59 protein-coding genes and 2 riboswitches (2 of these 61 running past the window's edge) are annotated in these 57671 nt (G+C 41.1%); of the genes, 28 read left to right on the top strand and 31 right to left on the bottom strand.

All coding sequences use genetic code 11. The annotated features are described in order from the left end of the window. Nucleotides 1-1154: the start of an ATP-binding protein gene (locus PBF_RS03035; RefSeq protein WP_035326912.1), read on the bottom strand. The gene continues 1840 nt to the left of window position 1, outside the view; the window shows 1154 of its 2994 coding nt (coding positions 1-1154); the start codon lies at nt 1152-1154; its stop codon lies beyond the left edge, outside the window. Between the two features lie 23 nt (nt 1155-1177). Then, nucleotides 1178-2398, bottom strand: coding sequence for a metallophosphoesterase family protein (locus tag PBF_RS03030; protein WP_035326909.1), 1221 nt, complete (start codon nt 2396-2398; stop codon nt 1178-1180). A gap of 206 nt (nt 2399-2604) precedes the next feature. On the opposite strand from PBF_RS03030, the gene PBF_RS03025 reads away from it, so the two are divergent. Next, on the top strand, nt 2605-3237 hold the full coding sequence (locus PBF_RS03025) for a LysE family transporter (RefSeq protein WP_035327580.1): 633 nt from the start codon (nt 2605-2607) through the stop codon (nt 3235-3237). A 309-nt stretch (nt 3238-3546) separates the two neighbouring features. On the opposite strand, the gene PBF_RS03015 is transcribed toward PBF_RS03025, so the two are convergent. Together PBF_RS03015 and PBF_RS03010 are read right to left on the bottom strand one after the other, a co-directional pair. Beyond that, entirely contained in the window at nt 3547-4797 is a 1251-nt protein-coding gene (locus tag PBF_RS03015) for an ABC transporter permease (RefSeq protein WP_035326903.1), read from the bottom strand. Continuing rightward, complete coding sequence (locus PBF_RS03010) at nt 4790-5689, bottom strand: ABC transporter ATP-binding protein (RefSeq protein WP_035326900.1); 900 nt, start codon at nt 5687-5689, stop codon at nt 4790-4792. The genes PBF_RS03015 and PBF_RS03010 overlap by 8 nt, the downstream gene beginning before the upstream one ends. Before the next feature lie 180 nt (nt 5690-5869). Between PBF_RS03010 and PBF_RS03005 the strand changes: the two genes are divergently transcribed. Continuing rightward, a complete protein-coding gene (locus tag PBF_RS03005; protein WP_035326897.1) occupies nt 5870-6055 on the top strand; it encodes a YhzD family protein in 186 nt (61 codons plus the stop codon). Nucleotides 6056-6100: 45 nt separating this feature from the next. On the opposite strand, the gene PBF_RS03000 is transcribed toward PBF_RS03005, so the two are convergent. From PBF_RS03000 to PBF_RS02985, 4 genes are all read right to left on the bottom strand, one after another. Beyond that, nucleotides 6101-6892 (bottom strand): enoyl-CoA hydratase, encoded by a 792-nt coding sequence (locus PBF_RS03000; protein WP_035326894.1) that lies wholly within the window; start codon nt 6890-6892, stop codon nt 6101-6103. Nucleotides 6893-7142: 250 nt separating this feature from the next. Continuing rightward, a complete protein-coding gene (locus PBF_RS02995; protein WP_200870011.1) occupies nt 7143-8765 on the bottom strand; it encodes a long-chain fatty acid--CoA ligase in 1623 nt (540 codons plus the stop codon). Nucleotides 8766-8912: 147 nt separating this feature from the next. Next, nucleotides 8913-10427: a coproporphyrinogen III oxidase gene (locus PBF_RS02990; RefSeq protein ID WP_035327578.1), complete on the bottom strand. Its 1515-nt coding sequence runs from the start codon at nt 10425-10427 to the stop codon at nt 8913-8915. Nucleotides 10428-10669: 242 nt separating this feature from the next. Then, nucleotides 10670-11536 carry a Cof-type HAD-IIB family hydrolase gene (locus tag PBF_RS02985; RefSeq protein WP_035326888.1) on the bottom strand — a complete coding sequence of 289 codons (867 nt, stop codon included), beginning with the start codon at nt 11534-11536 and terminating at the stop codon, nt 10670-10672. 229 nt (nt 11537-11765) lie between these two features. Beyond that, nucleotides 11766-11867: riboswitch (TPP riboswitch) on the top strand. Between the two features lie 321 nt (nt 11868-12188). Here PBF_RS02985 and PBF_RS02980 point away from each other — a divergent pair. The 5 genes from PBF_RS02980 (at nt 12189) to PBF_RS02960 (ending at nt 16259) form a co-directional block, all read left to right on the top strand. Then, nucleotides 12189-12791 (top strand): YkoF family thiamine/hydroxymethylpyrimidine-binding protein, encoded by a 603-nt coding sequence (locus PBF_RS02980; protein WP_035326885.1) that lies wholly within the window; start codon nt 12189-12191, stop codon nt 12789-12791. A 1-nt stretch (nt 12792) separates the two neighbouring features. Beyond that, entirely contained in the window at nt 12793-13389 is a 597-nt protein-coding gene (locus PBF_RS02975) for an ECF transporter S component (protein ID WP_035326883.1), read from the top strand. Continuing rightward, on the top strand, nt 13373-15073 hold the full coding sequence (locus PBF_RS02970; RefSeq protein WP_035326879.1) for an ABC transporter ATP-binding protein: 1701 nt from the start codon (nt 13373-13375) through the stop codon (nt 15071-15073). The genes PBF_RS02975 and PBF_RS02970 overlap by 17 nt, the downstream gene beginning before the upstream one ends. Beyond that, nucleotides 15060-15839, top strand: coding sequence for an energy-coupling factor transporter transmembrane component T family protein (locus tag PBF_RS02965; protein WP_035326876.1), 780 nt, complete (start codon nt 15060-15062; stop codon nt 15837-15839). Before PBF_RS02970 ends, PBF_RS02965 begins: the two co-directional genes overlap by 14 nt. 219 nt (nt 15840-16058) lie before the next feature. After that, a complete protein-coding gene (locus tag PBF_RS02960) occupies nt 16059-16259 on the top strand; it encodes an alpha/beta-type small acid-soluble spore protein (RefSeq protein WP_009331452.1) in 201 nt (66 codons plus the stop codon). Nucleotides 16260-16325: 66 nt separating this feature from the next. Here the strand turns inward: PBF_RS02960 and PBF_RS02955 are convergent, their stop codons facing one another. The 3 genes from PBF_RS02955 to PBF_RS02945 all read right to left on the bottom strand — a co-directional run bounded on the left by PBF_RS02955 (nt 16326) and on the right by PBF_RS02945 (nt 18578). Continuing rightward, complete coding sequence (locus PBF_RS02955; RefSeq protein ID WP_035326871.1) at nt 16326-16850, bottom strand: D-glycero-alpha-D-manno-heptose-1,7-bisphosphate 7-phosphatase; 525 nt, start codon at nt 16848-16850, stop codon at nt 16326-16328. Nucleotides 16851-16981: 131 nt separating this feature from the next. Continuing rightward, nucleotides 16982-17332, bottom strand: a complete 351-nt coding sequence (locus tag PBF_RS02950; RefSeq protein WP_035326868.1) for a YlbF family regulator — start codon at nt 17330-17332, stop codon at nt 16982-16984. Nucleotides 17333-17438: 106 nt separating this feature from the next. Beyond that, entirely contained in the window at nt 17439-18578 is a 1140-nt protein-coding gene (locus PBF_RS02945; protein ID WP_035326865.1) for a DUF445 domain-containing protein, read from the bottom strand. A 228-nt stretch (nt 18579-18806) separates the two neighbouring features. On the opposite strand from PBF_RS02945, the gene PBF_RS02940 reads away from it, so the two are divergent. The 4 genes from PBF_RS02940 (at nt 18807) to PBF_RS02925 (ending at nt 23988) form a co-directional block, all read left to right on the top strand. After that, nucleotides 18807-20171 carry a YheC/YheD family protein gene (locus PBF_RS02940; protein ID WP_035326862.1) on the top strand — a complete coding sequence of 455 codons (1365 nt, stop codon included), beginning with the start codon at nt 18807-18809 and terminating at the stop codon, nt 20169-20171. A gap of 205 nt (nt 20172-20376) precedes the next feature. Continuing rightward, nucleotides 20377-21480 carry a YheC/YheD family protein gene (locus tag PBF_RS02935; RefSeq protein ID WP_035326859.1) on the top strand — a complete coding sequence of 368 codons (1104 nt, stop codon included), beginning with the start codon at nt 20377-20379 and terminating at the stop codon, nt 21478-21480. Then, nucleotides 21458-22822, top strand: a complete 1365-nt coding sequence (locus PBF_RS02930; RefSeq protein WP_035326856.1) for a YheC/YheD family protein — start codon at nt 21458-21460, stop codon at nt 22820-22822. Before PBF_RS02935 ends, PBF_RS02930 begins: the two co-directional genes overlap by 23 nt. After that, nucleotides 22819-23988: a YheC/YheD family protein gene (locus tag PBF_RS02925; protein WP_035326852.1), complete on the top strand. Its 1170-nt coding sequence runs from the start codon at nt 22819-22821 to the stop codon at nt 23986-23988. Before PBF_RS02930 ends, PBF_RS02925 begins: the two co-directional genes overlap by 4 nt. Before the next feature lie 83 nt (nt 23989-24071). Here the strand turns inward: PBF_RS02925 and PBF_RS26370 are convergent, their stop codons facing one another. Next, complete coding sequence (locus PBF_RS26370; protein ID WP_200870002.1) at nt 24072-24242, bottom strand: hypothetical protein; 171 nt, start codon at nt 24240-24242, stop codon at nt 24072-24074. A gap of 99 nt (nt 24243-24341) precedes the next feature. Here PBF_RS26370 and PBF_RS02920 point away from each other — a divergent pair, with 99 nt between their 5' ends. Both PBF_RS02920 and PBF_RS02915 read left to right on the top strand, forming a co-directional pair. Further along, nucleotides 24342-24548, top strand: a complete 207-nt coding sequence (locus PBF_RS02920) for a YheE family protein (RefSeq protein ID WP_035326849.1) — start codon at nt 24342-24344, stop codon at nt 24546-24548. A gap of 90 nt (nt 24549-24638) precedes the next feature. Continuing rightward, nucleotides 24639-24824 carry a hypothetical protein gene (locus tag PBF_RS02915; RefSeq protein ID WP_035326846.1) on the top strand — a complete coding sequence of 62 codons (186 nt, stop codon included), beginning with the start codon at nt 24639-24641 and terminating at the stop codon, nt 24822-24824. Nucleotides 24825-25205: 381 nt separating this feature from the next. Here the strand turns inward: PBF_RS02915 and PBF_RS02910 are convergent, their stop codons facing one another. Next, entirely contained in the window at nt 25206-25466 is a 261-nt protein-coding gene (locus PBF_RS02910; protein ID WP_035326844.1) for a metal-sensitive transcriptional regulator, read from the bottom strand. A 128-nt stretch (nt 25467-25594) separates the two neighbouring features. On the opposite strand from PBF_RS02910, the gene PBF_RS02905 reads away from it, so the two are divergent. Continuing rightward, the gene (locus PBF_RS02905) at nt 25595-26488 is read left to right on the top strand and encodes a PucR family transcriptional regulator (protein ID WP_035326841.1); all 894 of its coding nucleotides are present in this window, start codon (nt 25595-25597) and stop codon (nt 26486-26488) included. A gap of 115 nt (nt 26489-26603) precedes the next feature. Continuing rightward, a complete protein-coding gene (locus PBF_RS02900) occupies nt 26604-27713 on the top strand; it encodes an ABC transporter ATP-binding protein (protein WP_035326838.1) in 1110 nt (369 codons plus the stop codon). Nucleotides 27714-27815: 102 nt separating this feature from the next. On the opposite strand, the gene PBF_RS02895 is transcribed toward PBF_RS02900, so the two are convergent. After that, on the bottom strand, nt 27816-28058 hold the full coding sequence (locus tag PBF_RS02895; protein WP_035326835.1) for a hypothetical protein: 243 nt from the start codon (nt 28056-28058) through the stop codon (nt 27816-27818). 295 nt (nt 28059-28353) lie between these two features. Here PBF_RS02895 and PBF_RS02890 point away from each other — a divergent pair, with 295 nt between their 5' ends. After that, on the top strand, nt 28354-28572 hold the full coding sequence (locus PBF_RS02890; RefSeq protein WP_035326833.1) for an alpha/beta-type small acid-soluble spore protein: 219 nt from the start codon (nt 28354-28356) through the stop codon (nt 28570-28572). A gap of 67 nt (nt 28573-28639) precedes the next feature. Here the strand turns inward: PBF_RS02890 and fumC are convergent, their stop codons facing one another. From fumC to PBF_RS02840, 10 genes are all read right to left on the bottom strand, one after another. Further along, entirely contained in the window at nt 28640-30022 is a 1383-nt protein-coding gene (gene fumC, locus PBF_RS02885; protein ID WP_035326829.1) for a class II fumarate hydratase, read from the bottom strand. Between the two features lie 366 nt (nt 30023-30388). Then, on the bottom strand, nt 30389-32401 hold the full coding sequence (locus PBF_RS02880) for an ABC transporter ATP-binding protein (protein ID WP_035326826.1): 2013 nt from the start codon (nt 32399-32401) through the stop codon (nt 30389-30391). Next, complete coding sequence (locus tag PBF_RS02875) at nt 32398-34155, bottom strand: ABC transporter ATP-binding protein (RefSeq protein WP_035326823.1); 1758 nt, start codon at nt 34153-34155, stop codon at nt 32398-32400. Before PBF_RS02875 ends, PBF_RS02880 begins: the two co-directional genes overlap by 4 nt. A 787-nt stretch (nt 34156-34942) precedes the next feature. Beyond that, entirely contained in the window at nt 34943-35731 is a 789-nt protein-coding gene (locus PBF_RS02870) for an alpha/beta fold hydrolase (RefSeq protein ID WP_035326820.1), read from the bottom strand. A gap of 216 nt (nt 35732-35947) precedes the next feature. Next, complete coding sequence (locus PBF_RS02865; protein WP_035326817.1) at nt 35948-36265, bottom strand: YbjQ family protein; 318 nt, start codon at nt 36263-36265, stop codon at nt 35948-35950. Then, a complete protein-coding gene (locus tag PBF_RS02860; RefSeq protein ID WP_035326814.1) occupies nt 36246-36449 on the bottom strand; it encodes a hypothetical protein in 204 nt (67 codons plus the stop codon). Before PBF_RS02860 ends, PBF_RS02865 begins: the two co-directional genes overlap by 20 nt. A gap of 15 nt (nt 36450-36464) precedes the next feature. Continuing rightward, complete coding sequence (locus PBF_RS02855) at nt 36465-36665, bottom strand: hypothetical protein (protein ID WP_035326811.1); 201 nt, start codon at nt 36663-36665, stop codon at nt 36465-36467. Next, on the bottom strand, nt 36662-37012 hold the full coding sequence (locus PBF_RS02850) for a YxlC family protein (RefSeq protein WP_035326808.1): 351 nt from the start codon (nt 37010-37012) through the stop codon (nt 36662-36664). Before PBF_RS02850 ends, PBF_RS02855 begins: the two co-directional genes overlap by 4 nt. Beyond that, nucleotides 36966-37529 (bottom strand): RNA polymerase sigma factor SigY, encoded by a 564-nt coding sequence (sigY, locus tag PBF_RS02845; RefSeq protein WP_035326805.1) that lies wholly within the window; start codon nt 37527-37529, stop codon nt 36966-36968. Before sigY ends, PBF_RS02850 begins: the two co-directional genes overlap by 47 nt. Nucleotides 37530-37682: 153 nt before the next feature. Continuing rightward, nucleotides 37683-38969, bottom strand: a complete 1287-nt coding sequence (locus PBF_RS02840; RefSeq protein ID WP_035326802.1) for an MFS transporter — start codon at nt 38967-38969, stop codon at nt 37683-37685. A 257-nt stretch (nt 38970-39226) separates the two neighbouring features. Here PBF_RS02840 and PBF_RS02835 point away from each other — a divergent pair, with 257 nt between their 5' ends. Beyond that, entirely contained in the window at nt 39227-39550 is a 324-nt protein-coding gene (locus tag PBF_RS02835; protein ID WP_035326799.1) for a hypothetical protein, read from the top strand. 199 nt (nt 39551-39749) lie between these two features. On the opposite strand, the gene PBF_RS02830 is transcribed toward PBF_RS02835, so the two are convergent. Then, nucleotides 39750-41843 (bottom strand): transglycosylase domain-containing protein, encoded by a 2094-nt coding sequence (locus tag PBF_RS02830; RefSeq protein WP_035326796.1) that lies wholly within the window; start codon nt 41841-41843, stop codon nt 39750-39752. Nucleotides 41844-42162: 319 nt separating this feature from the next. On the opposite strand from PBF_RS02830, the gene PBF_RS02825 reads away from it, so the two are divergent. Continuing rightward, nucleotides 42163-42699: a universal stress protein gene (locus PBF_RS02825; protein ID WP_035326794.1), complete on the top strand. Its 537-nt coding sequence runs from the start codon at nt 42163-42165 to the stop codon at nt 42697-42699. A 46-nt stretch (nt 42700-42745) separates the two neighbouring features. On the opposite strand, the gene PBF_RS02820 is transcribed toward PBF_RS02825, so the two are convergent. Next, nucleotides 42746-43216 (bottom strand): helix-turn-helix transcriptional regulator, encoded by a 471-nt coding sequence (locus tag PBF_RS02820; RefSeq protein WP_035326792.1) that lies wholly within the window; start codon nt 43214-43216, stop codon nt 42746-42748. Between the two features lie 271 nt (nt 43217-43487). Here PBF_RS02820 and PBF_RS02815 point away from each other — a divergent pair, with 271 nt between their 5' ends. The 6 genes from PBF_RS02815 (at nt 43488) to PBF_RS02790 (ending at nt 49183) form a co-directional block, all read left to right on the top strand. Further along, nucleotides 43488-44627 (top strand): histidine kinase N-terminal domain-containing protein, encoded by a 1140-nt coding sequence (locus tag PBF_RS02815; protein WP_035326789.1) that lies wholly within the window; start codon nt 43488-43490, stop codon nt 44625-44627. Nucleotides 44628-44763: 136 nt separating this feature from the next. Next, nucleotides 44764-45306, top strand: coding sequence for a GNAT family N-acetyltransferase (locus PBF_RS02810; RefSeq protein ID WP_035326786.1), 543 nt, complete (start codon nt 44764-44766; stop codon nt 45304-45306). Further along, a complete protein-coding gene (locus PBF_RS02805) occupies nt 45299-45646 on the top strand; it encodes a hypothetical protein (RefSeq protein WP_035326784.1) in 348 nt (115 codons plus the stop codon). The genes PBF_RS02810 and PBF_RS02805 overlap by 8 nt, the downstream gene beginning before the upstream one ends. A gap of 123 nt (nt 45647-45769) precedes the next feature. Then, nucleotides 45770-47062, top strand: a complete 1293-nt coding sequence (locus tag PBF_RS02800) for a hemolysin family protein (RefSeq protein ID WP_035326782.1) — start codon at nt 45770-45772, stop codon at nt 47060-47062. Nucleotides 47063-47361: 299 nt separating this feature from the next. After that, nucleotides 47362-47763, top strand: coding sequence for a MerR family transcriptional regulator (locus PBF_RS02795; RefSeq protein WP_081757221.1), 402 nt, complete (start codon nt 47362-47364; stop codon nt 47761-47763). A 64-nt stretch (nt 47764-47827) separates the two neighbouring features. Next, on the top strand, nt 47828-49183 hold the full coding sequence (locus tag PBF_RS02790; RefSeq protein WP_035326778.1) for a hemolysin family protein: 1356 nt from the start codon (nt 47828-47830) through the stop codon (nt 49181-49183). 47 nt (nt 49184-49230) lie between these two features. Here PBF_RS02790 and PBF_RS02785 read toward each other — a convergent pair whose 3' ends face one another. Then, nucleotides 49231-50640 carry a sensor histidine kinase gene (locus tag PBF_RS02785; RefSeq protein ID WP_035327576.1) on the bottom strand — a complete coding sequence of 470 codons (1410 nt, stop codon included), beginning with the start codon at nt 50638-50640 and terminating at the stop codon, nt 49231-49233. Continuing rightward, a complete protein-coding gene (locus tag PBF_RS02780; RefSeq protein ID WP_035327574.1) occupies nt 50630-51331 on the bottom strand; it encodes a response regulator transcription factor in 702 nt (233 codons plus the stop codon). The genes PBF_RS02785 and PBF_RS02780 overlap by 11 nt, the downstream gene beginning before the upstream one ends. Before the next feature lie 468 nt (nt 51332-51799). Between PBF_RS02780 and PBF_RS02775 the strand changes: the two genes are divergently transcribed. Together PBF_RS02775 and PBF_RS02770 are read left to right on the top strand one after the other, a co-directional pair. Further along, nucleotides 51800-52438 carry a hypothetical protein gene (locus PBF_RS02775; protein ID WP_035326776.1) on the top strand — a complete coding sequence of 213 codons (639 nt, stop codon included), beginning with the start codon at nt 51800-51802 and terminating at the stop codon, nt 52436-52438. An 82-nt stretch (nt 52439-52520) separates the two neighbouring features. Next, entirely contained in the window at nt 52521-52838 is a 318-nt protein-coding gene (locus PBF_RS02770) for an ArsR/SmtB family transcription factor (protein ID WP_035326772.1), read from the top strand. Nucleotides 52839-52860: 22 nt separating this feature from the next. On the opposite strand, the gene PBF_RS02765 is transcribed toward PBF_RS02770, so the two are convergent. Both PBF_RS02765 and PBF_RS02760 read right to left on the bottom strand, forming a co-directional pair. Continuing rightward, nucleotides 52861-53778, bottom strand: coding sequence for a cation diffusion facilitator family transporter (locus PBF_RS02765; protein ID WP_035326770.1), 918 nt, complete (start codon nt 53776-53778; stop codon nt 52861-52863). A 221-nt stretch (nt 53779-53999) separates the two neighbouring features. Next, the gene (locus PBF_RS02760) at nt 54000-55295 is read right to left on the bottom strand and encodes an NCS2 family permease (RefSeq protein WP_035326768.1); all 1296 of its coding nucleotides are present in this window, start codon (nt 55293-55295) and stop codon (nt 54000-54002) included. Between the two features lie 93 nt (nt 55296-55388). Then, a riboswitch (purine riboswitch) is annotated at nt 55389-55490 on the bottom strand. A gap of 202 nt (nt 55491-55692) precedes the next feature. Here PBF_RS02760 and PBF_RS02755 point away from each other — a divergent pair. Continuing rightward, nucleotides 55693-56007, top strand: a complete 315-nt coding sequence (locus PBF_RS02755; RefSeq protein WP_035326766.1) for a DUF948 domain-containing protein — start codon at nt 55693-55695, stop codon at nt 56005-56007. A gap of 292 nt (nt 56008-56299) precedes the next feature. On the opposite strand, the gene PBF_RS02750 is transcribed toward PBF_RS02755, so the two are convergent. Beyond that, nucleotides 56300-57202: a YihY/virulence factor BrkB family protein gene (locus tag PBF_RS02750; protein ID WP_035326763.1), complete on the bottom strand. Its 903-nt coding sequence runs from the start codon at nt 57200-57202 to the stop codon at nt 56300-56302. Between the two features lie 308 nt (nt 57203-57510). On the opposite strand from PBF_RS02750, the gene PBF_RS02745 reads away from it, so the two are divergent. After that, nucleotides 57511-57671, top strand: the beginning of a protein-coding gene (locus PBF_RS02745) for a YitT family protein (RefSeq protein ID WP_035326761.1). Its footprint extends 733 nt past the window's final position; 161 of the gene's 894 nt are visible here — the first part of the coding sequence; the start codon lies at nt 57511-57513; its stop codon lies off the right edge, out of view.

Below are 57671 nucleotides of genomic sequence, written 5' to 3'. Positions count from 1 at the left end.
CTCCGGGAATTTACTGCATTAATCTTTTCCTTCATAAAAACACTCGTATCAGCCTGCTCAAGCTGCTGTTCGTCAATTTGAAGATGAAGTCTTTCCTGGAGGTTTAAAATTTCCTCTGAAATATTATCCAGCTTTATTGATAATTCTTTTTCTTCTTGCGTTAATCTATCCAGCAGCGGCAGCCCCTCTGCTGCTGCATTGATTTGCGGCTCATGCTTAAGAAGCAAATGATCAGGCTGACTGCTTTCCAGCTCTTGTTCCAGGATGCTTATTCTGGATTCCAGACTGGCTCTTCGTCCTTCCAGCGGCTGAATCAGGCTTTCCAGCTTCTCCAAAAGAGCAAGCCCATTTGCCGGAAAAGACACGTCTGTAAATCGTTTCCGTTCTTTGATCAGCTCTTGCTCCTCTGCCAATAATGGATAGAGTTCCTTCCATTCTTTTAAACGGGATAGCTCATGCTGTTGTTGCTCCAGCTCATGCTGAATTCTCTGTAAATCGTTTTCGAGACTTTCTTTTTCATGCAGTAATATCCAATACTGTTCATTATTCTGCTCCGCTTTTTTCAAATCCCGATGCAGCTGCTTCATCTCTTTCAGTTTTACATTCAGGGAAGGCTTTTTTCCGTTTGGCTTAAAGCGGCTTTCCAATTCCTTTTGAAGTATATTTTCAGCAGAAACGAGATGATCCGTACCCAGTGAGCCTGCTGAAAACAAATACCTTCCCAAATCTTCACCCTTCATTTGATTCACATTTTGCAGCCCATGAATATTAAAGGAGAAAATAGATTGATACAGACTTTTATCTATATGGTTAAGGAGTTCACTTAAAAGTTCTTCTCCTCCCCTTGTTCCATCTTCAAGCAGGACGCTGACATCCCCCGATGCTTTGCCTTTAACCCGCTCTATTACCGCCTTCCCTCTATCAGGAAAAACAGCGGTTATTCTGCCGCCATATTTTGCTCCTTCCTTAGGCTCATACCTTAATTCCGATTGGGTCTTTGCCGGAAAGCCAAAAAGAACACTATGGATAAAAGACATGACGGTAGATTTGCCTGCCTCATTTTCTCCGTAAATAACCTGCAAGGGTTGGATATCGTCAAGTATAAAGTCAGAAAGCTTTCCATAACCGTAAATATGTATGTCTGTAATTATCAAGGGTCCACCTCCATTCATTGTCCTCAAGCTTTATATAAAAGGCCCACCAGCAGTGCTTCGGCTTCCTCGGCGATTCTCTGTTTTTCATCCTTAGTGAGTTCGTCCATAAATCTCCTTGCAAGGGGATGTGAATACAAGGGCAAAGCACTTTCACTGCGCTCTGCAAACTGATCCGCTGTTTTAAAAAGCTCACTGAAAAAATCTGATTCATTTGCCAGCTTTTCCTTATTCCACATTCGTTTTTCTTTCACTGTGATACCGGAAATCCATACAAATGATTCCTCATCTGCCTCATCCTCCTGCAGCGTTTCGAGGAGCTCACCATTTGTTATGCTTCTTAATTCGTGATCAGGCATGCCTGCATTGGCAAGAGTCAGATTCAGGACTGTTCCCCGCCTGTTTTGGCGCTTTTCTTCCATCAAATTTAAGCAAATCTCATATACATCCTGATAGTTCTTCAATCCGGAAGCATCTATCTCTGCATTTTCCCAGATAACAGGAGCAGCCTCCAGAAACTCCGTCTTTGCACCAAAACGATCAAGTTCAACTAAATAGCATCCTTTCGGACCGGTTTCTTTCCGGTTTCTTCCCTGTATATTACCGGGGTAAATGACGGGTGGCTCAGAAATGATGACCTCCCGTTTATGTATATGTCCGAGAGCCCAATAATCAAATCCTTTTCCCAGCAGATCATTTATTCGGAACGGCGCATATGGATCATGATCACTGCTGCCTTCAAAAGAGCCATGAAGTATTCCAATATGCAGATCAGCTCCATCTTCCCTGCTATATTGATCGATCATCCTTTCCAGCACATGTCTCTTAGGGTAGCTGAAACCATAAAGATGAACAGATGTGCCATTTTCAGCAGTATGCTTCACTGCTTCAACCTCATGGGAAAAAATATGGACATTCTTCGGCATTGGCAAATGGGCCCATCGGCCATCCATATGGTCATGATTACCATGGACTGCATAAACAGCAATCCCGCATTCAGCCAGCCGCTCCATCTCCTTCCGAAAACGGGTTTGTGCTTTTATGCTCCTGTCTTCAACGTCAAATAAATCCCCGGCTAAGATGACAAAATCCACAGAATGGAAAATGGCTAAGTCAATTATTTTAGTAAATGCATCGAAAGTACTTTCCTGAAGCTTTTTGAAAATGGCCGGAGGCAAATGCTTCAAACCGGACATTGGACTATCCAGGTGCAAATCAGCAGCGTGAATAAACGTAACCCTTTTCATGTAAACTTCCTTTCATTCCTTTTCTTTCATTTTACCTCATATAAAAAGCGAATGCACGTTCCTATTTGTATTGATATAAGATATTTCTTTCCAGAGTTTTCTTAATTGGTTTTAGACCGGGAAGCTTGTGCATAAAAATGTACAAGACTCTTTCCCCGAGGATCGGCTTAGAGATTCAGGGAAAATTTAAAGGGCGGAGTGGTATATTGGGAATTGGAATTTATTTAAGTTATGTGTTTCTCGGACTATCTTTGGCAGCTCCAATTGGGCCGGTAAATGCTGTCAGGCTTGAAAAGGGGATAAAAAATGGATTTTGGCATGCCTGGATTGTTGGAGTTGGCTCCATGTTTGCTGATGCCTTTTATATGCTTGTTGTATACCTTGGGCTTGTCCATTTTTTGGATACTCCTTTCGTACAGATCTTTTTGTGGCTTTTTGGAGGATTTATTCTTTTATATACAGGGATCGAAAGTATTGTAAATGCCAATAAAATTTCCATAAGCTATGTGCGCAGCCAGGATTCATTGTTTAAATGCTTTTTCTCCGGATTTATTATGTCCATTTCCAGTCCTCTTTCCATTCTGTTCTGGCTGGGCATTTACGGATCTGTCCTTGCAAAAACAGCCGCATCCTATGGAAAAACAGAACTCTTTTTATATAGTACCATGATTTTTCTGGGACTCATGCTATGGGATATATTTGTCGCAGGATTGACCACAGGGTTTCGCCGATTCCTTACCTCCAAAGGGATCATCATGATATCAATTTTTTCAGGATTATCGCTGATTGGATTTGGGGCTTATTTTGCATTCGAAGGACTAAAAGCATTATTTGCATAAAGTGAAACTTCAATCAGTTGGTGTTTTTCTTATCCCCACTGATTGTTAGTCGCGTTCTAGTGTCGCTAAGATCTCCGCTAGCGCTTCGATCAATCGACAGTACGAACCCGATTGGTTCAACTAAGCCTTTGCCTGCGCGTCGGCAAGTTTCGCTGTATCTCACCAATCGGGCCTTTACGGGCAGTTTGACCCCCACTTATCCTCCTTTAATTCCTCTGAGTCTTGAAGTGGGGGTCTTACTGCCCGTTAGACTGCGATAAAGAATTTCATTGAAAAAGCTCCGTTTCTTAAAGACGGAGCTTTTTCATATTATTCGTTTTTAGTAAGCTGTAGTGCTTTTTTAATATCTTTAAACGAATTGGATTTGCCATACATCAATACTCCGCCCCTGTATACTCTCGCTCCAAAGACAGCGAGCAGTATAATGGAAACGAGAAGGATCACGATCCCGAGAATTGGCTCCCATACCGGCAGTGACAGCATCCCCACTCTCATGAACATGAGCATCGGAGTGAAGAATGGAATAAAAGACGTAATAGTTACAAAGGAAGCTTCCGGCTGGCTTAAGCCAAACATAGCAATCATAAAACCTGCCACAACCATCATGGTCATCGGAGTAATCATCTGCTGGATATCTTCGATCCTGCTTACCAGCGAACCAAGAAAAGCCGCCAGTGTGGCGTAAAGGAAATATCCAAGAATGAAAAAGATGAGTGCATACGCGATAGTCGAAGCCGGAATGTTTCCAAATCCAAAGAATTCAAAAAAGCCGCCTTCCATCGTATCAAGATTTTGTTTGACTGAAAAATAACCAACTAATAGTATGAACGCCATTTGCGTCAGGCTAAGCAGCCCGATTCCCAATATTTTTGCGAACATCTGCTTGATTGGTGAGACACTGGATATCAAAATTTCCATGACACGGGAAGACTTTTCTGTCGCTACCTCCATGGCAATCATATTAGCGTATAAGATGACTGCAAAATAAATGATGAATAACAGAACATAAACAAGTCCTCTTGCCTGATTCAGTTCCTCTTCTGTTTTAGCATTTTCTTCAAGAGCTGTCTTATCAAAAGGCACCGGCTCATATAGTTTGCTTAATTGCTCCGGGCTAAGGTTTATTTGTGTGGCGGCCATTTGCGTTTTCAGCTGCTGCAGCCCGCCCTGCAATTCGGAAGAGATAGCTGAATCGGCTATGCTTCTTGCTTTATAGGCTGCTTCAGGCAGCTCTTCTTCAGTAAAGGATAACAGTAAAAGTCCTTTATACTCTTCATCCTTAACAGCATTTTCTCCTTCTGCCTCTGAACCATTGTAGGCAATTAAAGATATATTGTTATTTAGGGCATCCATTTGTTCCTGAAGAGGAGCTAACAGCACACCTGTCTCATCGATTACTGCAATTCGTTCTTCATCATCCTTATCGAAATAATCAATAATACCTGATAAGTTGGCAAGCCCTGCAACTATCACCACAGTAATGAGAGTCGTAACAATAAATGACTTGGTCTTCAGCTTGCTTAAATAAGTATGAAGAAGAATCGTCATAAAGTTATTCATAGGAAGCACCAGCCTTTTCTATAAAAATATCATTCAGAGATGGCTCTTCCAAAACAAATTTACGGACAAATCCCTTCACTGCAACCTCTCTGAAAATGGATTCAGCGGCATCTTCACCAGAAATCTGCAGCTGAATCCCCTCAGCTGTCTGTCTGGCTTTCACCACTCCCCTGATATCCTTCAAAAAGCTTAAATCATAATCTGCATGGATAATTAGATTTTTTCTGCCAAAGGAACGTTTAATTTCTTTTAAAGACCCGTGGACAACCGGCTGCCCTTTTTGCATGATGCATAAGTGCTCACAAAGCTCTTCTACATGCTCCATCCTATGTGAGGAAAAAACAATCGTTGTCCCGTTATCCTTTAACTCCATAACAGCATCCTTCAGCAGTTCCACATTAACCGGATCCAGTCCGCTGAATGGTTCATCCAGAATTAAAAGCTTTGGCTTATGTATAACTGCAGTAATAAATTGGATTTTCTGCTGGTTTCCCTTTGAAAGCTCTTCAATTTTTTTATTGGCGTATTCAGGTACTTTGAATCGTTCAAGCCAATAAGTTAATTCCTTTAAACAGTCCTGCTTTGCCATTCCTCTCAGTTTAGCTAAATAGATAACCTGATCCTTGACCTTCAGCTTTGGATATAAGCCCCTTTCTTCAGGAAGGTAGCCTATCAGCGGACTGGTTGAATAATCGATGGGATTTCCATTCCAGGTAATCTTTCCTCCGCTGGGATCCAATAGTCCCAGAATCATTCGGAAGGTAGTCGTTTTACCGGCGCCATTCGCCCCCAGGAATCCAAACATCTCACTTTCGGGAATAGAAAGTGACAAATCGTCCACTGCCGTAAACGCACCAAAACGCTTTGTTACATTTTTAAGCTCTAAAGCCATATCGAATTCCTCCTTTTCCTATTTAGCAATACGTACAGAGTAGGCAAAAAGTTCCCTGATTTAAAATATTTTGTATGTTAATTTACTGGATTTCTCATAAATAAATATTTTGCACATTTAAAGAAATTATGTAAGAATAATAGTAACTATCTGAATTTTATAATAAGAGGGTGTCTTATAATGAAGACTTATAAGCTTACTGCATTTGAACAGGACGGGGAAAAGATACTGGATGAAGCATTCCAGGCTGCTTCTGATGACGAAGCTAAGAGTGTAGGAGAAAAGCTCCTTAAGGAAAAAGGGCTTGATGAAAAAACTCATCGCTGCACTTCTCCTGCGGGCAAGCTGATTTTGTTTCATAGATAGGAAAAAAGCAAAGGGCTCAGCTCTTTGCTTTTCTTTTGTGGATCCTTATTTCCCCTTAAACACAGGCTTCCTTTTTTCAATAAAGGCCTGGATTCCTTCTTTGTGATCTTCTGTTTGCCGCATTTTATGCTGGCCAAGCTTTTCGAGTTCAAGCACTTTCAGGAGGAGCGGCCGATTTTTATCTGCAAGGATTTTCTTTGTCTTAATCATTGCTTCTGTCGGGCTCTTCAGCCATTGGTTCAATTTTGCTTCAACTGCTGTACGTAAATCAGCTCCTGCTATTTCGTGAATCAGCCCCATTCGCAGAGCTTCATCAGCAGTCAGCACTTTTCCTTCCCAGATTAAATGCTTCGCTTTATCTTCGCCAATGCGCTGCTGCAGGAAGAAGTGAGCCCCTCCGTCAGGAATTAATCCGATTCCAATAAAATTCATGGCAAGCTTGCTGTCCTTGTCTGCCAATGTATAATCAGTGGCAAGGGCCAGGCTTAGACCCAAACCGGCCGCTGCCCCTGTGACAGCACTTATGGTCAGCTTCGGCATGCTATAAAGAGTTACAGCCAGCTCGCTGATGCAATCCATCACATCCGGGAAATCGCTTTCATTTGTTTCCAAAAGCATTGTTTTAATATCCCCTCCTGATGAAAATGCTCGGCCCCTTCCTTTCAATACAACAATATCGATCTCGTCCATTTGGCCAATATCTTTCATGGCAGTCAAGAGCCCTTTCAGCATTTCCACATTCAATGCATTCAATGATTCTGGCCTGTTCATCTCAACCGTGGCCACTCGACCATCAAGCTGCACGCTGACAGTATCAGTTACAAAATCTGTTGTCAAAATACTTCTCCTCCTTAATAAGCTTCTTTTATTATAAAGAGTATTATTATATTTAAAAAGTGTTTTGTCAAAAAATTTATAATTTTGTCACTTATCCGTTATCCCCTCAATAATTCATACTTGTATGGGTGAAAGATAATGGCGGTATTTATCACACGCTTGGACTCTGCTTGTTGAATTCGCTCTTTCTGAAAAAACTTTACACCTTAAAAAACAGCATCCACCGAAGGATGCTGTACTTGGCCTTTATTTACTTTGCATGACCTGTATATTCTTTTTGGACCTGATCTCTTAAAGCCATTTTGAGGAATTTCCCTACAGAGGTTTTTGGTATTTCCTCAAAGAAAAGTATTTCATCCGGAAGCCACCATTTTGCAAATTGCGGTTTCAGGAATTCATAAAGCTCTTCTTTTGTGGTCTGCCCTTTAAATGGCTCTTTCAGAACAACGCATGCGACCGGTCTCTCCTGCCATTGCTCATGCGGGACAGCAACTACCGCTGCCTCAAATACCGACTCATGAGCCATTATGGCATTTTCGATATCAACGGAAGAAATCCACTCCCCTCCGCTTTTGATTAAATCTTTTGTCCTGTCAACGATTTTCATGAATCCTTCTTCATCGATGGTTACGACATCTCCCGTATAGAGCCAGCCATCACGGAATGCCTCGTTGGTCCGCTCATCTTTATAATATTCAGAAGCAATCCACGGCCCTCTTATGGCGAGTTCCCCCATTTCCTTTCCGTCCCATGCTGCTTCGCCATCCTTGCCGGCAATCTTCATTTCCAGCCCGGGTACAAGGATGCCCTGTTTTGCTTTTATGTCCAGCTTCTCTTCGGCTGAAAGCTCTTCCTGATAGCTTTTTAAAGTCGAAATTACAACAAGCGGGCTTGTTTCAGTCATTCCGTAGGCATGCATGAATGGAATTTTGTGCTTTTGCTCGAAGGCTTTAATCATGCCTTTTGGCGCTGCTGAACCTCCACACAGAACCGACCGGAGTGAGCTCATGTCATATTTATTTTCATCAAGTTCTTTTAATAGTCCGAGCCAGATTGTCGGCACTCCGGCTGTTATGGTGACTTTTTCTGATTGGATAAGTTCAGCCAGAAGTTTAGGTGTAAAATATGGTCCCGGCAGCACAAGAGTCGTTCCAAACCAGACAGCAGCAAAAGGAAGTCCCCATGCATTTACATGGAACATCGGCACTACCGGAAGGGCGATATCTTTCTCGCTTACCGCTGCACTGTCTGCCATTCCCAGTGCCATACTGTGAAGGACAATGCCCCTGTGGGAATAGACGACACCTTTAGGGTTGCCTGTGGTTGCTGAGGTATAGCACATTCCCGCTGCTGAATTTTCATCCAGATCATCAGGATATTCATAGGCACCGCTTGCTTCATTGATAAGGGTTTCATAGTGATACACCGGGGCAAGTGAAGTCTCAGGCAATTCATCTTCATCAGTCATAATAATGAACGCCTTGACCGTCTTCAATTCATCCTTAACCTTCTCAATTAGCGGTACAATGTCAGGATCGATCAGCAGCACTTTATCTTCTGCATGATTAATAATATATGTAATATGCTGAGGTGACAGTCGGATATTAATCGTGTGGAGAACGGCTCCGCTGCATGGTATGGCAAAATAAGCTTCCAGGTGGCGATGATGGTTCCATGCCAGTGTTCCGACCTTATCTCCTCTATCAACTCCCAGCTTTTGCAGGCTTTCTGCCAGCTTCCTGGTCCGTTCTGCAATCTCCTTATATGTAAATCTCTGAATTCCGCCGGACGTTCTTGAAACGACCGTTTTCTTTGGAAAATACTTTTCTGCCCGCTTGATCATTTGCGTCATAGTCAAAGGTGTCTGCATCATCATTACAATTCCCCCTTTTTAGAAAACGCTTACATTTAGAATCATAGAGTTCTATGATCTTTTACCTATTTCATTCTCTTTATTTTCAGAAATTCCTTTAATATTTTTCTCAATTTTCTAAAATATTTTCACTGGAAAAATCCCCGCCTATTCGGCAAGGGATTCGTGTTTATTAAATAGCTCTCTTAATATTTTCAATTTCTCGTTTGTATAATGCTCAAAACTGTCATTATACGATTTAGGATCCTTCGGGTTTGCAAAATGAGTGATTTTCCCTGTCTGAGGATCAATGAACTTACTGGAGGCACCGCATCCAAGCCCGATGATTGTCTGCTGTTCTTCCATAATCATGATGTTATAGATGCTCTCCTGATTCGGAAGGGCATAGCCGACATTTTCAAGATTGCCGAGAATATTTTTCTGACGGTAAAGATAATAAGGATGGTAATTATGCTTTTTTGTCCAATCATCAGCCATGTCCATCATTTTTTCAATTTCTTCCCGCTCGGCAACTTTATATTTTTGCTTGTTCTTCGTCATTTCCGAAGCTCGTTTAAAGGATAAAGTATGAACTGTCAGGGATTCCGGCATTAATTTCTCAGTTTCTTCCAAAGTATGCGAAAATTCCGGAACACCTTCTCCAGGAAGCCCAATAATCAGATCCATATTGATGTTGTTCATCCCCATATTGCGGGCCAGATGGAACTTATCCACGGTTTCTTCCACTGTATGGTGGCGGCCAATGGCTTTAAGGGTCTCCTGAATATAGGACTGAGGATTGATGCTGATTCGGTCAATATTCCATTTTTTCAGCACTTCAAGCTTTTCAGGTGTGATTGTATCCGGGCGGCCGGCTTCCACAGTGACCTCCCGTATGTTTTCTACATCGGGAAAAGAGTCATACATTTCCTCATAAAGCATATCCATCTCTTCTGCCGTAATGCTTGTCGGAGTCCCTCCGCCATAATAGACAGTGGTGATTTTCACATTATTTTCTTTCAGCCAATCACCAATTTTGCGCATTTCGAAATGAAGGCCGCCAAGAAATGAGTTAACTGAACCCTGCCTGCCATTAATCGCATATGCAGGAAAAGTACAATACGCGCACTTTGTCGGGCAGAATGGAATGCCAATATATATGCTGACTTCATTTTTCAAGTCATAAAGATCCGGTACGACAGCAAGCTGCCTGTCTATTATATTCTGCATGAGCTGAATTTTTTCATCTGTAATTAAGTACTCTTCCTTCAGCTGCTGATGAGCTTCCTGGAGAGGTGTCTGATTCTGCATGGCACGGTGAAGCAATTTTGTAGGTCGTACCCCTGTAAGAATTCCCCACTTCTGGGTAATGCCCGTCCAGTCCTGCAAAACAGTCAGATATACATGTGATACTGCATTCTTCACTTGTTTAAAATTCTCTTTTTCTGACTCAGCCTGAACGAATTCCTTTTCAAAATTGGCTGTAAAGTTCCTGCTGTTTTTATCAGTAAGCTCTGCAGCGGCTTTAATGCGTTCTCCTTGCTCAATCTGAAAAGAAATGCTCAGATCTGCTGCAGTATTCTCACCCAGCACCACTTCACATTCTTCAAAAAAAAGGTTCCCGATCAGCCGGAGCGGCCGATGGAACCGTTCATCCTGTATACCTAAAATTGAAATGTTCAAATTGATCACCTTTTTTAGAAAGTATATTAATCTGCCGATGTCTTTGTTTTCAGAGGGCAGCTGCAAAGTGACTGCTTTTCATGTTGACAAACTTCTTTTAGTGTACAGAAATGGTGAAACAAGGTCAATATAAGGGAAATGATTCCTAGTGATTACTTATATGTATTCATGCTGCTCCTTCCTTTCTCCTTTGCCCAGACAAAAAAAGAGCCGATTTTCTAATCGAGCTCTTTCATTGCTTTTTATTTTAATAGATTCATTTTCTTCAGGAATTCGATTGGATGCTGTTTGCGGAAATGTTCTTTAACCATGTAGCTTACGCCGCTCTGGTCATTGGATCGTGTCAGCCAGTCTGCTGCTTTTTTTACTTCTGCCGGGGCATTGCCCATTGCCACACCCAAACCGGCGGCTTCAATCATTTCCTGATCATCTTCTGAATCTCCTATGACGACCATTTGGTTTCTGGAAATTCCAAGGTGTTCACATAAATAGAGCAAACCATTCAGCTTTGAAACTCCGGCAGGAACAATGTCCATTCTCAGATCATTCAGTTTAATGACTTCCACATTTTCAAACATGCCCCAAATGGCTGTCTTAGCATCCTCAAGTTCTTCTTTATCTTCAAAGTACACTTCAATTTTTGGCGGTGTGACCGGCTCATCTAAAATGGTGTCACTTAATGAATCCACAAACTGCTGGGAATAAAAAATGGGATCGCCGGTGGTAAAAACAGTTTTAGCAAGCATATTGGTATTGAGCTTCGTTTTGTTGGCAAGGGAATATTTTTCGTGCACCAGCCTGATTTGACAGGTAAAGCCTTCAAGCAGACGCACGATTTCAAAGGTTTCATCTTCCTGAATCCTTTTTACAAATATCGGTTTTTCCTGGGAAGCTGCAATATATGCCCCCCTGTGTGTGACCAGCAAAGAATTGATTTTCAATGCTTTAGCCACTTTTTTTGCGGATGGAAAGCTTCTGGAGGTGACAAGTGTTACATAAATTCCCTTTTGCTGCACATATTCAATCGCTTCTTTTGTTGATTTATGAAGTCTTCCATTTGATTGGAGTAATGTTCCGTCTATGTTTAAAGCAAGCATTCTGTATATCATCCAATTTGCCCCCTATTCTCGGTGTAAAATTGTCCTATTACACTTTTATGAGGGAAAAGAGTGGATTAGAACATAACATGGACAATGAGGAAATTTTTTCATAGTTTAACTGCTAAATGACGGCTAATGCCTGATTACACCGATCATTTGATATAAAAAATGATAAATTATTCATTTACATTTTGTTTGCTCCGTATTAAGATGGAATCATTAAAAACTGCATATCCAAGTTTTGCACTAGGGGAGCTTTTTGGCTGAGAAGAACAATCCGTTCTGACTCTTATCACCCGATCTGGATAATACCAGCGTGGGGAAGTGCAGGTGAACGGCTATCATTTATAGTGTATTGATAACATTCAACTGCATTTCCTTATGGGAATGCAGTTTTTTATTTTCATTAGGCTCTTTTCGTGTAAATTGTTGTTTTTCGCCTATTAATGTTGTCCGTTGATTTCCGCTCCAGGCTGCTCGCTTTCCGCGGGGCGGGCGGTGAGCCTCCCCGACGCTGCGCGTCTGCGGGGTCTCATCTGTCCCGCTACTCCCGCAGGATTCTCGCACCTTCCGCTACAATCAACTCAGTAAATCATATACATGAAGCAACAAACCTTGCGAAAATAGCCTTTCATTAAAACTAAACTAGGAGGATGTCAAAATGCAGGAAAATTTTCTATGTGGAACAAGTGAAATTACGGGGTGCAGGTTTTCAATTTATCCAATGACTGACAGGTTTGCAGATGTTATTTTATCAGCTCTAAAAGAAGTGGACACGAGCAAGGTATGGATGGAAACAGATGATGTGAGCACCTGTGTGCGAGGCAGGTCCATTCATGTTTTTGATGTGGTCAAAGCTATTTATCTTGAAGCTGTTAAGCATGGTGACCATGTAGTATTTAACGGCACTTTTTCAAATGGATGTCCCGGTGATTCTGCAGGCGATGCTTATCTTGCTGAAAATGAGGAACGGGCGAATGAAGAATCAGCAGCAGGGAACAGCCAGGAAGTCGCTGTCCAGTTCGCCCTTTATCCGATGGGGATTCCTGATTACATGAACGTCATTATGGACCAGGTCGAGCTTGCAAAGAAGGGTACTTTTACTAAAGGGGTGCATTATGCTTCAAGATTAGATGGAGATGCACACGCTGTTTTTAAAACACTGGAGGATGCTTTTGAAAACTGTAAGAAAAGCGATTCTACGCATATTGTTATGACGGTGAATATGTCTGCAAACAGTCCTTCCAAAAAGGGGACTGAGTAATATGCTCGAAAAGTGGAAGCTTCGTGAAGTCATTGTCCTGTCTGTACTCGCTGTCGTGTTTGCAGTTGTATACCTGGTATTCCTGCAATTTGGCAACGTGCTATATGGAATGTTCGGCTTAATTGGCTATGATCTTATTTTTGGCATTTGGTTTATTGTTTCAATCATCGCAGCGTACATAATCAGAAAGCCCGGAGCAGCCTTTTTATCGGAAACCATCGCCGCAGCCATTGAAGTCATGATTGGCAATGCAGTTGGTCCCCGCCTGATTCTGTCGGGCATGATTCAGGGGATTGGAGCGGAAGCTGTTTTTGCGGCAACGAAATGGAAAAATTACCGGACATGGGTGTTAATTGCTGCCGGAATGGGCTCTTCTGTTACAAGCTTTATTTGGGGCTATTTCATTTCCGGCTATGCTGCCCTCTCACCCGCTTATGTAACGGCTATGTTTTTTGTGAGGCTGATCAGCGGTGCTTTACTAGCCGGATTGCTGGGGAAATGGCTGAGCGAGAGCCTTGCGAAAACCGGGGCATTAAACAGCTTTCCTATTGGAAAAGAGCTGAAAAGGGGAAAAACGAAAAATGGCATTACAGCATAAACAGCCTTTATTAATAACAGAACAGCTGTCCTTCCGGCATGAAGATGTAAAGAATCCTATTTTTAAGAATGTAAATTTCAGCCTTTATCCAGGAGAAGCTGTTTTATTATTGGGCCCAAGCGGCTGTGGGAAAAGCACGCTTGCTTTCTGCTTAAATAAATTGTATCCGGAAGCCGTTGATGGCGAATTGGACGGAACCATTTCATTCAAGGGAAAGAAATTCGAAGAATTCCGGCCAGGTGAAATTAATCAGCACATTGGCATTGTGTTTCAGGACCCTGAAAGCCAATTTTGCATGACAACAGTCGAGGATGAGCTGGCATTTGGGCTTGAGAATATGAAAACACCTCCTGAAGAAATCGAGAGTAAGATTGATGAAGCATTGGAGCTTGTTGATCTTTTGCCATATAAACATACCTTAATCCACACTCTTTCCGGAGGCCAAAAGCAAAAGCTGGCACTGGCATGTGTATTGTCATTAAAACCGGAGATCCTGATTTTGGACGAACCGACAGCAAATCTGGACCCGGCTTCAAGCTATGAACTCACACGCATCATCAAAAAGCTTAAAGAGAACCAGGCATTTTCCCTTCTAATCATTGAGCACAAGCTGGATGATTGGATTGATTTGACAGACCGCTGCGTGGTACTGAACAGGGAAGGCGAAATTTTATTTAATGGAAGCACTGCAGACTGCTTTAATAAATATGCAGAAGAACTTCTCCTAGAGGGTATCTGGCTGCCTAGCGCAGTAAGAGCAGGTCTAATAGGAAAAAAAGCAGGGATTTACAAAGGGGAAAAGCTTCCTTTAACTGATCAGGAATTAATTGCTGGATTTGTAAATCCCTATGCTGCACTTCAGATTTTAGATAACCAGAAGACTAAACATCAAGTCTCTGAAGAGCAGATCATCCTATCGGCAGAGAATCTTTATTTTCATAAAAACGGGAAGGATTTGCTTAAAAATATAAGTTTTTCTGTTAGGAAAGGTGAATTTGTAGCAATAGCCGGTTCAAATGGATCCGGAAAAACAACGCTTTCCGGACTGCTGGCAGGATTATATGCTCCATCCAAAGGAAGCATCCTTTTTGGTGATCGCTCCCTTTCCCAATGGAAGGAGCAGGAGTTAAGACTAAAATTAGGATATGTTTTTCAAAATCCCGAACACCAATTAATTGCAGATTCTGTTTTTGATGAAATTGCCTTCAGTCTGAAAATACAGCGAATGACAGATGCCGATATAAAAAAAGTGGTTCAAGCTGTTCTGCATCAGGTGAACTTACTCCAGCACGCTGATATGCATCCTTTTTCCTTAAGTCAGGGACAAAAGCGGCGGCTTAGTGTCGCATCAATGCTTGTGAATGACCAGGACCTGCTCCTTCTTGATGAGCCGACCTTTGGACAGGATGCCAGGACTTCTGTGGAGCTTATGAAGCTATTGGAAACAAAGATCCAAAGCGGCGGATCCGTGGTGATGATCACGCATGACATGGAAATCCTCCATTCCTATGCGGACAAAGTTATTGTTCTTTCAGAAGGAGAGAAGATATACGATGGTTTGCCAGATGCATTATGGAAGAAAGAGGAGATTATGAAGATTGCTTCCCTCAAGGTTCCTTACATAGAAAAACTCAGGAACAATATCGGGTCCATTGCAGGGAGGGAAAAGTTTGCCCTTACATAAATTTAACCCAAGCATTAAAGCATTCACTGTCATAGTCTGTGTGTTAATTCTATCGGTTTTCTTTGATCCGGTTACACCTTTTCTGACTTTAGTGATGACTGCAGCAGCCACCTTTATTTTTGGAAGAGTTTCATTCAAAAGATGGATTCTGCTTTTCTCACCATTTATCTTTATGGCTGCAGTATATATTTGGTCAGCTTTAATTTTTTCTAAAACGATTGAAGGAGAAACCATATTATGGTCATGGGGAATCTTCACATTGACTGAGGAGGGCTTTCAGCGTGCCCTCTCCCTTGGAATGAGGGTTCTAAGTTTCACCTCACTGTCACTTCTGTTCATTTTAACCACAAAGCCGACAGAATTTCTGCTCAGTTTAATGCAGCAATGCCGGCTCCCTCCAAAGCTTGCATATGGAATCATGGCAGGCTATCGGTTCCTGCCATTAATGAAAGAAGAATTTGAGATTATCCGAAGTGCCCACCGGATCAGGGGAGTACCCAAAGCCCGGACACTCCCGGAGAAAATGGCAGAGTTTAAGAGATATACAGTTCCTCTCCTGGCAGGAGCGATCCGTAAAGCTGAGAGGACGGCCATGGCAATGGAATCAAAAGGCTTTACCGGAGATAAAAATCGGGATTTTTATCATAAAATCTCTGTTTCCTGGAAAGATTGGGCATATTTTGCCATCTTTATAGGAGCAGTACTGTTCAGTACCTATATTTCATGGCTACTTGGGTTTCTCAAGCTTTATAATGGCGAACTTTAGAAGGCAATTCATGATTTCTGTGCGGATAGCATCTTTTTATGTGAAGTAGGAGAATTTTAAGTACATCTAAAGTTTTTTCTGTGCGTTTAGCTAAGTGCGCAAAGATGATTTGGACAAAAATACCATAAAGTACCATAAATAACTATGAATAAATCTTATTTACTCTCCTAAAGCTATAATTGTAACAATCAAGAATACTACACCAAGGAGATGATTTACATGGCAAGAAACAGCAATTCTAATCAGCTTTTAGTATCAGGAGTCAGTCAGGCAATTGATCAAATGAAGTATGAAATTGCAACAGAATTCGGTGTGAACCTTGGCCCGGAAACATCTTCAAGAGCAAATGGATCAGTAGGCGGAGAAATTACGAAGCGCCTGGTGCAAATGGCTGAGCAGCAGCTTGGCGGAGCACGCTAATCCTAAAACGAAATCATATTAAAATAAAATGCCGCTTCCAGCCAATACTGAAAGCGGTTTTTTCCTCTATTTAAGCATACCCAATATATCCTCCACTGCCTCAAAAAGTGATGGGGCCTGGATATCTGCACTTGTTGGACCCGAGCCGATAAAAACAGTTTTACAGCCAGCCTTCCTGCCCGCTTCAATGTCCCGCTCGTGATCGCCTGCCATAATGCTTCTTGACAAATCAAGATGGTGCCTTTCAGCCAAATCCACCAGCATGCCTGCATTAGGCTTACGGCATTCACAGCCTGCTTTCGGCTTATGAGGACAATAGGCGACCTCTTTAATATGTCCGCCTTTTTCTGCAACAAGCTCCTGCAGCCTTTCATGAATTCTCTTTAGCTCCCTTTCTTTCAAAAAGCCGAGTCCCACGCCGCCCTGATTGGTCACAACGAAAATTTCATATCCGGCTTTGGTCAGTGCTGCCACAGCTTCTGCAGCCCCTTCCAGTAAATATAACTGCTCAGGCTTGTTAACGAATTTTACCCTGTCTGATAAAACCTCATTCAAAACGCCGTCCCGGTCCAGAAAAATGGCTTTATTCAATGTGCTGCCCCTTTCATTAAATCAATATCTATCATAAAGGTACCCAAACCTTGTACAGTTTAATATAGATAGATGCATTTTTCTTATAAAAAAACTCCCGGAATCCAATTTCCGGGAGTTTTCTGATGGTATTATTCAGCTGCACCATAAAGCTCTTCAAGAGGCTTCATGATGATTTTGTTCATTTCTGCAATCATCATGCTCATGCGCTGTTCTGCTTCCATAAGCTTTGAGATCTGGGCGTGCTGCTGTACAAGTGCGACTGTCTTTTGAGCCTGTTCTACTTCTTCCTGTGTAATATCCTGGCCCATCATTTGTTTTTGCTGTAGTTCCATCTGGATTTTGCGGAAGTTATCAAACATTGCTTTTGCAGACGGATCTGCATTCACATCATCATATGCTTGCTTTAGAGCCTTATATTCATCGCTTTCCCGCACTGCTTTTTCTAATTCATAGGCTGAATCATATAAATTTACTGCCATTTAAAACACTCCTTCCGAATCTTGTTCAAAATGGACAATTCATCTTCCGTTTCGAACATCCACTACACTATAACAAACTATGACAGTAAACGCGAGGCGATACCCTTTAATTAATCAATATAGCTATGATTCCCTGTACGAGACCAATAATACCCCCAAGCAGAAAACCTAAATTTGTAATCATGGCTAACTCGCTTTTGATTATGGAAAAGACCATATCTTCTAATCTTTCAACCGAAAAATTGCTGACCTGTTCCCGGACAATTTCTGCCAGACGAAGCCGTTCCATAACCATTTCTGTCTTTCCTGAAAGCCAATCAGAAAGCATCTGAACACTTTTAGGAGCCAGCTCATCTGTCAGTACAGTCCTGTAAGGGGCCACGAAAGATGAAATAGGTGTTTTAAATACATTCTCCAGATTAATGACTCTGTGTGCAATATTTTTTAATACTGAAAGAATCTGTTCCTTTTCGAGCTGCTCTTCAATAACTGCAGCTTCCATCTCAAGAATTTTGCTCCACTCTTTTTGTAAAAGGGTTGTAATCAGGTCGGCCGTACCCTCATTACTTAAAAATCTAATGATTTCCGGCTGAATTTTATCGGCAAGATTGATGTTGCCCATGAACATCTGCAGCATATTGCTGAGCACGCCGCTTCGCTCACGAACAAAATCATCAGCCATTCTTTGTATCCTCATTTTACCTTCAATGCTGGAGAAATAATCAACTCCTTTTTGAAGGATCATTGAACTGATAGCCGGAATTTTTTCATCCGCTTTATCCAAAAGACCCTGAGGAATAACTTCTTTAAGAGGCAGGCCTCGATATTCACTAATAATTTTTTCATACTTCTGCTCAATTAATAAGTTTATGCGGTTCTCCGTTTTCGCTAGGCCATCCGTGATTCCAAACGCTGCTAGAATGTCCTCTGCTGATTTTTCCGATTGGAGGACAGTTTCCATCTCTTTCTGAACAAGCCCGGTCATATCACGCTGAAATTGATCATTGATGAACTTTTTCTTGATGCTTTCTGGTGTCAGAAGATGATTAACAACCAGCTTTCCCATCTGATCTGCCATTTCATCTCTTCGTTTAGGAATCAGCCCAGGGGTAAATGGAACCTTCCATTTACCTAAGTACACGGCATTATAAGGTTTAAAGAGCATTTTAATAGCCAGGTAGTTAGTAAACCCGCCAATGAGAGCCCCAATTATCATCATTAAAATTATTGTCATTGCAATTTCCATAGATATCTCTACCTTCCTTAAGTTACAGGCGCCTCTCAATTGGCACCATTTAATTGCCCAGAACATACGATATGGTATCAGCTTTTGCCTATTTTTTCATTATACAGTGAAAACTTCATCAATGGGAGTTTTGCACATTCTGCCGCATAAATTCAGCATTCAATTTTCAAACTGCATGAGGCTGTTCAAGAATAGGCTCAAATAAAGATAAGCAAATGAGGAATGATCATGTCAGTTTCTTTATTGCCTATTACGATTGTTCCGGTAAAAATGTTTCAGGAAAATCAATTTTGCATTCAAATTAGCCATTCTCTCGTACATTACTGGAATATTGATTTGCAAATGCCCCACTTGCTGCGGATCGGCAAGCACGCCATTCAGGTAACCATTGAAGGAGCAAACATTACGAAAGATGAGATTATTTTTTGTGATCGGCTTTTTCAGGAATGCTGCCTGCCAATAGAAGATCTCCATTTTGTCGCCAGTTACTCCAGAAAGGAATGTACTATTACTGCCGGGCCTGTAATCGGACTGATGACGGATTTTAATGAGAGTGGCGAAGAGCCTGACTTCCGCTCTATTCATTCTTTTTGTGAAGAATTGCACGAGGTTGTTTCCGGCCTGCACGGGTATTTTTATGTATTTCATTTTCGGGATTGCATTCAAGGAAAGCTGCAGGGATACTGCTTGCGTGAAGGAAAATGGATAAAACGGCCCGTTCCTTTGCCGAGTGTAATTTATAACCGGATTCACTCCCGAATACTTGAAGCAAGTTCTGCTTTTCAATCATTTAAAAATAGCATGATAAAATATAACATCCCAATGTTTAATGACCGTTTTTTATCGAAAAAGGAAATTCATACCCTCCTCTATTCTGAGGAACATATGCATCCCTATCTGCCTGAAACAGCCATTGCAGATGAACAAACCATCAAGGAAATGCTGGCCAGACACAGAGCAATATTCCTTAAGCCCATACACGGCAGCCAGGGACGGAATATTATCAGACTTAGTATACATGGCAAAGAAATCATGACAGAACTATCGACCGGAAACGGCAGGGAAAATACACTCACATTCAAAAATTATGACCGATTTGCACAATGGTTCCAGCAGTACCTCAAGAAAACAATTTTTCTGGCCCAGCAGTCCATACCTCTGCAAACCTATAAAAACAGGCAGCTGGATTTTCGCGTGCTCTGCCATAAAAATTTTCAGGATATCTGGAGGGCTACTTCTGCTGTGGCAAGGATTTCTGCAGAGCAGCAATTTGTTTCCAATATTGCAAGAGGCGGGGAAATTATGAAGCCTCTTAGAATTTTCACGATGCACTCTGATCAGAAAACAGCGGTTCAGCAGCTGGCATTACTAAAGGAGCTTGCAGTTGAAACAGCCACAATCATCAGCCAGAAATGCGAAGGACTTGTTGGAGAACTCGGGATTGATATTGGATTGGACACGAAGGGAAAACTTTGGATCATCGAAGTGAATTCTAAACCCTCCAAGAACTTCGAAGACAAAGAAAAAAGAGTAAGGCCCTCTGCCAAGGCATTGATCGAATATGCAACGGCTTTATCATTCATCGCAGTTTAACGGGCAGTAAGACTCCTCCTTCAAGATTTAAAAGAATGGAAGAAAGCTAATAGAGGAGTCAAACTGCCCAACGAACAAAGACTAAGAACGCCACATCCTGTGGCAACGTCTTTATGACCCACTTCCTGTGGGCCTCAACTAACAATCAGTGAGAAAAGCTCCCACTGATTGAAGTTTCACTTTATCCAAAAAGGAGGATTACAGCATGCTTTCATTCGGAATCATGACATTAAACAAACGGAGTGAACAGCCATACTTTACGGAATTGGCCAAAAGAGCCAACGAATATAACCTTAATTGCTTCAGATTTGTGCCTACAGAGATCAATCCTGTTTCAGAAAGGATTACAGGTGATTCCTATAATCCATCTTCAGGAGAATGGGAGCCGGCAGAATTTCCAGTGCCGGCGATCCTTTATGATCGCTGCTTTTACAGAAATGACTCCCACTCAAAACAATGTATCTCCATCGTGAATTGGCTGAAAGCAAGAAATGACATCCAATTCCTTGGCTACGGATTGCCTAATAAGCTCGAATTATATGAAATTCTCTCCTGCTCAAACATATCACCCTATTTGCTGAAAACTTCACGATTTACCGGTGCTGACAGTTTCATAAACAGCCTCATTCCTGATCAGCCCTGTATTTTAAAACCGGCAAGCGGTTCACAGGGACATGGAATCTATTATATTGAGAAAACGGGCAAAGATATTCTTGTTAAAACAGATAAAAGGAATGCCCAGGTTACACGCATCTTTGAAACGGAAGAAAAGGCAGCCCGATGGCTGAATAAATTGACTGCAAAACAGCAATATCTCATCCAGCCATATGTGAATCTATCAAACAAGGACGGCCAGCCCTTTGATATAAGAATATTGCTTCAAAAAGACAGAAATGGTACCTGGAAGGAGCTGGGCAGGGGCATTCGAACAGGCAGAGAAGGAGGCATCGTCTCCAATTTAAGCGCTGGCGGCAGCAATATTTCTTTTGAGGAATGGATCATTCAATACCCATCTTCATTAAAGAGCTTTCTTTCCGATGAGCTTTCTGACATTATCGATACACTTCCTGCTGCCCTTGAACGAAAGCTTCCCCCGCTATTTGAGATGGGAATTGATATTGGAGTAGAAACTAACGGCTCTATTTGGATATTGGATATAAATTCAAAGCCAGGCAGGAAAACCATCCTAAACAGCCAGCCTGAAAAGAAGGAAGAGTTATATACCGCGCCCCTTCTCTATGCCAAATTCCTGGCAGCCAATAAGGGAATGGAAAGGAGAACGAATCATGAGAAAACAATATCAAATTGAAATTTCCGATTCCGCCTCCAAAACAGTTTTTATCCCAAATGAGCTGAACCTTCATACTCATTTGACGAGAATGGCATTTGGCACTCATTCGGCGGATTCTTCTTTCTTACTCCAGAAAACAAAGAAAAATTCCATCATTATCAGCAAAGATGTGGCAGAAGCACTTCATTTCCCTGATCTCAAGATCCCTCTGCATGCATTTGCCAATAAGGGTACTCTGTACCTCGGCCCGCTCGTAGGTATCTTCACATCAGGATTTACCTCCTTTCCTTTAAGGCCGGTTGGGGATCGGACCCTATTTTTTGCCAAACTGCTTTCAGTCAAAAAAACGGTTGGTGCCATACCGTTTTTATTCGGTGACCAGCATATTAACTGGGAAAAAGAAACCATCCATGGTCTTTTTTATCATGAGGAAGGCTGGGAAACCTTTGAAGTTCCTTTTCCGAATGTTGTTTATGATCGGCTTCCCAACCGTAGAAGTGAAAGAAAGAATGAACTTAAGGAAGTTCGCAGCCGCCTTCAGAAAGACTATTTAATTCCCTGGTATAATCCTGGTTTCTTTAATAAATTAGATGTTTATGAAAGACTGCAGAACGAAGATGATATTAGCCATTACTTGCCGGAAACCCACTCTTTTTCTTCTTTTTCTGTAATTGAAAGAATGCTGGCTGATTATGGCCATGTTTTCCTTAAACCTATTAATGGAAGCCTTGGGCTGGGAATTCATCAAATTATTTATGATAAAAAGGATGGGTATTATTATTGCCGATATAGAGTGCGGGACGAAAATCGGCTGAGAAGGTTTAACACTTTGGAAAATTTAATGCGAAATGTTTTTGCAGGACGAAGTTTAAGCCGTATGCTGGTTCAACAGGGAATTCATTTGCTCCGTCATGAACAAAGAGCGATTGATTTCAGGGTTCATACGAATAAAGATGAAAATGGGGAATGGAAAGTAACCGCCACAGCTGCAAAAGTGGCGGGACCTGGCAGTGTTACCACTCATGTGAAAAGCGGAGGTGAAATCAAAATCCTTGAAGAAGTATTTGAATCGGATGCAGAAAAATCAGAAGCAGTGGCGAAGTTAAGTGAGGCGGCACTTAATATCAGCAAGGCACTGGAACGGAACATGGAAGGAATTATCGGTGAAATAGGCTTTGACTTTGGATTGGACCGAAATGGCCATGTGTGGCTGTTTGAAGCAAACTCAAAGCCCGGCAGATCTATATTCAAACACCCTCAGCTCAGGGAGTTCGACTTTCTTACCAGCAAGCTTTCACTTTCATTCGCCGTTTTCCTTGCCGAAGCATCCATTATGAAGCATCAGGAAATTTTGAGATGAGAATTTATTATGACTGGGCCAGCAGGACCTGGTTCAGCAGCAACAGCAGTACCCTGGGAAGCAATCACCAGCCTTTAAGTATCATTAGTCCGCAGGCAGCAAGAGATTCGCTTGCCTTTTCATTATTCTTGCAGAACGGTAATGCAGGACCGGTGATTGGCATTCTGACAGGAAAAGGAAAGGATCAGTCTATTGCCGGCAATGGTCCATTATTTAAGGCCCTTCAGAAAAGCCTACTCGAAAAGAGCGGAATTTCCTATGTATTTACACCAGAGGACCTGAAGGATAATTCCGTGAACGGCTACATTTATATTCCCCGTCAGGATAAGTGGATTGAAGCCAGGTGCCCTCTTCCGCATTTTGTCTACAATCGGGTGCCCTTCCGGAAACTTGAAAAAACAGAAGCCTATCATAAAGCAAGCCGTTTTTTTAATGAGAAGGCTATTCCATTTTTCAATCCGGGCTTCCTGGATAAATTCGAAGTTTACCAGCTATTAAAAGACCATCCGCCCCTGCAGGATTATATTCCTGAAACCATTCTTGTCACCGGGCCAAAGGCTCTTAAGGATTTTATCCGCAAATATAATAATGTCTACTTAAAGCCGGCAAACGGGTCCAAAGGCAAAGGGATTTACCAACTAATCCAGCTGGGAAAAAGCATCTCATTGAACGGTCTGCAGGATTCATTCAGATACGCCGACTTTGAACATTTCTGGAACCAATGGGACACTCACCTGACGAACAAATCCTATTTAGCACAGAAAGGGATCAGCCCTGCCAAAATAGAAGGCAAGCGATTTGATTTTAGAATCTTGGCCCATTATAGCGGAGGCAAATATTCTGTTACAGGAATTGGCATTAGGCAGTCTCAGGAACAGGACATTACAACCCACATACCGAATGGCGGGGTAATGATTCCATATGAAAGTCTCCGCACAAAAGAACATGATGCGTTTATCCATACTGTGGCATCGGAGGCAGGAAAACTCCTTGAGAAGACGAAAGGTTTTCATGGAGAATACTCTATTGATGCAGGATTAACTGATCAGGGCACTTATGTGATTTATGAAATAAATTCAAAGCCGATGAGTTTTGATGAAGCCTGGATAGAAGAAAAAAGAATTGAAGAACTGACCCGCTTATTTTTCTCATTGTCAGGGTTCTAGAATGCTAATAAAAATAGCCGTACACCCACAGCGTGAACGGCTATTTTTATGCGATTTTTTCACAAGTGCCCCTGTCAAAGGATTTAATAAGTCGTTACAGGGCTTTTCACTGTCTTTACCTTATTTTTTTTAGAGGCGCTTCCGGCGAAAGATTTAAACTGGTCTTTAAGTTTTTGGCGTGACTCCGGATTTCTCATTAAATAAGCTGCTCCAAGGGCCATGGCTGACATCATAAATTTGTTGTTTCTTTTCATCCTTTTTGCCTCCTTTTAATGTTAAAATGTTTCTACATCTGTTCCATTCCCCTTTTCAGGAACGATAAACGGAATATTACAACATCTGGAGGACTCCTAATGCTGACACACTTTCAATTTAAACCTTTATATGAAAACAAACAATTGCCGGGATGGACATTTTCTTTTTACTTCAAACAGCAAAAAATTACCGGCATCTATCATCCTGACGGAAAAATTGAATGGACATCCGGAGATCCTGCCGGCCAGGAGGAGGACCTGAAATCCCAAATTCATGAATTGATGTTATTTCATGTATATGAATAAGGAAAAAGTTAGAGGATTCATGCATGACGATAACGCTCTTTTGGAAAAATAATCCCGCCAGGATATTTCATTTAAAGGAGCGATTTACACATGGATAAAAAACGCAAGGTTTCAGAGGACGTCCATTATGAAGGCAGGGACAAAGCTTATATGGATATAGACAGAATCATAAATGAGGGTCTTTCCGGAGGCTCCGTCCATGGACGCGGCGATGATGTTAATATCGAACAGGCCAGGGAACTGCATGAGGAAGAACCTCCATTTGAGGCAGAGTAAAAATAAGAGGCACCTGAATTCAGGTGCCTTTTATAAAGATTAAATTGAATTTTATTCCGCAGTTAGATAACTGTCTAGCTCCAGGCGCAATCGGCTCGAGGTCATAAGCTTGTCTAGTTTCGGCTCCTAGGGACTCGAGGTCATAAGCCGTTCCCTTCCAGAAGGAAAAAACACCTTCTTACAGGGACCGTCTTATGCTAGTCGTCCCTGGGCAGTCGCCTCAACATTTCTTTCAATCCGGCCAAAAGGTTAAAGAACAACCTTTCAGCCGGCTCGTCTTATGCTCGAGGCCCGCAGGATGCGGGTCATGCAGACGTTGCCACAGGACGTGGCGGTTTTAGTCTGCGTTCCTTTATAAGCGGGCGCCTTCCGCTTTTCTAGTTATCTGCTTTTCACAATCATATTAACTGCTTCCTGGATTGCATCCTCCGCATTTTTGCCTTCATTATTAGCTTCCCGAATGCATGTCTCCAGGTTTTTAGCTACAATATATCCCATTGCACGGTCAACTGCAGAACGGACAGCAGATAATTGTGTAACAACATCCTTGCAGTGTTTCTCTTCTTCCATCATTCGGATCACACCACGCACCTGGCCTTCCAGCCTTTTCAAGCGGTTTTTCATTTCAGGTGTATATTCCATGAGTCTCACTCCTCATACTCTCATTTCCCTTTATAGATGCATTCACAGATTAAGTTAATTTTTTCATTTAAATTATAACTGCTATAATATAAGAAACACAAAAATTTATCAAACTAAAGGGTAAAGATATGTTAAACAAATTACATGACCGGTATCCGGGCTCTCAACTTCAATTTCAAAAACCTGATTTTAGCTTTAATTCTGATATGTACTGGTTTCATCATGAGGAGTCAGGCCAATGGCTTGGCATTCCAGCTCAAGAGGTATCTGCAGATAGTCTGATGGTCTTGAAAACTTTGTTTGAATTCCATGACAGCTCCATTCACCATGCCCCTGCTGCCCAAGCCTGGTTTCAATACTTATTTTCAAATGGGGAACATCCGTCATTCGCAAAAGATGTTCCATACAGGCTGATTCAATTCAAAATGTCTGAGGGCGAATGGATCCGTGAGGATATGGAAGCTGCTTTTAGAGGTTTTTTTGAAAAGGACATAACGATTTTATGGAATGGTGAAGCCACAGGGGTCATCATTGAAGAGAGTAACGACTCTCTTGCCGAAGAAGAATTCCTTGCTGTTTCCAATGCTTTGGAAAGCGATTTTTTTGTGAAAACAGCCTTTTACATTGGCATTCCGAATAAGGCGGGAACACATTTGCACAACCTTTTTAAAGAAGAACAGCTTCTATTCGAGCAAGCCTCCTCATTGCTTCCAGCTGAAAGAGTGCTGAATTTTGAAAGGCTTTTTCCCTCTCTTATCACCGGGAATCTCGATGCATTTTTAAAAAAGAGCCTGCTTTCACGCCTTTCTTTACTGGAAGAAGACCCTGAACTTCTGCACACCATAAAAGTCTTTTTACAGAACAGCTCCAATGTTTCATTAACTGCCAAAAAATTATATATCCACCGGAATACTCTGCAATACAGACTTGATAAATTCACAGAGAAAACCGGCATTCAATTGAAGGACTTTAACAGCGCGCTGACTGTTTATTTAGCCTGTTTGCTGATTGAGCAAACATGATTTGAGCACATTGCATAAAAACGCTTTCAGTTTTTTTGTGCAGTTTGGCCATATGGGAAAACCGCCGCATCCATTAAACTGTAATTAAGAAAAAGAATTATGGGAGGTTACCCTGATGGCAGAATTAAAACTCGATAATATTTATAAAATTTATGATAATAAAGTAACAGCTGTAGAAGATTTTAACCTTCATATTAAAGATAAGGAATTTATTGTTTTTGTCGGTCCTTCCGGCTGCGGTAAATCCACAACACTCCGTATGATTGCAGGTCTTGAGGAAATTTCAAAAGGAGACTTCTATATCGATGAGAAGCGTGTCAACGATGTTCCTCCAAAAGATCGTGATATTGCAATGGTTTTCCAGAATTATGCACTATATCCTCATATGTCCGTGTACGATAACATGGCTTTCGGCCTTAAGCTTCGTAAGTTTCCAAAAGATGAAATCGACCGCCGTGTAAAAGAGGCAGCGAAAATCCTGGGGCTGGAGCCTTATCTTGACCGCAAGCCAAAAGCATTGTCAGGCGGACAGCGCCAGCGTGTAGCTTTGGGCCGTGCGATTGTCCGTGATGCAAAGGTATTCCTTATGGACGAGCCTTTATCAAACCTTGATGCAAAGCTTCGTGTTCAAATGCGTGCAGAAATTGCCAAGCTTCACCAGCGTCTTCAAACAACAACTATCTATGTAACACATGACCAGACAGAGGCCATGACAATGGCTACCCGCCTGGTTGTTATGAAGGATGGAGTGATTCAGCAGGTTGGCGCACCAAAAGAAGTTTATGAAAAGCCTGAAAATGTATTTGTAGGCGGATTTATCGGCTCACCTGCCATGAACTTCTTTAACGGAACGCTTGAAGACGGCAAATTTAATATTGGCAAAACTCAGATTGCTGTTCCTGAAGGTAAAATGAAGGTTCTTCGTGAACAGGGATATACAGGCAAAAACGTTATCCTTGGCATTCGACCGGAAGACATTCACGATGAGCCCGTATTTATTGATGCATCTGCCGGTTCAAAAATCAATACCCGCATTGACGTTTCCGAACTGACTGGTGCTGAAACAATGATTTACTCAAGCATCGAAGGACAGGATTTCGTTGCACGCGTGGATTCCCGCACAGATATTAAGCCTGGCCAAAACCTTGAGCTTGCTTTCGATATGAACAAAGCGCATTTCTTTGATGCAGACCATGAAAGAAGAATCCGTTCTGAAAAAGAATAACATTGAAGCCCCGTCAAAGCTGACGGGGCTTTTTTCATACTGCCTAGCCTCCATTGCCTTTTCTCCCGCCGTCACCAGGTACTGCTGCCATCTATATTCATTCTACTCTTTGATAAATTTCACCGAATCATGGCCGCATGATGGACACTTCAGCAAATGGGGACATTCTTCCTGCTGATAATCCCGGGGATAGCCATCTTCCATTTTCATCTGGTCAATTGGCATATAAGCACTATAATCGTCGTAAAAGTCCATTACTCTTCCACTGTCCTCCATCCTGCTTCCGCAGGAGCTGCAGGATGCTTCTATTTTCTCAAATCCGTTGCAGACTGGGCAAATAGCCATTTCAATCCTCTCACTTTCGTTTTCTCGCTGATATTTATTATGATTTGTCTGTTTAATCTTCGTTATGTAAGACTCTTAATCAGAGGGCTTTCTCAGGAAAAAATTCCCGATTTCCTGAAAGAATAAACTTTTATAAATCAAACATAATAGAGAGTAAACACAGCGGCATCAAGTATTCGCAGTGAAAAACGATGGGTTACGCCAGGCAGTGGAGCAGGATAAAATCCTTGCGCTGGTGCAATTCCAGCTAACCCAGCCAAAAACCAATACACTTATATTTCGAGGAGGAAATCACATGAACAACCAATCATCTAGCAGAAGCAATTCCTCAAACCAATTACTAGTACCAGGAGTAGCTCAAGCACTTGATCAAATGAAGTACGAAATCGCTACTGAATTTGGTGTAAACCTTGGTGCAGAAACAACTTCCCGCGCTAACGGATCTGTTGGGGGAGAAATCACAAAACGCCTTGTACAAATGGCTGAACAACAGCTTGGCGGCGGTTCTTTCTAATAAAGCAAGATAACAATTGAATAAATATGGCTTGGCCCTCCTTCTTGAAAGGGGGGCCATTTTATATTTAAACCATCTTATCGGGCACAACCCAATTCTCATATTGTTCTTCTGTAATATAGCCTGTTTTTAAGGCTGCTTCTTTCAAGGTTGTATTCTCTCTGAATGCGAGTTTGGCAATTTCCGCTGCCTTTTCATAACCTATATGCGGATTGAGTGCCGTTACAAGCATTAGTGATCTCTCAACATGGCCATTAATCACTTCTTTATTAGCCTCCAGTCCCATCATGCATTTTTCATTAAAAGAGGCCATTCCATCTGCAAGAATACTGATGCTTTGAAGAAGATTATAGATAATAACAGGTTTGAACACATTCAATTCAAAATTCCCCTGACTTGCTGCAAATCCAATGGATGCATCATTTCCAAAGACCTGACAAACGACCATTGTAAGGGCTTCGCTTTGTGTCGGATTTACTTTGCCAGGCATGATTGAACTGCCTGGTTCATTTGCCGGGATGGATAACTCCCCAATTCCGCTGCGCGGCCCGCTTGCCAGCCAGCGGACATCGTTGGCTATTTTCATTAAATCCGCTGCCAGCCCCTTCAATGTCCCATGAAAATGGACAATTTCATTATGGCTGGTCAGAGCCTGAAATTTATTGTCAGACGAACGGAATGAATAACCTGTAAGCCTGGATATTTCGTTTGCCATTTCAGATCCGAATGATTTCTCTGCATTAATGCCCGTTCCGACTGCTGTACCGCCAATGGCTAAATCAAGCAGATACTGCTTTGCGTCCATCAGCATGTTTTCATTTTTTTCAAGCATGGCACGCCAGCCGCTGATTTCCTGCCCCAATGTAAGAGGAGTTGCATCCTGTAAATGGGTCCTTCCTATTTTGACGATTGTTTTAAATCCCTCTTCTTTCGATTTAACCGTCCTTATTAATTTCTTCAATGAAGGAAGCAGTTTTTCCTCCGCCTCCGTATAGGCTGCGATATGCATGGCAGTCGGAAATGTATCATTGGAGCTTTGAGACATATTGACATCATCATTTGGATGCACTTTACTATCCCTTACCCCTTTCTCGGCCAGCAGTTCATTCGCCCTTTTGGCGACAACCTCGTTTACATTCATATTTGATTGTGTGCCGCTTCCTGTCTGCCATACAGCCAGAGGAAAGTGGCTGTCAAACTTATGGTCTAGAACTTCATCACAGGCTCTTGTGATAGCTTCCATTTTGTCAAGAGAAAGCCTCCCAAGCCTGTTGTTGACAACTGCAGCAGAGCGCTTTACCTTGGCAAAAGCATAAATTACTTCCATCGGCATCTTTTCAATTCCGATTTTAAAGTTATCCTTGCTCCGCTGCGTCTGGGCTCCCCAATATTTATCCGTAGGCACCTTCACTTCGCCAAGTGTATCCTTTTCAATTCTGAAATCAGCCAAATTTCATACCTCCTTAAATAATCACTATGAATCCATATCTATTCTTTTCCCTTATTTTTAAAATTTAATGATAAAAAATGGAATAAAAAAACTGCCTGGCTGGATTAGCCGGCAGCTATGCTTTTACAATTGTATACCCAATAAAGTATCCAAGCACCATAATACTTGCAATCACCAAAGTAATAGAAAACTCCTCCATTAAAAATCTCCTCCAGATATGTGTGATAACATAAGATTATCATGTATACCGGATTACAAATTCTTTACACCAGTACTATTTTGTGTCTGAAAAATGAATTTTTTTTGAACAAAATCCCTTTTAGAATAAAACCTTATTAAAAAGAAAGCGCCATTCGGCGCTTCCCTCTATCCCGCAAGTGTTGACCCCTGCTGAAGCTGATACATCTGATAATATTTGCCCTTTTGCTCCATTAACTCATCATGGTTTCCTTTTTCAACGATCCTTCCCCTATCCAGAACAAGGATTTGATCAGCATTTCGGATTGTCGAAAGCCGATGGGCGATGATAAAGGTGGTTCTGCCTTTTTTCAGCACGTCCATGGCTTCCTGGATAATTAATTCTGTCTCAGTGTCTATGCTTGATGTTGCCTCATCCAGTATCAGGATGGCCGGATCAAAAGCAAGGGCACGAGCAAACGAAATGAGCTGCCTCTGCCCGCTTGAGAGTGTGCTCCCCTTCTCGATAACCGGTTCATCAAAACCTTTTTCAAGATGCTGAAATATCTTATCCGCACCAACATCCATGAGTGCCTTTTCCACTTTTGCACGCGATATTTCAGGGTCATCAAGACTGACATTGGAAGCAATGGTCCCCGTGAACAAAAATGGATCCTGGAGGACTATGCCCATATGCTTCCTTAGCTCCTGCCTTGGAATCTGTTTTATATCCATTCCATCGATCATTATTTTTCCTTCCTGGCAATCATAAAAACGGAAAAGAAGATTCATGATTGAACTTTTTCCTGAGCCGGTATGGCCGACCAGAGCAACTGTCTCTCCGTGCTTTGCTTCAAAATTAAGATCCTTCAGCACATATTCCTTCTCCTTGTAGCCGAAGTGCACATGTTCAAAAGTAACATTCCCATTATAGCGGGATATTTTATTATCACTGATATCTATTCCCTCTTCATCAAGCAGTTTGAAGACTCGCTCACCGGCAACCAATGCCTGTTCGAGATTGGCCAATTGGTTGACAATGCCCTGCACAGGCTGAAACAGGCGGTTAATATAGTCTACAAAAGCATAAAGCATCCCCAGTGAAATGACTGCTGCTGCATTGAGCGATTCTCCTCCGAAGTACCAGATAAATGCAACAAAAACCACATTTCTCAGCACGCCAACTAAATTATGCGATGTAAGTGAATTCAGGCTCAAAAGTTTATTTTGGAATGTAAAATGCTCTGTATTCAGCTTTTCAAAATCCTTCTGTGTATCTTTTTCCCGGCCAAACGCCTGGATAATGTTCATTCCCTGTATCGATTCGTTAACCATGCCATTGATATCACTCACCCGGGAACGGATAACGTGATTGTATTTTGATGCATACTTACGGTACACAATCGCCCATACATATAAAATCGGGATCAGGATTAAACATATCGCAGCAAGCTTGGCATTTAAAATAAACAAAGCGATATAAATACCTGAAATATATATGGCACTTGTAAAAAAGGTTGCCAAAACTGTAACATAAAGCTCACGTATGGCTTCGGTATCATTAGTTATGCGAGCAACCACCTTGCCTGCCGGAAGATTATCAAAATAACTGATTGGAAGCCTTTGAATCTGCCCGAAGACATCCTCTCTCATTTGCTGGATAATCCTATTTGCTGACTTTTGCAGAAAAAAACGCTGGCCGTACTGAAAAAATGCAGCGATAACCAGTAATCCAAAGTAAAAGGCCAAAAGCTGAACAATCTTAGGAATCTCGGGTGAATAGAATAGCATTAATTCTTCACCAGTCAATGCCTTCCCTGCATAGGTTTCGGTTTGGCCGCTTTTTTCAATAATGAGTTTGCCCTCTTTGAAGGTTCGCTCTCCATCAAAAGCAATGTCACCGCTGATAAAGACGAATTGGCTTCCTGCCTGCAGGATGCGGGCCTGATCTATTTTCCGCTCACCCTGATCAAGATTTTGCTCCTTTTTGTAAAACTGGCCATCATACTCCACAGCATCTTTTCCGCCTTCTGTTTGATACCAGACAGATTCTATGCCAAGGATATGGTCGTCAATCATCTTCTTCGCGATGAAAGGCCCTGCCAGATCTGCCGCTACTGCTACTGTAAGCATCAGCAGTGCAGCAATAATCGTTTTTTTATAATGAAGTGCATACTGGAATAACCGCTTTCCTGTGGTCATGAAAGCACCTCCTCTTCAGCAGATGTTTGAGTCTGCTGCCTCAAAAATTGTTCTTTGTACCATCCATCCATAGCCATTAAGTCCTCATGAGTGCCTTCTTCTGCTATCCTGCCTTCATCAAGGACAATAATATGATCGGCGTGCTGGACTGCTGACATCCTGTGTGTCGTAATGATTGTCGTTTTTCCTTTGCGTTCAGTCCGGATATTATCAATAATTTTCTTCTCTGTTTTAGCATCAACAGCTGAAAGAGAGTCATCAAGGATTAGAATTTCCGGATCCTTCACAAGGGCACGTGCAATCGAAATCCGCTGTTTTTGCCCTCCTGATAAGGCCACTCCTTTTTCACCGACCATTGTTTCAAGACCTTCCGGCAGAAGTTCAAGGTCTTTTCGGAAAGCAGCCAAATCAATCGCTTTTTGCATATCCTCTTCAGTTGCTTCCTCTTTTCCAAAAAGGATATTTTCTCTAACAGTCCTCGAGAAAAGAACATGATCCTGTGGAACATACCCGATCCATCCTCTCGTTCTTTCAAGCTCCTGTTCTTCAATCGGAACATCTGCAATCGCAAGCTTCCCTGTGCCTGATGGATATTCTCTTAATAGCTGCTTTATAAAAGTGGTCTTTCCGCTTCCTGTTTTTCCTACAATGCCCAGCGTTTCCCCGCGTTCAATATGAAGCTTAATCCCTGTAAGATTAGCCGTTTTTGAGGAAGGATATTGGAAATGAACATCCTTGAAGATAACATTCTCAGGAACTTCAACGAAAGACGGGTTTTCAGGATTCTCAATATCCTGTTTAGCGGACAATGTTTCCTGTACCCGGTCAAGGGATGCATTTCCCCTTTGCATGACATTAATTAATTCTCCGATAGCAAACATCGGCCAAATCAGCATGCCCAAATACACATTAAAGGACACGAGCTGGCCCAGGGTAATGGTTTGGTGGAAAACAAGATAAGCCCCGTACCCAAGTCCTATAAGATAGCTTAGGCCCACAATCACCTTAATCGTCGGTTCAAAAAGTGAATCAATCTTGGCCACTTCAATATTTTTGCTGTAAACATCTTCAGTGAGTTCATGGAAACGCTGCTGATCCGCTCTTTCCTGAACATATGCGCGCACCACCCGAACTCCCGAAACGGATTCAAGTACCCGGTCATTGAGTTCTCCGAAGGCATCCTGCGCACTCATAAATCGCGTATGAATCTTCTTACCGTAAATTTTTATCAGATAGGCCATGATAGGCAAAGGCAATATTGCTGCAAAGGTTAGTTTCCAGCTAACCAGAAATCCCATTGTAAATAATATCGTCAGCATAAATACGCTGGAATCCACCAGTGTCAATATTCCGAATCCGGCTGTAACCGAAATAGCCTTTAAATCATTTGTAGCCCTGGCCATTAAATCACCGGTGCGGTTTTTCTCAAAAAATGTCGGGGTCATTTTCAATAGGTGACCCATAAACTGTGAACGCAGTTTTCTTTCTACCAGGAATGCCCCTCCGAAGAGCTGGTACATCCAGATATAAGTTATTGCGTAGGATACGATTGTGATGATTGCCAATAAACCAAGGTATTCCATAATTTTAGCACTGCTCATTTGACCCAGATGGATATCATCAATAGCCATTCCTACAAGCCTTGGAGGCATGACATCAAGGATTCCGACAATGATCAGCAGAGTAATGGCAATTGAATACCTTTTCCAGTTTTCTTTAAAAAACCAGCTTAATTTTCCTAAAATCGCAAACAACGATCTCTCCCCTTTCCGGTATGAAGCTCAGGTTTCTAAAGAGAGCTTTCATACATAAACAAGCATAATTCATAACTAGCCTCCATCCAGATCCTCCGGCAAAATTGTTTTCCTTTTGATTCGTACGGCATTCATAAAATTTTCCTCCTTTTTTGTATGGCTGCCGAAAACAGCAGCTATTAAAACTTAAATATATGGAAACAGGCAATGCCTGATTTTCCTAATGGTGATATATAATAATTAGACGAAAAAAAGACATACCGCGGCATGCGATATGTCTTAAGAGACAAAAGAGCCCACGTTACGAAATGTAACCTGTGCTCCTTCAAAATAAATGTGCAGGCAGATCCTGTTTACATTTTAATATGTTCTAAAGGAGGGGTTACAGATTTTAATTTTTGTGTTGTTGTTTTGATGAATTAAGATCATTTTGTAGCCCTCCTTTTCATTTTTTTCCATATTGGTAAGATTATCACCGCTTACACTAAAAGTCAATCAGCTTTTTACCTACTTTTAAAAATTTTCTGTTATTTATTTTAAAGGCTCTTTTCGTATAAAGTGCTGTTTTTCCTCAATCAATGTTGTCCGTTGATTTCCGCTCCAGGCTGCCAGCGAACAGCGGGGCGGGCGGTGAGCCTCCTCGACGCTACGCGTCTGCGGGGTCTCACCTGTCCCGCTACTCCCGCTGGAGTCTCGCACCTTCCGCTCCAATCAACTCAGTAAATAAAATAAAAAGATCAATAAACCTTGTAAAACAGCATTTTAAAAAAGGATCCACCCGGATCCTTTATGAAGCCAATCTTCTTTTTTGCCTGTTGATGAAGTCTATGGTGATCCTGTTAAAGGCATCAGGTTTGTCGATGTTGCATACATGTCCTGCACCTTTAATGATTTTGACTGTAGCAGTTTTAGCTTTTTGGGCAATGCTTTTTACAGAGTTAATAAACAAGTGGTCTTCCTGTCCCATAATAAAAAGGGTAGGGATGTGGGAAATACTGGATTGGATTTTTCCCAGGTACGGATTAACCGATTTTGTTAAGGACAGCCAGTTGATGAATTCTTTTTGGCACATTTTTGCTGCCTGCCTTACAAAGGCATGCCTTGATTCAAGATGGTTTCTTTTTGGCATGATAATCCACGCAAAAAGTTTATAAAGCAGCATATATGGCAGCATATACTTAGTCAAATTAGCAATTGCTATCAAAAACCTTGTGCGCCAGTTCAATTCAGTAATGGCACCGCCCAAAATCATGGAAGCTACTCTTTCCGGATGATTCTGCGCGATTGTCTGGATCACTATAGTCCCGAGAGAAATTCCGACAAAATGGGAGTCTGTAATATGAAGATGATCGAGCACATCCACTATATCCTGAGAAACTTCTGTAAAATGATCTCCTTCTTCCCAGGTGCCCCTTCCTGATTGACCATGTCCCCGCAGATCTACCAGCAGAACATTGAAATGCTTTTTGTACTCTCTCATTTGTTTATACCAAATTGCAGAGCTGCCCCCTGCACCATGAACAAAGGTAACCCATGGCAGGGATTCATCTTTCACATACGTACGGTAATATAGCATATATACTCCAATCCACATTCTAGTGTCATTTTCTTAGTTTTGTTTTTAAAGAAGTTTCATTCTATTGTAAAGGATTTCAGCGAAAAATGCTTATAATATCACAAAAAATTCACTAGATTCTTTTTAAGTATTTTCTGCCAAATATTCATTAACAAACCTTTCCCTATTTAGGATATAAAAAAACCAGCTAATCCGTGTCAGCTGGTTCTTCTCCTGCTATTCTTCAATTATTGCTGCAGTCCCATAGGCTATGATTTCTGCAGCATTCTGCATAACAGCTGAGGTTTGCAGCCGCATTCCAATGATTGCATTGGCCCCTTTTGCCTTTGCATCTTCAACCATTCTGCCAATCGCCTTCTGTCTTGCTTCATCCATCATTTCAGTATATTCGCCAATTTCTCCGCCTACGATTGTTTTCAATCCTGCCAGAATGTCTTTTCCTAAATGCTTTGTTTGGACTGTACTCCCCCTTACAAAACCTTTAATTTCTTTAATCTCTTTCCCGGATACCGTATCAGTAGTCACGATAATCATTTTGCTCTTCCTCCTCTTTTTCTCTTTTTCTCTCAGCTATCAGCACAATGAATAACGTAATGATCATTAAAACATATAAAATATAAAACATAATCGCAGCCTTAATATTAATAAACAGCATGGCAATCCCGAGAAGCTGGCCGCCAGTGGCTGCGAGAAGCAGCATCTGTTTTAATTTTTTCATCCTTCCATCCCTCAATTAATCTAATTTCTGCCAAATCTTTCTGACGAAAATCAAATAAAACAGCGTTGGCATTGGCGCCTGAATTAAACCGATAATTCCCCAAAGCCAATAATTGTGCCCGTGCTTTCTTGCATCAAGAAATAGGAACATACTCTGTGAAATTAAGATGACTCCCACAATAATCAGCAACGGAAAAGAAATTTCTTCGCCGCTCATGTGCCATTCACCTGTTTCACGAAGCTGACTGTGCTATAGGCCATAATAAAAACTGTGACAATTCCCTGCAGAATAAAAAATACAGCCGGAACCTGATACAGCATGAATAATACAGAAGTTACAATGAGGAGTGCTGCAACAGTGAAGATAGCTAACTCCCTGATCAAATTCCTTTTCATTGCCTGTTTTTGCTCTGCAACTATGTTTTCAAAAAATTGCAGATCAGGTGTATATACCGGGACATTTTCATCCAGCATTTCCAACCCGTCTTCTATCTCTTTAACTGCAGCCAGAAAATGTTCATCTTGATGATCGTGTTCCAGCTGCAGCACTTTCCTGTTCACCATGAAGCTTCAACTCCTCTCTTACAGACATGATTCCATTGTGCACTCTTGATTTGACAGTGCCTGAAGATATGTTCATCATTTTTCCTATTTCCTCATACGAGTAGCCATAGTAATGTTTAAGAACGATAGGTATCCTAATCTCGTCTTTTAGTTTTCCCAAGGCGGATAAGGCATCATTCCATTCTTCATTTCGGCTTTCAAGATGCCATTTCATGCGTCTGAAAACTTCTTCCTGTGCTTTCCAGTTCCTCTCTCTTTTAGACTTTCGCTTCTGATCAATATACAAATTCGTAGCAATGGATATCAGCCAGGAGGAAAATTTCGATTTGCCATTAAACAGGCCGATTTTTTCAACACATTTGGCCATTGTTTCCTGAGCAAGCTCTTCAGCTGCATCGGGATTCATGGTGATTTTGATTAAGTATTTAACCAGGAAGGGATAGTTATTTTTAAAAAGCATAGCAAAAGCGAGCTGATCGCCTAGTTTGGCACTTACTATAAGGTCTTTCTCCTCCATCAGCTTCTTTCCTCTCTTCTTATCATCCCATTGTTAACTGTTAATTTTACTCATAAGACGTTTAAGAGATGAAAAGGTTCATTATTTATTTAAAAATATTTTTTCATACATAAAAAGCCCCTATTCATAGGGACTATTTTGCCTTTTATTACATTATACTGCACCAGTGTGTTCCAAAGAATGTGCTTCACCACTTTTTTCTGATCTTTTCGTTAATCCCGGGAGAACGAGGCTGTAAAATACACCGACAAGTGCTAAACAGCCGCCTACCATCCAATATAGCATTTCCACTCTGAGAAACCCCGGAAAGCTGACGGCAATAAATCCGAGTGTTATGGATTGAGAAAGCATCATCAGCGGGCTTATCCATCCCTGTACTCTTCCCATCATCTTCGGATCAACAATGCTTGGCATCCAGCCGCCAATTGCGATGTTCACTAAAGGGAGGCCAAAAGCTGCAGCAAATACTAAAGAAAGGAAAATAAACGTGTTTTCTGCAAATGAGGCAGCAATGATGAAGCTTCCGGATAACAGCAGTCCGGCAATGATCAACTGATAAAGTTTGAATTTTTGAGTAAGCAAAGAAGCAGCAAAACTGCCAATCAGAACGCCAACCCCAAATACTATTCCGAGCAGGACTGAATATTCCTCATAGGATTGCGGCTCGAGCTTATATTTCAGCATAAAAATAGGCATGACTGAAAATCCGCCGTTTACCACTCCGAAAACGAAGAAACCAACAAGCAAGGCAGATAATAATTTGTGCTGGAGAATATATTTCATCCCCAGATTAAAGTCCTTGAAGACAAGCGGGATATTCAAGTCTTTAAGCCCATGTACACCATTTGGCAGACGGACCTCTTCGGGAATACGGCAGGATTTTATTAATAATGCACTGATGATAAAGGTAAGTGCATCAGTCACAATTGCACCGTATACTCCCACTGTCCAGTATGCAAAAATGCCAAGGCCGTTTCCGAACAGCATGAAAAGACTCATCACAACCTGATTAAGGCCTGCAGCAGTTGTATAATCTTCACTTTTCAATATACCTTGAATCATTGCATGTTCAGCGGGAAAGAAAAATTTCTGAATGGCACTCCTCAGGAACATTACTGCAAATATCAGCGGCATCCAGCCAATAATAATAGTCAGTAAAAGCACCATGGATAATAACGCGCTGATCCAATCACAATGATAAGCTATTTTCTGACGATCCATCCTATCCGCAAACACTCCAACTAAAAAAAATACCGCCAAGGTCGGAACAGAGAACATCAATTCAGTTAAGGTTGCATAAAATGGCTGATCCGAGAAACGATCCAGCAAATAAAACATAAATGCTGTTAAACCAATCGTGCTGCCCATCTGAGAAGTAAAGTTGGCGAAAAACAATTTTACATAATTGGCATTTTGAAAAATTTCTTTGAATTTTTTCATCCCTTTTACCTCAGTTTCCTGTTTATATCACAAATATAAATTGAGACAACCATTTGATAAAGCGGCTTTTGATGGTTTTTATCTCCTCCTGCAGACTGATGGTGACTCACCCCCTATATACGGATGAATTAAAAGGTAATTATTCACACTTGGAACCCGGGTGGTTTACGGTTGTGATCACCGGGGTAATTCCTTAGTACAACCACATCATTAAGCGATTAATATATAAAATACTTTTTTAAAAGGAGATTTTTAAAATGAAAGAAATTATTTCTACTAATGTATTAGTTCAAAACAAGTTCACAATGAAGAAAATGCTTGAAATTTACCAGGCGTCCAAACAATTTGAAGGTACCACTTATCTCTACAGCAAACACAAAGCGGTGGATGCCTCAAACCTTTCTAAATTAGTATCTTTCCTTTTAACAGTGAAACCGCAAACGAGTCTGAAGATCATTGTGGAAGGGACTGAAGTCCAGAACCATCTGGAGCACATCAAAGACATGTGCAGAAACCATGTTTCTGTGCTTCGCATGTCAGAAAAACGTTTAATCAACACAGCTGAAACAATTCAGCTATAAATGACAATTTTATTGCAGAGTGAATGGAGTGAAAATAGATGATACGTACAATTTTTATGGTTGTTGGAGCGATTGTGGTAATTGGCGCGCTAATCAGCTGGTTATTCTAATAAATCAAAAAGGCCTTTTCAGGCCTTTTTATTTTGATCGAATATAAAAAAGTACAGCTTTTCACTGTACTCATGCAATTTATATATTGTCATTCTTCTTTTTCTTTATCTTTCTTTTTATCTTTTTCCTTATCTTTCTCTTTACCTTCTCCTTTCCCTTTATTCCATTTCTCTTTCCATTTCTCTTTTTCTTTTTCAATTCTTTCTTTTATCTTCTCTGTTTCTTTTTTTATGTTTTCTTCCCATACTTTTCTTTGCTGCTCCCTTTGCCTCTGTTCCATCAGACCGGCAATATGAGGGACATTAAATGACTCTGCTTCCTGATTTTTCAGGGCTTCTGACATGATTGCCCGGAATATCGGAGCCGTACCTTCACTGCTGGTGGTTGTAAGATAATTATTTGCATCTGTATTATCATGGCCTACCCATACAGCACCTACAAGCTGTGGTGTATAGCCGACAAACCATTGATCTTTAACTCCGTCAATGCCTTCGATGGTCATTTGTGTACTTCCTGTTTTCCCTGCAACTTCTCTGCCTGGTATTTGGGCAGCCTTCCCTGTACCATGCTGAACTACACCTAGAAGCATGGTTGTTACTTTATCTGCAACATCCTCGGAAATGACTGTTGTATTCTCACCTTTCCACTTTGCTACTGTGACTCCATCTTTATCAACTATTTTTGTAATGGAGTGGGCTTCCGGCCTCTCGCCGCCATTTGCAAATACAGCATATGCCTGTGCCATGGTCAGAGGAGAAACCCATTCACTTGTGCCCCCAAGAGCAAGTGCTAGATTTTGATTGATGGCGTCATCAGGTATGCCAAATCTCTTCGCCGCATCTACCCCTTTTTCCACGCCAATCTCATCCAAAAGCCATACTGCAGGAACATTCAAAGAGTCCTTGACTGCTTCATACATTGGCACATTTCCCCGGAACTGTCCATTATAGTTATTCGGCTCATAATCTTTGCCAAATGTCATTCTTTCATCTTTAAGTTCATCTGTGATCTTCCAACCCGATTCCAGTGCTGCTGCGTATGGCACAATCGGCTTCATTGTCGATCCGGGCTGGCCCACTTTATGAACGGCACGGTTATGGCCAAGAAGGGTATGTTCACCTCTTCCCCCTGCAAGAGCGCGGATTCCGCCATTCTTTGGATCCAAAAGTATGGCTCCGCTTTGCACCGGCTGATCTCCCGTACCTTTAGGGAATAATTGATCATTTTTGTAAGTTTCTTCTACACTGCTCTGCATATCCTGATCAAGCTCTGTGTAAATTTGATAACCGTTACTAAGAAGATCATCAAGGGAAATATTATACTTATTTATAGCCTCTTCAAGAACAACATCTACATAGTAAGGGTATTTCCCTTTAAGAGGATCTCCCCCGCCATCTTCAAAGACAAGTTTTTCATTCTTAGCTTTTTCCCATTCCTTTTCTGAAATAAAGCTGTGTTCCTTCATCCGATCAAGCACAAGGTTTCTTCTTTCAATCGCTTTTTCTTCATTTTGGTAAGGATTGATGGCTGATGGGGCTTTAACCAGCCCTGCCAGCAGTGCTGCTTCGCTAATGGAGAGATCCTCAACATCCTTTCCATAGTACTTCATCGCCGCTCGTTTTATCCCCCAGGCGCCTTCCCCAAAATAAACCTGGTTTAAATACATCTGAAGAATTTCATCTTTGCTGTATTCCTTTTCTATCTCAAGTGCAAGGAAGAATTCTTCAAGCTTCCTTTTATATGTTTTTTCTGCAGACAATAGGGCGTTTTTAGTCAGCTGCTGGGTAAGTGTACTGCCACCCTCAACAATTCCGCCAGCCTTCAGGTTTGTAAAGAACGCTCTGCCTATACCTTTTAAATCGATGCCCCCGTGTTCATAAAAACGGTGGTCTTCAATGGCAATAACCGCATTCTTCATATGATCAGGAATTTGATCAATTGAGATGCCTTCATTTTTATTTGCAGAGATCTTGCTGGCTACTTCCCCATCAGCATCATAAATGACTGTGGATTGTGCAAGCCCTGCTTCGAGTGCACTTATATCCGCATCCTTATATGAAAAATAGACGAAGCTTAAGAAAGCCAGGACCAAAGTAGATGCAAGCAATATGGATACCTGTGTCAAGTGAAGCTTATTCCAAGTTGACTGAAACTTTTTAATAACTGAAGTTTTCTTTCTCATATTTCCTCCAAATTCTTGCTGATGATTAATTTGCATTTGTGCGGAAGTCTTCAGATTACACCGATAACAGCATAACTTCAAAGAATATGTTTTTATATAGTATTTGTTTCCATGCAAATTTCTGAAGGTCATATAAAAAATACCCTGAAATTCCCAATGTTACTCTTCACTATGCTGAAAATTGTGCATTAGAATTTACGGAGCACGGTCATTTTTTATGGGGGTATTTTGTTTTCAAGCTGTATTTTTATGATTTACTCTTCGCAGCAGAGGGTATATAAACAATAAGTTTCCTTACCTTAAGAAGGAGTGAACATTAATGAATTTTAATAAAATTGTACTGGGCTATGATGATACAGACGGAAGCAGACAGGCTTTGAATATGGCAATCGGATTAGTAAAACAAAACCCTGAAGCTCAGCTCCTGGTTGCTCAGGTCTTTGAAGAAACAGTTGAAAATATTCCCATAAACAATGAAAAAGCGGTAGAGCCTGTAAGAACAAATGGCTATCTGCTGGAAGGAATCCAGATCCCCCCTCTTCCGGTATATCACGATGAATCATCTTCCAATACACACGCAAGAGTAAAGCATAGTGTAGACAATACTTTTTACAATGCAAGGGAAATTCTTGAGCCTTACAGCATTAATGCAAAGTTCGATGTTATTGAGGGAAGCCCGGCAGAAAGCATATGTGAATATGCAGCAGCTGAAAACGCCGATTTAATTATTGTGGGAAGCTCAGGCAAAGGCGGAATTAAAAAGATGTTCCTTGGGAGCACCAGTACAAAAATTGCCAGAAATGCTCCTTGCCCGGTGCTTATAGCTAAAGAAAAGGAAAATCCGCAAATCCCTTAATACAGAAAAGCAGCCCGGCGGCTGCTTTTTTATGTGGATAAAGCTATTATTGGTGAAGGTCTTTATTCTCTGCTGCCAGCTCCTCAAACCGTTCTTTAGAAGACAATTCGTCGAAACTGCTGTAAATTCTAAAGTGGTCCTGATCAATAATCCGGTAGTGCTGGCTGATGATATTCTGCTGAAGGATCAAACTGTTGCTTCTCTTTAATTCCCTCCACCAGAGCTTTCCGCCAAGAGTCTTTTCCTTTCTATAATCGATTCCTTCTCTGGCAATTGTCTCCAAAACTTCAAGTGGTTCATTTCCAAACAAGAATCGGACTGTTTCCGTTTCTCTGAATAATGCACAAACAGCTACCACTGTCGACCAGCCTGCCTCTGCTCGCCCTTTCTCAATTTGAACCAGGGTCTTTTTTGAAACACCAATAATTTCCGCCATCTTATCCTGTGTGTATCCTGCCTCTGTACGAATAAGACGGATCTTATCTGAAACTTTCAGTATAATTTCATCTCTAGTCAATGCAGCTTCATTCCCTTTTTATTGTTGGTGTAAATTTACACCTGTTTCTATATTATAAAAGAAATAATAACCATTTTTCAAATAAAACACTGCCTTTTTCTTTAACTATACCAATTATCACAAAAAAATGACTGTGCTTTTAGTCACAAAGTTGACCATAATCCCCAGGAAAAAAATTACTGATATTTTCCATTAAATTAACAGAGGATTTTGCTGTATTCTATCGAAATCTATGGGTTAACTGTTATTATGCAAAAAAGTGGAGGATAACATGACAATTGAAACAAATAATGCCATATTGAAACTTCTGCTAACGGAAAAAGAAAGCCTTTTAAGTGAATGGAATGATAAAATCCTCATAAATAAGGATGATCCTTTTAAAGATAAAATCAAAGATAATGGCGACGCCATGTTCCAATTAATTATTCAAATTTTGATAAAAGACGGGAAAGAACTAGAAAACTATATTCAAAAACTGGCCTACTCAGTCGCTGAACAGCGAGTAAAAGCAGATATTAATATTGGAGACTTTGTCTATAATGTCAACTTGGGAAGAACAATCGTTCTCAATATATTGAATCGTTCCGAAATTCATTATCACGATCTCCAGAGACAGTTCGAAAGAATCGGTTATTGCTTCGACAAATTCTTATATCACGCTGTCTCCAGATATACGGATGCCAAAGATCAGATTATTAAGGAAAAGACACAATTTATCGATTCCACCCATAAAGACAGATTAACCCTTCTGGGCCAAATGACTTCAAGCTTTATACATGAGTTCAGAAATCCGCTTACCTCTGTACAAGGGTTCATTCAGCTGTTAAGATCCGAAAACCCCTCCATGAAGTATTTGGATATCATTTCTAATGAACTGGAGCAGCTGAATTTTAGAATTTCACAATTCTTGCTCCTATCTAAAAAGGAACTGATTGGAAAAGAAAAAATCACTTTCTCTCTAAATGAATTAATAGATGAAGTACTGATATTTCTATATCCCAGTATCCTGGATGGAAAGGTTAAAATTCTTCAGGACATGAAAGAAGATATATATTTAAATGGCTATGCTGATGAAATCCGTCAAGTTCTCATTAATATTATTTTCAATGCCATTGATGTGCTTACACAGTACCGGAGCGACCCTGTCATCTATATTAAAAGCAAATGGACTCCAGACGGCCAAATCAAACTGGATATTTCTAACAACGGACCAAGAATCCCGGATCATCTTATCAATTCCATTTTTGAACCATTTGTTACAACAAAAACACTCGGCACGGGGCTGGGGCTATTTGTCTGCAGAGAGATAATTGAAAAGCATCAAGGGACTCTGACCTGTGATACCGAATCAGACTGGACCGTGTTCAGCATATCTCTGCCAACTGAAAAGCTGACTAAAGACATGAGCTGACTCCGAATCCGGGGATCAGCTTTTTCGTCTTCAATGCTAAAAATGCTTATATGATATAAACAAAAAAGCATATATTTTTATTTGCTTTCAGATTATTATTAATATAATTGTCAGATTGTTTGAGGAGGTTTGTCACTTGTTTTCTTTAAAAGTAGATAAAGATATAGAATTGCAATTGTTCCAGCTTCATCATTCAGAAGAGCTTTTCAGCTTGGTGGACAGGAACCGCAGCCACTTAAGAGAATGGCTTCCATGGGTAGATAATATGGCTTCACCTGTTCAGTATCATTCGATCATTCCTATATGGCTGAAACAGTTTGCGGATAATAACGGCTTTAATGCCGGAATCCGTTATCAGGGAAAACTTGCAGGCTCTATTGGTTTTCACCAGATCGACTGGAACAGCAGACAAACCAGCATTGGATACTACCTTGCAGAAGATTTTGAGGGTAGCGGAATTATGACACGAAGCGTGCAGGCCATGATCAATCATGCTTTTTTTGATTTAAAACTGAACCGCATCGAGATACGCTGCGGGATCAGAAACGGGAAAAGCCGTGCGATCCCTGAACGGCTTGGCTTTCGCCAGGAAGGAATCATCCGGGATGGCGAGTATCTTTATAATCGATATCACGACCTTGCCGTATATGGACTTCTGGCAAGAGAATGGAGTGTTTAAGAAAAGCGCGAGCGCCTTGCCCACGAAGGAACGCAGACTAAAAAACGCCACGTCCTGTGGCAACGTCTGCATGACCCGCATCCTCTCAAAAGCTGTCGCTTTTGGTCGTGCGATGATTATGCTGCCTTCCTTGTCCTGCGTGCCTCAAGCACAAGACGTTCCTCCCGGAAAGGCGTTCTTTGCCTTTTTGGGAGGAACGGCTTGTGACCTCGAGGGGGTAGGCGCTGGAGCTAGACAATTCTCGAAGTTAAAAGTTCATTCTTATAGTTTAAACAAAAAGCCTGCTCAGGCTTTTTTATTTTTCCCTGCATTATTTATTTTTCCAGATTACATCTCTTAATTAAGGGTAATTTCATATAAAGCAAATCCTTTATTCATGGTTTATTTGTAAAATTCATGAATAAGGGAAAAGTACTTATAATAAAGGAGGTGCCTGCCCCTTACATATGTGTAAGGGATATATATGATCACCCTTAACCTATTCTTATTATTTTTATTAATCGCATTAACCGCTTTTTTTGTGGCATCTGAATTCGCCATTGTTAAAGTGCGGACATCACGAATTGATCAGCTTATGCTGGAGGGAAATCCTAAAGCCCGTTCTGCAAAACAAGTAATTAGCAGTCTGGATGAATATCTATCTGCCTGTCAGCTTGGAATTACAATCACCGCACTGGGCCTCGGCTGGCTGGGTGAACCGACTATTGAGAGATTGCTTCATCCTGTATTTGAAAGCCTTAACTTGCAGGCTTCTATAACTCATTTTCTCTCCTTTATCATTGCTTTTGCTGTTGTGACATTTCTCCATGTGGTCATTGGAGAGCTTGCGCCAAAAACCTTTGCCATTCAAAAAGCTGAGGCCATAACTTTAACTTTTTCAAAGCCATTAATATTATTTTATAGGATTATGTATCCGTTTATCTGGATTTTAAATGGTTCAGCCAGAATTGTTACAGGATTATTTGGACTGAAGCCGGTTTCAGAGAGCGAAATGGCCCATTCAGAGGAAGAACTTCGGATTATCCTGTCTGAAAGCTTAAAGAGCGGTGAAATTAATCCATCCGAATACCAGTATGTTGATCGAATATTTGAATTTGACAATAGAATCGCCAAAGAGATTATGGTTCCGCGGACCGAGATTGTTACCATCCCGGAAGATTCATCACTGTCAGAAACCCTCGATCTAATATTGAATGAGCGATATACCCGCTATCCGGTTACGGCGGGTGATAAGGATAATATTCTCGGGATCATTAATGTAAAGGAAATCTTAACTGACTGTGTAAGAAAAAAATGTGAAGGCAAACACCCCTTACTGCAATATATTAAACCTGTCATCAGGGTGATTGAAACTATCCCCATACACGATTTGCTCCTTAGAATGCAAAAGGAGCGTTCACATATGGCAATTCTCCTTGATGAGTACGGCGGAACCGCCGGAGTGGTCACAGCAGAAGATATCCTGGAAGAAATCGTAGGTGAAATCCGGGACGAATTTGATGCCGATGAACTTCCGCTTATCCAAAAGTCAGGGGAAAACCAATATATCCTTGATGCGAAACTGCTGATTTCAGAAGCAAATGATCTCCTGGGAACAACATTATCTGATGATGATGTGGACACTATCGGCGGCTGGATCATGACACAGAAGTATGATGCTGTTCAGGGAGACTTTATTGAAGAAGAAGGATACAGATTTATTATTAAAGAAATGGATGGACACCATATTTCTTATATAGAAGTTGTGAAAATGTAATTCTGTATTTTTTATAAACCGGGAGCGCACTTTTGCTCCCGGTTTTTTGCTGCATGGCGGACAGATTAAGCTGCATCTTTTCGAAACCCTTTTATTTTTTTATTTTTCCGAATATTTTTACTTCATATTTAATGAATAATTTCATAAAATAAATGTAATCCTTTTTTCCAAACTGCTACGTTTGACTGTACGGTTTCCGCTAACGTATAATTGATTCTAACTATATCTCTTGTTGTAAAGCATTATTATGGAGATATAAGTATTCAAAACAGAGGTGATATGATGGGGCTTACTATCGTATCGGCGAATTAGCCAATATTGCTAACGTTTCTAAAAGAACGATTGACTACTACACTAGCATTGGCCTAATAAAAGCGAAACGCTCAAAATCAAATTATCGCATATATTCAGAAGAAGTATTGTCTGATCTAAGATTTATTGAAGAATGCAAAATACTGCATCTTCCACTTGAAGAGATTAAGAGAAAACTAGAAATGAAAACGAAAAGGGAGATTCAGACTGGGGAAGTTGAAAAGCATATTAACGCAGTCACATTACAGATGAAACAGCTGCAACAGGAAATAGCTGTGCTCATGCCGCTCATCAATACAATGAATGAGGAGCAGAAGGATGGCTTCTCCAGAAAGCTGACTGCCGAAAGTACTGCATTGCTCCGTTCCCTTTCCGGCTTAACTAGCTAATCCCATTTTTCACAAAATCAGGAGGTGACACCCTGCCCGTTTAGGCGGGATAAGGGGAACTTATTTGGACATATTAAACTTGGTTTTTATAGCCATTTTAATTGCTTTAACGGCTTTTTTCGTTACTTCGGAATTTGCCATTGTTAAAATACGAAGTTCCAGAATTGATCAGCTAATTGAAGAAGGCAATAAAAATGCAATTGCTGCGAAGAAAGTGATTTCCAATTTGGATGAATACCTTTCAGCCTGCCAGCTGGGAATTACCATTACAGCACTCGGTCTTGGCTGGCTGGGTGAGCCGACAATTGAACATCTGCTGCGTCCGGTGATAAATAGTTTCGGTCTGCCTTCATCCATTTCGCATGTTATCTCATTCAGCATTGCTTTTGCTTTTATCACCTTCCTGCATGTAGTTGTGGGAGAATTGGCTCCAAAGACTCTGGCGATACAAAAAGCAGAAGCGGTAACACTTTTAACAACACGTCCTTTAATCTGGTTTTACCGGATTATGTATCCGATCATTTGGGCGTTGAATGGTTCTGCCCGCCTATTGACCAGCATGTTTGGACTAAAGCCTGCTTCTGAACACGAATTAGCACATTCTGAAGAAGAACTTCGCATTATTTTATCAGAAAGCTATGAAAGCGGCGAAATTAACCAATCTGAGTTTAAGTATGTAAATAAAATCTTTGAGTTTGATAATCGGATCGCGAAAGAAATCATGGTTCCGCGTACTGAAATTGTTTCTCTCTCAAAAGATGATACACTTGAAGATTTCCTGCAAATCGTTCAGGAAGAGAAATTTACTCGATATCCCATTATAGATGGAGATAAGGATCATATCATTGGCATGGTCAATATTAAAGAAGTCATGACAGATCTCATTATGAACCGGGAATTATCATCAAGCACTCTTGAATCATATATTCGTCCCATTATCCGGGTCATTGACAGCATCCCTATCCATGAGCTGCTGCTTAAAATGCAAAAAGAACGCATCCACATGGCCATCTTAATGGATGAATACGGTGGTACCTCGGGGCTAGTGACTGTTGAGGATATCATTGAAGAGATTGTTGGCGAGATCCGTGATGAGTTCGACATGGATGAAGTACCGATGGTCAGAAAGACGCAAGAAGGCCAATATATCATTGATTCAAAAGTTCTTGTCAGCGAAGTCAACGACTTGCTGGGTACCGATATTAATGATGAAGATGTTGATACCATTGGCGGATGGATATTGACTGAGAATTACGAAGCCAAACAAGGTGATATTATCGAGCACGAAAAATATCGATTTAAAATTCTCGATATGGAAGAGCACCACATTAAGTATGTTGAAGTGACAGCAGTACCTGAAACAGAAGAGCCGGCACCTGCAAAAGAAGTGCCTTTTACTGAATCAGAAGTATTGTCTTAAATAATAAAAGGAACAGCCTGTTTGAGTGCTGTTCCTTTTATTTGACCTTATTGCTCCCGCGGAAATCTAATCTTGAATTTGGTCCCTTCCCCCTTTTCACTGCTGACAGTAATTTCTCCGCTGTGCAGCTGAACAAGCTGTTTTACAATGGAAAGACCAATGCCAAACTCACCAAACGAATGATTGGTCCTGGATAAATCCGCTTTATAAAAACGCAGCCAGATCGACTCAATTTCTTGCGGATCGATGCCTATACCCGTGTCTTCTATTACGATCAATGTCTGATCGGGATTTTCTTTGCCCCTAATAAATATGGAGCCCTGCTCGGTGAATTGAATGCTATTTTTTACAATATTAACCAAAATCTGAATTAGCCGGTCATAATCCGCATAAACTGAAACCCCTTCTTCAGCCTCTATATAAATCCTGTTTCCCTTTTTCTCTGCCTGAATTTCCAGCTGTTCCTTAACAATTTCAAAGGCTTCCATGAGATCAATATCCATTTTATTCAGCTGCAGCTGATTGGAACGGATCTTTTCATAATCCAGATTTTCATTCACCAGCCGGATAAGCCTCTTTGCTTCCCTGTCTATCAGAATCATCCCTTTTTCTGTATCCGCCTCCGGGATCAGACCTCCCTTAATGCCTTCAGCCAAACCGCTGATAGTGGTCAGAGGAGTCCGAAGCTCGTGCGAGACATCAGCAATGAATTTCCTTCTTCTATTTTCCAGTCTTCTGATTTCTTCATTAGATTCCCTCAATCTTGCTGCCATATCATTAAAGTCTTTAGCCAGTTCACCAATTTCGTCCATATAGGTGTAGGGAACATTGATATCATAGTTACCGGATGAAATCATAGAGGCAGCATTCCTAAGCTCCGTTATCCTCTTGATCAGATTTTTAGAAAGAACCAGACTTAAAAGAATGGTCGCAGAGAGTGAAATAAAAATGGTATATAATAAAAATCGATTTAATTGGCTGACAACCTCCATAGCCCCTGTTATTGGGGACAGAAGCAAAACTCCGCCAACAATATTGCCCTCCTGCATATATGGCAGGGCAACCAATGTTACCTCCTGGCCGAAACGTTCTATATCATGCTTTACAGTTACTTTTTTTCCTTTCGAAATTTCAGCCCACTCGGATTTGGTCAGCTGAATCATCGGATCCGATTTAAGTTCAGGGTACAAGACCCTTCCTTTATGATCAAAGAGAATGTATTTGATGTTTCTGGCATCGAGCAGCTGGCTGTATTCTGTCAGAAATTGTTCATCCCCCTCTATCCTGACTGTTATGTCTGTCAGGATCTGCTCTCCATAGGAATCGAGCTCTTCCACTTTATTTTCAAAAATATAATTCTCCACAAACTGGGAGAATAGAAGGCTTAATAACAGGAAGGCCAGTATAAGGATGCTGACATGGCTGATCAGCAGCTGATAAAAATATTTAACCTTCATTTTCCGCTGCCGTTTCATCGAATTTATAACCTACACCCCATACCGTATGAATAAAGGGCTGCTCATCCGTGCCTATTTTTTTCCGAAGCCGCTTTATATGTACATCTACCGTTCTTTCATCTCCATAAAACTGATATCCCCATACACTATCGAGCAGCTGCTCTCTTGTAAAAACCTGTTTCGGATGTTTTACAAGATAATACAGCAGGTCAAATTCCTTTGGGGTCAAATTCTTGAGAAGCTGCCCATTATAATATGCCTCTCTGGATTCTTTGCTGATTTTGAAGTATCCACTGGCAACATATTGTGGGTCTTCCCCTGATCCTGCTTCAGCCTGAAACCTGCGTGTTACCGCTTTGATCCTGGCCATCAGCGTCAGCGGACTGAATGGCTTGGTCACATAATCATCGGCACCCATTTCAAGGCCCAGAACCTGATCGGATTCGCTGTCTTTAGCCGTCAGCATAATAATCGGAACCTTGCTCAGTTCCCTTATTTTCCGGCAGAGCGTCACTCCATCCATGACCGGAAGCATCCAATCAACAATAATTAAGTCCCATTTTTCTTTATTAAAATGCTCAAATCCCCGCTGGCCGTCGTGAACAAAAACACCCTGATACCCTTCTTTCATAAAGAACATCTCCAGCATTGAACAGACACTTTCATTATCTTCCACAACAAGTATTTTCATTTTCCCTTCACCGCCCCTGAACAGTCTTTTATTCTTAATGTAATCGAAATGAGTGTTTTTTTTCAATGAATATCTCTGACCTTAATGTTTTTCTAAGAATTTTCTTCAAAGAATATTGTGTTTTGCTTATAAATTCAGCCCGTTGATTTCCGCTGCAGGCACTTGCTTTCCGCGGGGAGGAATGCGATCCTCCTCGGCTACGCCTGCGGGGTCTCACACTTCCCTCTCCTCCCGCAGGACATTGAAAAAGCTTCCTCGAACGAACACCGCACGAAGAAAATGCGTCAGCATTTTCGAGGATCTGTGCCCTCCGCTCCAATCAACTAAGTAAATAAAACTAAGTTATGTAAAACAACAAAACTTTACGAAAGGAGCCTTTTCTATAAAGTCAACCAAATTTTTTATTGTTATCAATATCTTGGGAAATGCTAAATAAGACTTATCATTTTGAAAGGAGTCCAGTATAAGATGAATAAAAAATTTCTATTACTACTATCTTTTTGCATTTTATTATTAGGGACCGCTTTATCGGTTAATGCGGAAACAGCGCCAAAGGGAAAATCACCCGCACAGGAGCCAAAACATGAACACCATCACAGAATGATCGATGAATCCTTAATGAAAACCCTTCAGGAACAAGGATTCACAAAAAAAGAAATCTTCATAGCTGCCCACATTGCAAAGTTTTCAAATAATCAGGTTGCAGAGGTATTGAATTTTTATAAAAAAAATAACTCCTCCTGGGAAAAAACAGCACAGCAGTATGGTGTGGATTTAGAAAAAATAAAGAAGCATCATCATCACATGGATAAATTCCTGGAAGCGAACAAGCAGGTTGTTCTGCAAAAGATCTCCGAGCATTCCGGCAAATCGACTCAAGTGCTGCAGGGGTATCTTGAGAAAGGAGTCCCTCTTCGTTTCCTTGTTTCAGGTGCAGCCATGGCAAAGGCGGCAAATAAGGATCTGGGAGAAATAATCCAAATGAGGGAACAAGGAAAATCATTACCAGAAATAAAAACGGAATTAAATCTTGATAAAGAAAAAATCCATGCAGAAATGAAAAAACTGGTTGATGAAATTCACAAGGAAATCAGAAAGGCAAACTAATAAGTTAAAACCGCAGAGTGACCATCTCTGCGGTTTCGTTTTATATAAAACAGACTTATAATGAAAGGGAGAGGTGATCAAAATGACAGATGAAAACCCAGTGTACCCAGCCGACCTGGATGAAGAAACTTTATTCATGGTTTCCCAGACTTTCAAAGCTTTATCAGATCCAACCAGGCTTAGAATTCTTCACTTATTATTTCACGGAGAGTATTCTGTAAATGAAATTGCCGAAAATCTATCCCTGCTTCAGTCAACCGTTTCTCACCAGCTTCGCTTTTTGAAAAACCTGCGTCTGGTAAAATTCCGCCGTGAAGGAACTACTCTCTTCTACAGCCATGATGATGAACATGTTATAAGTTTATTGAATCAGGCAATTGAACATAGCCAGCATTCATGAATAAGCTTTCCTTAGGGCCTTATTAATTGCAGCTTTCATTATGACCGGGACAGCCTTTTCTTTCTCCCTCCACTTGTATCGTGCTATGCTCAATCCCATATTCATCATGCAGTATAGATTGAGCAGCATGAAGGACTGCATCGTGGCCGCCATCATTTTCAATTACAAGATGGCAGCTAAGAGAAGGAAAACCGGAAGTAATCGTCCAAATATGAAGATCGTGAACATCTTTTACATGTGCAAGTCCGAGGAGCGCACTTTTAATATCCTCAGGGTTCAGGTGGGAAGGTGTTCCCTCCATTAATACGTGGAAAGACTCTTTTGCAACTCTCCATCCGCTTACAAGGATAAGAACTGCTACTATTACACTGGCAATCGGATCAGCAAGTCCCCATCCGAAGAAATAAATTAAAAGCGCAGCCGCAATAGCTCCAACCGAACCAAGCAGGTCACCAAGAACATGCAGAAAAGCGCTCCTTACATTTAAGTTGTGATCCTTATCCCCACTCATTAATATGAATGCTGCTGCAATATTAACAAAGAGCCCGATCGATGAAATCACGAGCATCCCCATACTTTGAACAGCCGGCGGCTCAAGAATGCGGTGATAGGCTTCATAGAAAATATAGAGAGAAATTAAGAGCAGTGTAATTCCATTTATTGAAGCAGCAATGATTTCAAATCGTTTATAGCCAAATGTTTTTGAATTCGTCGCCTTTTTTTCGCCTATTTTGATAGCCAGAAAACTTAAGCCAAGCGCAGCTGCATCACTCAGCATGTGTCCGGCGTCCGATAGCAGTGCAAGGCTGTTAGTCCATATTCCGCCAATCACTTCTACAATCATAAATGAAGCAATTAAAATAAATGCCCACAGCAAAGCCTTTTTATTGCCAGTGTGATGGTGATCATGTGAATGATCGTGCCCATGACTGTGTCCCATATAATGCACCTCTTTTATATGAATATATGCTCATATATATTATGTATGACTTTGGCTTATTGTTCAATGATTTTTATTATTCCCTTTTAATTTAGACCAAATGAATGGACTCAAACATCTGCAGATAATATCAACAGAAACAGCAGCAAATTGAAAGAACTATTCAAGGCAATTATAGAATTCACAAAAGGGCTGCCTGACTCTACAGGCAGCCCTTTCTCTTATGCAAGATAAACAAAATAACCCATAAATGCAAAGCATAGTCCATACATGATGGGATGGATCTCTTTTGGCCTTTTAAGTGCAAGCATTGTAATTGGGTATAATATAAAACCGAGTGCAATCCCTGTTGCTACACTGAAGGTCAGCGGCATCATTAAAATGGTCACGAACGCAGGAATAGCGATTTCCAGTTTACCCCAATCAATATGTTTTACCTCCATGGCCATCAGTGCTCCAACAATGATCAGTGCCGGCGATGTCACTTCGGCCGTTATCACGCTGAGCAATGGAGAAAAGAATAATGCAACCGCGAAGCATGCAGAGATGATCACTGAAGTAAAACCTGTTCTGCCTCCAGCCGCAATCCCTGAACTGGACTCAATCATGGAAGCAGTAGTAGAAGTTCCAAGCACAGAGCCTACTACAGTAGCACTGGAATCTGCCAGAAGCGCTTTGCCGGCATTAGGAATTTTATTATTTTTCATCAGGCCAGCCTGACTTGCAATCGCTATTAAGGCACCTGCAGTATCAAAAAAGGCAACAAATAAGAAAGTAAATATTACTGCCAGCATTTCCGGAGTAAAGACTTGATCAATATGCAGAAAAACCTCTCCTAATGTCGGTTCAAGGCTCGGAATGGCCCCCACGATTTTTTTCGGCTTATCAATAAGGCCAATTAACATTCCGGCTGCAGCTGAGATGACCATGCCATAAAAAATGGCCCCTTTAATACCCCTTACCATCAATACGATTGTTAATATAAAACAGAAAACAGCAAGCAGCGTGACTGGGGATTTAATATTGCCAATCGCAACAAATGTCGCATCATTTCCTACAACAAGACCCGCATTTTTCAATCCGATGAAAGCAATAAAGAATCCGATGCCGCCTGCAATTGCGTGCTTTAAATCCTTCGGTATAATGTTAATAATCTTTTCGCGTATTTTTAATAAACTTAGAATCACAAATAAGATCCCTGAGATAAATACACCGGTTAACGCCGTTTGCCACGGAATACCCATTCCGATGCAGACAGAAAAAGTGAAGAAAGAATTGAGACCCATGCTTGGGGCAATCCCAATCGGATAATTGGACAGCAGGCCAATTAATAAAGAGCCAATAATAGCTGAGAGTGCCGTAGCAGTAAAAACAGCCCCTTTATCCATTCCGGCCTGGCTAAGGATAATTGGATTTACAATTAGAATATATGCCATGGATAAAAACGTGGTTAAACCTGCAATGGTTTCCTGCTTGTATGATGTTTCTCTTTCATGAAACTGGAAAAAAGATGACATGCCATTCCCCTCCTTTTTTAGTGGAAAATAAAAAAAGCTCCGCAATATGCGAAGCTGCCATTAAGAAAAACAGAAGAAAATAGCATGCCTATTCAAACAAGCTATATCCCCTGTAGTCAAGCTATTTACGGCAGCCCGGTAGAAACGCTCAGACCTTATCTCTGAACATATACAGGTAAAATGTAAGACTGAGCACGTCAATCAGCGCCCTATCCCAAACACAAATTATATATTGATATAATGAAACCAATTCTAGCAAACTCAAAATTGAACGTCAATTCTTTAATTTATTCTGAGAATTCTCTTTTATCTTGAAGCTGGTTAAAAAGATTTAACGTTAATTTTTTGAATTAATGGGTAAATAATAAGAAAACCCGGCATGAGGAGGCAGGTCGTAATGTTCATTGTATATGCCAGCTTGATTCTAATTGCAGCATCCCTGATTTTTCTGGGCATCTATGCTTTTAAAGCTTACAAGGATTCCAAACCCGCAATTAAGAAACTGACAGCAATTAGCACTGTCATGAAGTTAAAAGCAGATCAATTGAGAAATGGGGTTGACGAACTGACAGCAACCCAGAAAGAAATCCAAAGGGATATCAATTATAAGAAACAAACATTAAATAATACAGTGTCCGCCGTTAAAGAAACACCGAAGAAAATAAAAAAGTGGTGGAACATTAAAATACCTTTTATCCATCAGATAAAGTGAAACTTCAATCAGTGGGGGTTTTCCTTATCCCCCACTGATTGTTAGTCGCGTTCTAGTGTCGCTAAGATCTCCGCTAGCGCTTCGATCAATCGACACTACGAACCCGATTGGTTCAACTAAGCCTCTGCCTGCGCGTCGGCAAGTTTCACTGTATCTCATCAATCGGGCCTTTACGGGCAGTTTGACCCCCACTTATCCTCCTTTGATTCCTCTGAGTCTTGAAGTGAGGGTCTTACTGCCCGTTAGACTGCGATATAATAAAACGAGGGCTGAGCCCTCGTTTTATTTTGTCCTATTTTATTGAAAGTGTACGGTACGCTTCTCCATCCGATTGTACTTTTGAATTATCTTTATCCTCTCTCTTCCCGCTGCCCGGCTTGAATGTATTATTTCGGTGATAGAGTGCACTTATTTCTCCGCCTATAACAAGCGCAAGGCCGGTTAAAAAGAACCAAAGCATTAATACAATAACTCCGCCAAGACTTCCATATGTGGCTGAATAATTTCCAAAATTGCTTACGTAAAAGGATAATCCAAAAGATATGAGCTGCCACATAACAGTTGCAGCTATTGCACCAGGCAATACCTGTTTGAAAGGAAAATGTTTATTCGGTGCGACCTTATAAAGAATAGCCAGGACTGTAACCATGATTATAAATGCAACGGCCCATCTCAATACATTGATCAGAATTTGCATCCCATCAGATATATTTATAAAATTCCCAATAAAATTCAAGATAACTTTCCCGAATACAGGAAGAACCATGGCAACAATGAATGCTGCAAGCAGTCCAAGTGTTAAGCCTATGGAAACAAGTCTTGATTTTATAAATGATCGCGATTCCTTTACATCAAACGCATCATTCATAGCCCTTATGAAAGCCTGCATTCCATTAGAAGCCGACCATAATGTACCTATAATACCAAAAGTCAGCAGACCGCCGTTTGGCTTCGTAATGATATCTACCACATTATCCTCGATTACACTGAACGAATCAGACGGCATTACACTCTGCAGATATGTTAATGCTTTTTGAGGATCCAGTGATAGATATGGAACAATGGAGATAAGCAGGATTAATAAAGGAAAAATGGAGAGCATATAATAATAAGCTTGTTCGGCTGCAAGCCCGGTTGCCCGATCATTCTTAAACTCCTTTCCAAGCTTCTTGCCAAATTGAATAACCTTATGCATATAACTACCCCCTCCCTTATTCAGCTAATTGCTTGTATGTGTTTATTTCCCCGAAGAGCCTTGAACTAATCGTATTTTCATAAAATATTCATTCAGGCAGGTAAAAAGATATGATCCTTACAAAGGGGTACAGTACTAAGCTTATTTTTTACCCATGAATCCCTCATCTAAAATAAGAAATGTTATAATTAGATATAGTGTTTATCAGACTTGCCGATCATTAATTTGAGCTAAAATGGCACAAGCTATCATATTATGTTATTAGCTCATAAAGATGCTCGGGTATCTTATAAAAATGGGGGTCATTTATGAACGTTTCACTCGAAACTGCTGTGGAAGCAAATGTACATAAAGGATTGACTAAAGGAAAGCTTGCAAAAAGGGTTTTCTTCATCATAGTTGGAGCCATACTTATGGGCGTGGGGATCGAAGAGTTCCTTGTGCCCAATAAAATTCTGGATGGCGGAAT

This window comes from Cytobacillus firmus DS1, assembly GCF_000565285.1.
In the GTDB taxonomy this organism is placed as follows: domain Bacteria; phylum Bacillota; class Bacilli; order Bacillales; family Cytobacillaceae; genus Cytobacillus; species Cytobacillus firmus_A.
The sequence above is the reverse complement of the archived record's forward strand: the minus strand, read 5'-3'. Positions and strand labels throughout refer to the sequence as shown.

Coding starts and splice junctions, on each gene's coding strand:
- PBF_RS02880 (WP_035326826.1), bottom strand. CDS start 32,401: ATGACCACAGGAAAGCGGTTATTCCAGTATGCACTTCATTATAAAAAA.
- PBF_RS02800 (WP_035326782.1), top strand. CDS start 45,770: ATGATCACCCTTAACCTATTCTTATTATTTTTATTAATCGCATTAACC.
- PBF_RS02840 (WP_035326802.1), bottom strand. CDS start 38,969: ATGAAAAAATTCAAAGAAATTTTTCAAAATGCCAATTATGTAAAATTG.
- PBF_RS02975 (WP_035326883.1), top strand. CDS start 12,793: ATGCTCGAAAAGTGGAAGCTTCGTGAAGTCATTGTCCTGTCTGTACTC.
- PBF_RS02855 (WP_035326811.1), bottom strand. CDS start 36,665: ATGAGCGGCGAAGAAATTTCTTTTCCGTTGCTGATTATTGTGGGAGTC.
- PBF_RS02770 (WP_035326772.1), top strand. CDS start 52,521: ATGACAGATGAAAACCCAGTGTACCCAGCCGACCTGGATGAAGAAACT.
- PBF_RS02900 (WP_035326838.1), top strand. CDS start 26,604: ATGGCAGAATTAAAACTCGATAATATTTATAAAATTTATGATAATAAA.
- PBF_RS02930 (WP_035326856.1), top strand. CDS start 21,458: ATGAGAAAACAATATCAAATTGAAATTTCCGATTCCGCCTCCAAAACA.
- PBF_RS02825 (WP_035326794.1), top strand. CDS start 42,163: ATGAATTTTAATAAAATTGTACTGGGCTATGATGATACAGACGGAAGC.
- PBF_RS02980 (WP_035326885.1), top strand. CDS start 12,189: ATGCAGGAAAATTTTCTATGTGGAACAAGTGAAATTACGGGGTGCAGG.
- PBF_RS02995 (WP_200870011.1), bottom strand. CDS start 8,765: ATGATGCAGACACCTTTGACTATGACGCAAATGATCAAGCGGGCAGAA.
- PBF_RS02950 (WP_035326868.1), bottom strand. CDS start 17,332: ATGGCAGTAAATTTATATGATTCAGCCTATGAATTAGAAAAAGCAGTG.
- PBF_RS02910 (WP_035326844.1), bottom strand. CDS start 25,466: ATGGAATATACACCTGAAATGAAAAACCGCTTGAAAAGGCTGGAAGGC.
- PBF_RS26370 (WP_200870002.1), bottom strand. CDS start 24,242: ATGAAAAGAAACAACAAATTTATGATGTCAGCCATGGCCCTTGGAGCA.
- PBF_RS02945 (WP_035326865.1), bottom strand. CDS start 18,578: ATGGAAATTGCAATGACAATAATTTTAATGATGATAATTGGGGCTCTC.
- PBF_RS02890 (WP_035326833.1), top strand. CDS start 28,354: ATGAACAACCAATCATCTAGCAGAAGCAATTCCTCAAACCAATTACTA.
- PBF_RS02850 (WP_035326808.1), bottom strand. CDS start 37,012: ATGGTGAACAGGAAAGTGCTGCAGCTGGAACACGATCATCAAGATGAA.
- PBF_RS03010 (WP_035326900.1), bottom strand. CDS start 5,689: ATGGCTTTAGAGCTTAAAAATGTAACAAAGCGTTTTGGTGCGTTTACG.
- PBF_RS02960 (WP_009331452.1), top strand. CDS start 16,059: ATGGCAAGAAACAGCAATTCTAATCAGCTTTTAGTATCAGGAGTCAGT.
- PBF_RS03015 (WP_035326903.1), bottom strand. CDS start 4,797: ATGAATAACTTTATGACGATTCTTCTTCATACTTATTTAAGCAAGCTG.
- PBF_RS02970 (WP_035326879.1), top strand. CDS start 13,373: ATGGCATTACAGCATAAACAGCCTTTATTAATAACAGAACAGCTGTCC.
- PBF_RS02765 (WP_035326770.1), bottom strand. CDS start 53,778: ATGGGACACAGTCATGGGCACGATCATTCACATGATCACCATCACACT.
- PBF_RS02935 (WP_035326859.1), top strand. CDS start 20,377: ATGCTTTCATTCGGAATCATGACATTAAACAAACGGAGTGAACAGCCA.
- PBF_RS02835 (WP_035326799.1), top strand. CDS start 39,227: ATGAAAGAAATTATTTCTACTAATGTATTAGTTCAAAACAAGTTCACA.
- PBF_RS02755 (WP_035326766.1), top strand. CDS start 55,693: ATGTTCATTGTATATGCCAGCTTGATTCTAATTGCAGCATCCCTGATT.
- PBF_RS02985 (WP_035326888.1), bottom strand. CDS start 11,536: ATGATATACAGAATGCTTGCTTTAAACATAGACGGAACATTACTCCAA.
- PBF_RS02925 (WP_035326852.1), top strand. CDS start 22,819: ATGAGAATTTATTATGACTGGGCCAGCAGGACCTGGTTCAGCAGCAAC.
- PBF_RS02785 (WP_035327576.1), bottom strand. CDS start 50,640: ATGAAGGTTAAATATTTTTATCAGCTGCTGATCAGCCATGTCAGCATC.
- PBF_RS02780 (WP_035327574.1), bottom strand. CDS start 51,331: ATGAAAATACTTGTTGTGGAAGATAATGAAAGTGTCTGTTCAATGCTG.
- PBF_RS02815 (WP_035326789.1), top strand. CDS start 43,488: ATGACAATTGAAACAAATAATGCCATATTGAAACTTCTGCTAACGGAA.
- PBF_RS02940 (WP_035326862.1), top strand. CDS start 18,807: ATGTCAGTTTCTTTATTGCCTATTACGATTGTTCCGGTAAAAATGTTT.
- PBF_RS02775 (WP_035326776.1), top strand. CDS start 51,800: ATGAATAAAAAATTTCTATTACTACTATCTTTTTGCATTTTATTATTA.
- PBF_RS02830 (WP_035326796.1), bottom strand. CDS start 41,843: ATGAGAAAGAAAACTTCAGTTATTAAAAAGTTTCAGTCAACTTGGAAT.
- PBF_RS02860 (WP_035326814.1), bottom strand. CDS start 36,449: ATGAAAAAATTAAAACAGATGCTGCTTCTCGCAGCCACTGGCGGCCAG.
- PBF_RS02750 (WP_035326763.1), bottom strand. CDS start 57,202: ATGCATAAGGTTATTCAATTTGGCAAGAAGCTTGGAAAGGAGTTTAAG.
- PBF_RS02870 (WP_035326820.1), bottom strand. CDS start 35,731: ATGCTATATTACCGTACGTATGTGAAAGATGAATCCCTGCCATGGGTT.
- PBF_RS02920 (WP_035326849.1), top strand. CDS start 24,342: ATGCTGACACACTTTCAATTTAAACCTTTATATGAAAACAAACAATTG.
- sigY (WP_035326805.1), bottom strand. CDS start 37,529: ATGGAGGAGAAAGACCTTATAGTAAGTGCCAAACTAGGCGATCAGCTC.
- PBF_RS02915 (WP_035326846.1), top strand. CDS start 24,639: ATGGATAAAAAACGCAAGGTTTCAGAGGACGTCCATTATGAAGGCAGG.
- PBF_RS03005 (WP_035326897.1), top strand. CDS start 5,870: ATGAAGACTTATAAGCTTACTGCATTTGAACAGGACGGGGAAAAGATA.
- PBF_RS02760 (WP_035326768.1), bottom strand. CDS start 55,295: ATGTCATCTTTTTTCCAGTTTCATGAAAGAGAAACATCATACAAGCAG.
- PBF_RS02905 (WP_035326841.1), top strand. CDS start 25,595: ATGTTAAACAAATTACATGACCGGTATCCGGGCTCTCAACTTCAATTT.
- PBF_RS03030 (WP_035326909.1), bottom strand. CDS start 2,398: ATGAAAAGGGTTACGTTTATTCACGCTGCTGATTTGCACCTGGATAGT.
- PBF_RS02865 (WP_035326817.1), bottom strand. CDS start 36,265: ATGATTATCGTGACTACTGATACGGTATCCGGGAAAGAGATTAAAGAA.
- PBF_RS02895 (WP_035326835.1), bottom strand. CDS start 28,058: ATGGCTATTTGCCCAGTCTGCAACGGATTTGAGAAAATAGAAGCATCC.